The sequence below is a fragment of the Pseudomonas sp. OV546 genome (genome assembly GCF_900116845.1).
GTDB classification, from domain to species: domain Bacteria; phylum Pseudomonadota; class Gammaproteobacteria; order Pseudomonadales; family Pseudomonadaceae; genus Aquipseudomonas; species Aquipseudomonas petroselini.
Window position 1 is genome coordinate 228,315 of the sequence record NZ_FPCE01000009.1, and the last position, 57,671, is coordinate 285,985.

Genomic DNA, 57,671 nt, shown 5'->3' on the forward strand with positions numbered 1-57,671 from the left:
GGTCAACAGCTGCTGGTTTTCGTCGAACGTGAAGGCCTGCACTTGAGGCTCAGAGACAACCCAGGCAAAGAACGCACCAATGAACACTGCACTGGCCAGCATTATCAGAATGAAGGATGACGCTGTGAGGCTCTCACCCTGGTTAGCCTGCACACCCTGAATGACGTCCGGCCCTGTGAAAAGGAACGTCGCAAGCCCGTAGCCCGGTAACAGCAGAAGCAGCGCAAGAGAGAAGCCAAAAACACCCATACCATTGCTTCCGATAATTGGTATTTCGGGGCCGTAATACCAAATAGGCGGGTGGGCAGTACTTAGCCCGCCAGCATTGGTGGCTGTGGCGCTAGCGGGTCTTTGATGATTCATCTGGCCGTCTCCAGGGATTGCAGCGCAGACGTTATCACTACTACCGGACAGTCTGGAAACGGATCACAGGGCTTTCTCTGGGCATACCACTGTCGTGATGACCGAGCAGTACATCCGCAACCGCAAAGGCAAGAAAGTCTCACCAACGAAGTGAATTGCGGACCCGTTGTTTTATTGCGGAGCGGAAACAAACAAGGGCTTGCATCAGCTTTCGCCCGCAAACCCTTGATTTTAGATGGTGCCCGAACCCGGAATCGAACCGGGACGCCCTTACGAGCGGGGGATTTTAAGTCCCATGCGTCTACCAGTTTCGCCATTCGGGCGGTAGCGCGTGTTGCAGGGTTGGGAATATATAGATCCAGCCGCTTCGACGCAAGTTCGCAGGGCAGCTTTCTTGCACCACGGAACAGCTGAAAAAGCTTGGTAGATCAGTGATCTAGATACGCGAATAAAGGCAAAGCAACAGGTTTTCGGCTCGAAGAGCCTCCCGCTACTCTGTTAAAGTCACGCCCACCCAAAACGCATGGAAGCGCTGCAGAATGGATTCATTCAAGGTTATCGCAATCGCCAGCCTGGCATTGCTCGGCACTCCGGTCGTAGCGGCCGAAAACAACAACCCGGTTCAAGGCGCGCTGATGCTCACGTCGGTCGCGCCCTTTTTGCTTGTCTCAGGGGCCACAGCCCTGACCTCCGCCATTCCAGAGCAGTTCACATCGTCCAAGAGTGATGCGCTGGCGTTTATCGGTTCAGGCGGTGAGATCCGTGGGGCACGGTTTGAACAAGCATCACGATTTTATCGTTCCACCTACAACACGCCGCTCATGTCTGACATGCAGTTGGCCCAGGCAATTGCCACGGCGTTCTGACCCACAGCCCCGGCGTCCGACGCGGGCTGCTTGAGTGAACCAGCCTCCACGCGCCTCTTATTCAACGATTCAACTGCCGTTGAATGCCAACCACAATAATAAAAATAGGTAATCTTAAAAATAATATAAATAACATTATCTGATAATTAGCTTATTCCAAAAAAGACTTTCACTCAGATTTTTTATAGGATTATCTTCGCTTCACAGACCGACCCCATACCTGGTGGAGGACGTACCTCCGACCATCAGGAGCCTACCAGGCTTAAGGGATCCTTCTCGCTATGCCACACATCGCCTCTCCCGCCGCGCTCAACAACTTTCACTTGTCGCTGCTGACCAGCTCCCTGCTCCTGGCGGTCGCGCCCACTTTCGCCGAGGCGGCAACCGAGGACGCCAAGCTCGGCACTGTGACGGTGATCTCCACCGGCCTGCGTGGCCAGGAACGCACCGTGGCTGACAGCCCGGCGCCGATCGATGTGATCAACAGCGACCAGTTGCTCAAGACCGGCCGCGCCGAGTTGTCCGAGGCGATTGCCAAGCTGTTGCCGTCCTTCAACTTCGGCACCAACATCGCCGGCTACAACTCGGTGACCCGCCCGCTGAGCAACCGCAGCCTCGGGCCTGCCTACACGTTGGTGCTGGTCAACGGCAAGCGCCGGCACAACGGTGCCACCGGCCAACGCGGTTCCATCGACAACAGCGGCGCGAACGCGGTGGACATCGACCTGATCCCGGTCAGCGCGGTGGACCATATCGAAGTACTCAAAGACAGCGCTGCCGCGCAATACGGTTCGGACGCGGTGGCCGGGGTGATCAATATCATCCTCAAGTCCACCCATGACGGTGGGCACCTGGAAACCAGTTATGGGCAGCTGTATACCGGCCAGGGCGAAACCATCAAGGTCGCGGGCGACCAGGGTTTCAAGTGGGGTGATGGCGGCTTCTTCCACCTTTCGGCCGATGCGCGCAAACGCGGCAGCGCCTCCTGGAACGACAAGGCCGACAACAGCGTGCGGGCCTTCAATGACCCGGCCAAGGAAGCAGCCTGGGACCGGGTGGCGATCAAAAACGGCGACCCCGACCTGAAGGCCTTCAACCTCGCCTACAACGCCGAACTGCCCCTGGAAGACCTCACGCTGTACTCGTTCTCTACCTACGGTGAACGTGACGCCGAAGCCGCCAACTACTTCCGCCTGCCCACCGGCACGGCGGCGGTGCCTGAGGTGTTCCCCGACGGTTACTTCCCGCTGAACAACATCAAGGACCGTGACTACCAGTTCCTGTTCGGCGGCAAGGGCCTGGTGGCCGACTGGAACTGGGACCTGAGCACCACCTACGGGCGCAACAACGTGCACCACTCCAGCGACCTGAACATCAACCCGTCGCTGGGCACCGCATCACCGACCCAGTTCGACAACCTGGCAACCTTCCGCTTCGAGCAGTGGGTCAACAACCTGGACTTCACCCGCCGCTACGACAGCCTGTTCAAGCTGACGCCGCCGGTGCAGGTGTCGGCGGGCCTGGAGCATCGCTGGGAGCATTTCAGTACGTTCGCCGGCGACCCCGAGGCTTATCTCACCGGCACCTACCCCGCCGCTTCCGGCGCGCAGGCCGCCGTGACGATTCGCCCGGAAGATGAAGTGAGCCTGATCCGCAACAACTACGCGGGTTACCTGGACCTCGGTTTCGACCTGACCGAGCGCTGGTTTCTCGACGTGGCCGGTCGCGTCGAGCATTACGACGATGACTCCGGCAATACCTTCGGCCTGAAAGTGAATTCGCGCTACGAACTGACCGACACCGTGGCCGTGCGCGGCACCGTGGGCACTGGTTTCCGTGCACCCTCCCTGACCCAAATTGGCTACACCGTGGCCGACAACCGGGTGGCGGTGGATGTGAACGGCAATGTGGTGCCGGCCGTGACCCGCCTGACGCCGTCGGGCAGCAACCTGGCCAAGGCCCTCGGTGGCGATGACCTCAAGCCGGAGAAGTCGCGCAACTTAGGGCTGGGCCTGACCTGGCAACCGGCACCACGCACCAGCATCACCGCCGATGCCTACCTGATCGACATCGACGACCGCATCGCCCTGACCAGCAATATCTACGACCGCGGCAATGGCGCGATCAACGCCATCCTCGCCGCGCAAGGCGTGCCCACCGGCACCTGGGTCAACTACTACACCAACGCCTTTGACACGCGCACCAAGGGCCTGGATGTGGTGGCTGACCACACCACCCCGCTGGACGCCTGGGGCGATGTGCGCTGGAGCCTGGGCTTCAACTGGAACAAGACCACCATCGAAGGCACCCGCGACACGCCGAGCGCGCTGGCCGGTTCCGGCGTGACCCTGGTGGGCCGCGACCGCGAAGGCGACCTCACCGACGCTTCACCCAAGACCAAGTGGATCCTGGGCGCCACCTGGAAGGTCGAGGACCTGGCCGTCAACCTGCAAACCGCCCGCTATGGCGCGGTCAAGACCCTGGCCGTCAACCCCACCGGCGACCGCAGCTTCGGCGCCAAATGGATCACCGACCTGGACATCAGCTACACCTTCGTCGACAGCGTCACCGTCAGCATCGGCGGTACCAACATCTTCGACGTACGTCCCGACAAAAACGCCGTGTACAGCAACCTCGGCCTGGCGGCCTACGGCAACCCGCCGTTCTACCCAGGCGGCGGCTATTGGTACACCAAGCTGGCCTACGACTTCTGATTCACACCGTGCATGCACCCGAAACGCCACATGAGGGCACCCCATTGAATACCTCCAACTTCATGAGCCGTCTGCTGGCCCCCTGCGCCTTGGCGCTAAGCCTCGCTGCTTGCTCGCCCGGGAATGACACCCAGGCCGGCAAAACCCTGAACATCGCGTTCTTCGGCGACAACACCACCCTGGTCAGTGTCGACCCGTTCCAGGTCTATTGGCTGGAACACCGCGTGCTGCTGCGCAATGTCGCCGAGTCCCTGACCGACCAGGACCCGCAGACCGGCAAAATCATTCCCTGGCTGGCCAAACGCTGGGAGGTGAGTGACGACGCGCTGACCTACACCTTCCACCTGCGCGATAACGTCACGTTCAGCAATGGCGAGCGCTTCGATGCCAAGGCGGTGAAGATCGCCTTCGACAGTGACAAGGCCCTGGCGACCGAGCTGCCGGCGACCTTTGGCGCCACCTACCTGGCGGGCTATGACCACGCCGAAGTGGTGGACGACTTCACCGTAAAACTGGTGCTCTCGAAGCCCAACGCCGGCTTCCTGCAAGCCACGTCGACGACCAACCTGGCGATCCTCGCGCCCGCCTCCTACGCCCTGACCGTCAAGGAGCGCTCCCTGGGCAAGATCATCGGCACCGGGCCCTTCGTGCTGGCCAGCTACACCCCGGAAGTCGGTGCGCACCTGACCAAGCGCAAGGGTTACGCCTGGGCCTCGGCCAACATGAAAAACCAGGGCGAAGCGCACCTGGACGCCGTGGACATCAGCTATATCCCCGAGGAAAGCGTGCGCAACGGCCTGTTCCTGCAAGGCAAGGCCGACATCCTGTGGCCGCGCAACCCGTTCTCGGAAGTCGACCTGAAACTGTTCCAATCCAAGGGCGCAACCATCCAGAGCCGCTCGCTGCCAGGGCCTGCGCTCAACCTGTACCCCAACACCCGTGGCGAACGCATCCTCGCGGACCAGCACGTGCGCCTGGCCGTGCAAAAGGCGCTCGACCGCAAGAGCTACGCCAGCACCGTCTACAACGCCGAGTTCCCGGTGGTGGACGGCATTTTCGACGTGACCACGCCTTACTTCAAAAGCCAGGGCAATAAGCTCGCCTACGACCCGGCGGGCGCCGAGCAACTGCTGGATCAAGCCGGCTGGACCAAGGGTGCGGACGGTTACCGGCACAAGAACGGCAAGCGCCTGAGCCTGAGCTACAACATCAGCCCAGCGGAAACCGCGGGCGACGTGCTGATCCAGGACCAACTGCGCAAGGTCGGGATCGAGCTGAAACTCAGCGTGGTCACCCGCGCCGAATGGGTCGCCAACAACTCCGCGGGCAATTACGACCTGACGATCAACTACATGACCCGCGCCGACCCGATCATCCTGCAAACCATCCTGGACCCGCGTAGCGCCAACAGCTCGACCCTGGCCACCAACACCTACGAGCCGGCGGCGCTGGACAAAGCCAAAGCCTTGTTTGATGCCGGTATCACCGCGACCCAAAGCCAACAGCGCGCCGCGGCCTACGGCGACCTGCAAGACCTGCTGATTGATGAAAGCTCGGCATTCCCGGTGTATGAACGCGTGTGGCAGGCGGCGACGTCGCCCAAGGTGAAGAACTTCCGCTGGACCGCCGAAGGCTTTGCGCTGCTGGGTGATATCGAGATCGGCACGCCATGAGCCGTTACCTGATCGGTCGGGTGGGCCAAGCGCTGCTGGTGCTGTGGGGCGCCTACAGCATCACGTATTTCATCCTTTATCTGCTGCCGGGCGACACGCTGTCGATCATGCTCAGCGCCTCGGGCATGGAAGCCGACTCGTTGTCGGTGCAAGACCTGGCAAAAGCGCGGGCTTACTACGGCCTGGACAAGGGCCTGTTCGAACAGTATTTCGACCTGCTGCTGGGCGCACTGCGGGGCGACTTTGGCCAGTCACTCTCGCTTAACCGCCCGGTAGCCGAGCTGCTCGCCGAACGCCTGCCGCAAACCTTGTCCCTGGCAGGCCTGGCCATCGTGCTGTCGCTACTGGGTGGCATCGGCCTGGCCTACCTCACCGCCTATATCCGCTGGCAACCGTTGAAAAAAGCCCTGGCGCGCCTGCCGTCCCTGGGCTTTTCGGTGCCGGTGTTCTGGATGGGCCTGCTGTTGATCCAGGTGTTCGCCTTCGGCCTCGGCTGGTTCCCCGCCACTGGCAGCCGGGGCGTTGAAAGCCTGGTGCTGCCCGCCATCACCCTGGCGATTCCGAGCGCGGCGGTGTACGCCCAGGTGCTGCAACGCAGTTTCCAGGGGGTCTGGAAAGAGTCCTACATCACCACCGCCTACGCGAAGGGCCTGAGCCGTGGCCAGGTGCAGGCGCGCCACGGGTTCAAGAATGCCGCGCTGCCGATCCTCACGCTGATCGGCCTGCAGGTCGGCAACACGGTGTCCGGCGCGGTGCTGGTGGAAACCATCTTCGCCCGCTCCGGCATTGGCCGCCTGGCCCAGGAGGCGGTGTTGCGCCAGGACATTCCAGTGGTGCTGGCGATTGTCGCGGTGTCGGCGGCGGCGTTTGTCCTGGTCAACCTGTTGGTCGACCTGCTCTACCCGTGGCTCGACCCGCGTATCTCCCACACGCCAAAGGTGTCCTAGACCATGACCATCCTTGAGCAGAACCTGGGCCGCAAGGCCATCCCGGCCAGCCCCGCACTCTGGCGGCGCCGCAGCCGCCTTCAACGCGCGACGGCGGTGGTGTTGCCGCTGCTGCGCCGGCCGGGGTTCAGCCTGGCGCTGTTGGTGGTGGTGTTTTCCCTGGTGGCGGCCATCGCGCCGCACCTGTTGAGCAGCTTTGACCCTTACGCCACGTCCCCCCTCGACAAGCTGCGCGCCCCGAACCTGAGCCACTGGTTCGGCACCGATGAGCTGGGCCGCGACCTGTACACCCGCGTGGTATACGGCGCCAGCCTGTCGGTACTCGCGGCGTTCTTGGCCGTCGGTATCGCGCTGTTGGGCGGCCTGGGCCTGGGCATCCTGTCGGGCTTTGCCGGTGGTCGCATTGATGCGGTGATCATGCGCTTCGTCGATGTGCTGCTGGCCCTGCCCGGCCTGCTGCTGGCCCTGGCAATCGTCACGGCCATCGGCTTCGGTACCGTGCCAGTGGCCATCGCCGTGGGCATCGGCATTATCCCAGGGTTCGCCCGCACCACCCGTGCCGAAGTGCTGCGGGTCAAGACCCTGCCCTACGTCGAGGCCGCGCGCCTGGGCAGCGCCAGCTGGGCGCGCACCTTGCTGCGGCACATCCTGCCCAACGCCTGGGGTCCGGTGGCGGTACTCGCGACCCTGGACTTTGGCGCGGCCATCCTGGCCACTGCCGGCCTGAGCTTCCTCGGTTTTGGCGCCGCGCCACCGGCCGCCGAATGGGGCACCTTGATCGCCAACGGCCGGCACTTTCTGATCACCGCCCCATGGGTGTCGCTGCTGCCCGGCCTGTTCCTGGTCGCCGTGGTGTTCAGCCTCAACCATATCGCCCGTACCTTCGAAGAGATCCAGCGATGAGCGCTTTAGTGGATGTTCGCCAACTCAGTGTCACCTACCGTTCCGGCGGGCAACTCAACCAAGCGGTGCGCACGCTGTCGTTCGCCATCGCCCAAGGCGAGACCGTGGCGATTGTCGGCGAGTCCGGCTCGGGCAAGTCGACCCTGGCCAACGCCATCCTCGGCCTGCTGCCGGACACTGCACAGATCAGCGCCGGGCAATTATGGGTCGACGGCCACGACCTGACCCACGCCAGCGAGCGGCAGAAACGCACCCTGCGCGGCCGCACCGTCGGCCTGGTGCCACAGGACCCAATGGTCAGCCTCAACCCGACCCTGCGCGTCGGCCAGCAAATCGCCGAGGCGCTGATATTGGCCAAGGGCAAACGCTACCCCGCGGTGGATGCGGACATTGTCGAGTTGCTGCAACAGGTCGGCATCGACAAACCAGTGCTGCGCGCCCGCCAATACCCCCATGAGCTCTCCGGCGGCATGCGCCAGCGCGTGCTGATCGCCATCGCCCTGGCCGGCAACCCACGCCTGATCATCGCCGACGAGCCCACCAGCGCGTTGGACGTCACCGTGCAGCGCAAGATTCTCGACCACTTGCAACGCCTGGTCAGTGAACGCGGGATTTCGCTGCTGATCATTACCCACGACCTGGGCGTGGCCGCCGACCGCGCCGACCGGATCCTGGTGATGCAACAAGGCCAAGTGGTCGAGCAAGGCTCGCCACGGCAGATCCTGAACGCACCGCAGCATGACTACACGCGCGCATTGATTGCCGCCGCACCGGCGTTCGCCAAGCGTCGCGAACCCTTGATCAAGATTGACCCGCTGCAGGCGCCGATCCTGCGCCTGCAAAACGTCGGCAAGACGTTCACCTTGCCCAAGGTCAAGGGTGAGGACTCGACCTTTGTGGCCCTGGAAGACCTGAGCCTGCAGGTGTTTCCCGGCCAGACGTTGGCCATCGTCGGCGAGTCGGGCTCGGGCAAGAGCACCGCGCTGCGCATCGCCCTGGGCCTGGAACAACCCACACGGGGTCGGGTCTGGTTCGAACAGCAGGACGTCACTCACCTGAGCTGGCGCGAATTCCGCCCGCTGCGCCAACGCCTGCAACTGGTGCAGCAAAACCCGTTTGCCGCCCTCGACCCGCGCTTCAGCGTGTTCGACAGCATCGTCGAGCCGCTGGTGTCGTTCGGTGTGCTCAAGGGCCCGGCCCTGGAGCAGGCGGCACGGGAGTTGATCAGCCGCGTGCACTTGCCGGTGAGTTTTCTGGATCGTCTGCCGCGCGAACTCTCCGGCGGCCAGTGCCAACGGGTCGCCATCGCCCGCGCCCTGGCGTTGAAACCCGACCTGCTGCTGCTCGACGAGCCGGTCAGCGCCTTGGATGTGTCGGTGCAGGCGCACATTCTCGACCTGCTGGAAGAGCTGCAACGGGAGATGGGGATTGCCTATGTGCTGGTGTCCCACGACCTGTCGGTGGTGGCTAACTTTGCGCATGAGGTGCTGGTGCTGCGCAATGGCCGCGTGGTTGAGCAGGGTTCGGTCGCACAGATCTTCAACCAGCCCGCCAGCGACTACACCCGTGAACTGATTGCCGCCATCCCTGGCCGGCACGTGACCGCCACCGCCGCCTGAGGGTTACGGCGCCGAACAGTCCCGCGCCACGATGCCCTTCTCCTGGGCATACGCGGCGGACTAGGCCTCGATCAGCGGGCGCAGGGTGGCGCGGTCGGCCTGCAGCCAGTCGGTCACCAGCACCCATTTTTGCCCGTCCCATTGCTGCACGCGGGCCGAACCGCCACCTTCATGATCGGCGCAGGTCAACTTCAGTGGCGCCAGCAAACCTTCAAGGCCCAATGCTTTGATGCGCGCGGCGTCGATGTCCAGGTGTTCGAAGGCCCAGCGGGTTTCCTCGCCATTGAGCGCGCGGTGACCAAACTTGGCCTGGCCGGTGCGCAGCGCTTCGACCGCAATCGCCGCGTTGATCAGGCCGATGTTGTAGTAGACCTTGCCAAAGTAGCTGGCGTCCTTGAGGTTGCTTTTGCCGGGATCGAGGATGAACTGCTTGAGCTTCTTATGGATGTCAAAGGTGTCGCCTCCGGGGAATGGCGCCAGGGCCTGGTAGCCTTTGGCGGCAGTGCCGGCGGGAATCACATCGGCTTCGGAGCCTGCCCACACATCACCGATCAGGCGGTCCACCGGCACGCCAAAGCGCACGGCGGTCTTGATGGCGACCGGCGTGGACACGCCCCAGGTGCGCAAGAACACCCAGTCCGGGTTGAGCTGGCGCACCTGGCGCCACTGGGTGGACTGCTCGTTGCCGGGGTCGGCGACCGGGATCTGAATGTTCTCGAAACCGTACTTTTCGGCAAGCAGCTGCATGGCCGCCTGGGTTTCACGACCGTAGGCGGAATCGTGGTAGACCGTCACGATTTTCTTGCCCTTGAGCTTGTCCAGGCCGCCTTCGCGTTGGGCGATGTAGTTGATCCCCACCGACGCCTGGCCGTAGTAGTTGAGCAGCAGCGGGAAGGCGTAAGGGAACACGCGACCATCGGTCGACTCGGTACGCCCGCCCGCGCCGTCGATCAGCGGAATGTGATCAACCGCCGCACGGTCCATCAACGCGTAGGACGCCGGCGTGCTGTGAGTGAAGAAGAATGCGGTGGGTGCGCCGTCCAGGCCGCCTTTGTAGCGCTCGTAGCATTCGATGATGCGGTCGGTTTTCCATTCGGTCTCGCATTCCTGCCAGACCAGCTTGACGCCATTCACGCCGCCTTCGACTTCGTTGATGTAGCGCAAGTAGTCGATCTCCCCTGCCCACCACGGAATACCGCTGGAGGCATAGGCACCGACCCGGTAGGTGGCCAGTGGGATGAACTGTCGGTCGTTGGCCGCCTGGGCGAGCGTGGACAATGGCCCGCCCAGGGCGCCGAGTGCCAGCAGGCTGGCGAAAACTGTGCGTTGCAAGACGTTGTGCATGGGTGTGGTTTCTTATGAAAAGGTTGGGGGTTTCCCTCCCGTGGTCGGGTCAGCGCCAATCACCTCAAAACACAATCCATGCCAACCCCTCAAGCCCTCAAACTCAGGTGCTCACGCGCGACCGGGCGAGCCCTCGGCCCGCAAAATCGGGCACTTTATTGAATGTCTGTTGCGCCACCAACACTGCATTCGCCGGGCCTGCGGCGAAATGGCGCGGGAAAGCACTTTTACTTCATCCCCGAACTGCGGCTAAATATCCGCCCCCCTTGCGTCGACTGCTCTGATGGCTACGTTCAAACGCATCAGCCCCTGGATCGCCTGCCTGGCCCTGCTGCTGAACATGCTGGCCATGCCGCTGAGCCGTGCCATGCAGACGCCGGATACCGGCTTGATGCTGTGGGGTGGATTCTGTTCCGGGGGCGCCTCCCAGGCCCTGCCGCCAGGGTTTGACCGGCTGATCGATCTCTCGCAGTCCGGCCCAGCCAAACCGGCGATGAAGCATAGCGACTGCTGCTGTGGTCATGCCGGGCTGGCCGCACTGCCGTCCGACTATTACCGGCACTGGCTGCCGCGCTTCACGCCGGATACCGTCCTCGACAACCCGACACTGCCCGCGCTGCACCCCAGGGTTCGCTGGCCGAACTTGACTCCGCGCGCCTCCCCTGTGGCCTGATCGACCCCACCTTCGTTGTGTTCGTCTTTTGGTCATCAAGAGGTCTGGCTTATGCCTGCTCCATTCCCTGTGCCCGGCGCAAAACGTCGCCCGGGCTCGCGTTACCTGTGGCCGCTGCTTTCCACCGGCCTGTTCACACTTCACCCGCTTGCCGCCGTTGGCAACACTGAGGATTCGACCCTCACCCTCGGTACCGTCACGGTGCAAGGCGCAACGGGTGCCAGCGGCCCGCTGAGCACCGCCAGCGTACTCAGTTCGGTGGATATCCTCGGCGCGGACATCCTGGAAAAAATGCCGGTCAACTACAGCTGGGAGCTGTTCAGCCGCGCGCCGGGGGTCATGCTCACCGAGTTCAACCAAGGCACGACGTCCGGCAAAATCTCCTTTCGCGGCTTCAATGGCGAAGGCGAAGTGAATGCGGTGAAGCTGCTGATCGATGGCATCCCCAGCAACAGCAACGACGGCAACATGCCGTTCTTGGACATGATCTTCCCGCTGGAGCTCGACAGTATCGAGGTGGTGCGCGGCACCAGCGATGCGCGCTATGGCCTCAACAATATCGCCGGCAACGTCAACATGCTCACCCGCACAGGCGGCGAATACACCCGGGCACGGCTGCGCTATGGCAGCTACAACACCCAGGAAGCTCAACTCGCCAAAGGCATCCAAGGCAGCAACTGGACGCAGAACTACTTCTTCGCTTACCAGAAGTCCGATGGCTACCGCGATCATGCCGAGGCGGACAAATTCTCGCTGTCCGGCAAATGGTTCTATACGCCGGACGACGACAGCTACCGTATCGGCCTGATCGCCCGGCATTATGAAACCGAGGCACAGGAGCCCGGCTACTTGAGTGAAGAGGATACCCACCAGCATCCGCGCATGACCAACAGTTACAACGCCACCGACAAAGGCACGCGGCGCATGAACCAGCTCAGTGTGCATGTCGACACCGAGCTGGCCGAGACCCTGGCTTGGTCGGCGAAAACCTACGTGAACACCTTCGACGACCGGCGCTGGACGCAATACTGGAGCACCAGCGCCCAGCAGGAACGCGACGCCTACGAAACCCAGTACGGCGCCCTCACCTCCCTGACCTGGCGCCCGCAGGTCAGCTGGCTGTACGACTTCGCCCTGGAAGGCGGCGCGGACATGCAGCAGCAACAGAACAAGAGCGAGCGCTACCGCACCCGTGACCGGGCGCGCCAGGCACAAACCCGCGACCAGCAATTTGACTTCGACACTTACGGTGCCTATATCCAGGCCGAGATCAAACCGTTCGAGTCGCTGAAGATCATCCCGGCGTATCGCGTCGACAAGATCCAGGGGGTCTTCACCAATGAAATGACCGGCCTGGATTACGACATCAATGACTATGGGTTGATCAAACAACCCAAGCTCAGCGTGGTGTATTCACCCTGGGAGGTGGCCAGCGTGTACGCCAACTGGGGACGTACCTTCCAGGTGGGTACCGGCGCGGCGGCCTACAAGATTCCGCCCAGGGACACCGACCTGGCGCCGTCGATCAATGAAGGCTGGGAAACCGGCATTAAATTCACCCCTGCCGACTGGATCGACGGCCGTGTGGCGTATTGGCAACAGGACGCCAGTGGCGAAGTCAGCCGTCGGCTCAACGACCCGAGTGGCGAGTCGGATAATGTCGGCGAAACCCGCCGCTGGGGCTACGACGCCCAGTTGAACCTGCACCCGAACGCGCGCACCGACATCTGGATGGCCTACGCCTGGCAGTACTCGAAAATCCTCAAGGCCAGCGCCACGCTGCCCAACAGTAAAGGTCAGGAAATCGACCACATCCCCCATCACCTGTACAACGCAGGAGTCAGCTACAAGGCCACGCCGTCGCTGCAACTGACCGCCTGGATGAACGGCCAGACGAACTATTACCTGGAGCGCGAGAACACCAAGGGCACCTACGGCGGCTATGTCCTGATGAACCTGGGGGCGACGTATCAGGTGACCGAGTCGGTCAGCGTTGACCTGCAGCTGAAAAACCTCACCAACCGCTACTACGAGTACGTCTGGTATGACCCGGACGGTGCGCGTGCGTCGCTGCACTCACCGGGTGACGGGCGTGCGTTGTACAGCGGGGTGACGCTGGATTTCTGATCAGCGCACACGCAAAAAAGTCCACACCCGCCAGGGCGTGGACTGTGCAATCTGCGGTTACTGCTTGGCGTGTTTCGCCTGAACCTCGGGCATCGCCGAGGAGTGGTGGTTGAGGATTTTCCACTGGCCGCCGACCTGCTCGTAGACAAAGGTGTAGCGGGCCTGCACATGACGCACCTTGCCGTTCTTCTCGGTCAGGGTGAAGGTGTAGACCCCGCTGTCCATCGCCACGTTACTGCCCAGTTGGCGGATTTCACGGTAATTGATCTGGCCTACCGGCTTGAGGGTCATGAAGTGATCAAAGTAATCCGTGATCTGCTCCGGGGTGGTACGGACCTGGTTGGACACGGTCGGCTGCAGCACCGCGCCCGGTGCATACAAGTCGACCACCGACTTGACGTTACCGGTCTGCAGCGCGCTGTTCCAACGGTCAAACAACCCGGCAATCTCGCGGTCTTGCGCATTGGCAGGCGCCTGGGCCACGTCGCGGTAGACGTAGGGAGCGGTCTGGGCCGCCTGCACAAAGGGGGCGCTCAAGGCAAAAATCACGGCGATCGACACGGCTTTAACGTTCATTGGGATGCTCCTGTTGTGAGTGAGCCCACTTTGCCAATCGCCTGCCCGGCCGACATCGGCCAACCGGAGCCATTTGCCTATGCCATTTGGCAGATGGCGCCCAACCCGCTCGCCAAGGTTTAATAGCCTCCCTCGCGCCTGCGAGCCTGTGTCGACAGCGGAGCCCAAGCATGCAAAACACACCACACGATCCCGGGAGTGCCTTGGCTATCCGCGCGCATTATCGACAATCCGAAAGTCGTACCGCGCGGTTGCGGTTGCTGGTCGATACCGGGCAGGCGCTACCCCAACTGGCGCCGGAGGCCATGCGTGAGCGCGTGCTGTCGCGGGCATGCGCGTTCCTGGCGATGGACCATGGGTTGATTCAGGAGTGGGATGCCGAGGGCGGCATCACGGTTACCGCGCGTCACGGCAGCCAGGATCGCCTCAGCAGCCTTGCCGCCGTCGCTGACCGGCGCCTGCGCAATCCCTGCTGGCTGGAGCTGCCGGGCAGTGCCCTGCCCAGTGTGTTGCAGGTGCCGTTGCGCGGTGGCGACGGCGATGCCTTGGGCGTGCTGGTGCTGGGCAATAGTGTCAGCCTGCGCGCGCCCGACCACGAAGACAGTGAATCACTGCAATTGCTCGCCACGCTGCTGGCTGCGCACCTGCAGAACGATCGGCTGCTGACCACCCTCAAGGCGCGGGACAGGACGCTGTCCGATCTGGTCAACCGGCTGCTGCACGCCCAGGAAGACGAGCGCAAACGCGTGGCCTACGACTTGCACGACGGCCTGGCGCAAACCCTCGCGGGGTTGCATCAACGCCTGCAAGGGTTTGCCGGGCGCTGCCCGACGCTGCCAGGCACCTTGAACGCGGACCTGCAGGCGATTCTGACCCTGGCCCAGCATTCGGTGGGTGAAGGCCGGCAACTGATCGCCGGCCTGCGCCCGACTGTGCTGGACGATTTCGGATTATTCAAGGCGCTCGACAAAGAGGCTGACCGCCTGCGCGAAGCCGGCGTCAGCGTGCAATGGTCCACCGGCTACGCGGAGCGCTTGCCCAGCCAGGTGGAAATCGCCCTGTTCAGGATCGGCCAGGAAGCCATCAATAACGTGCTCAAGCATGCGCAGGCTGGCCATGTGCAACTGGCCCTGGCACTGCACGACGGCCAGGTTTCGCTGCGCATAGACGACAACGGCAAAGGCTTTGACCCCGGCCAACCGCTCGACGCCCAGGATGCGCAGCACCTGGGCCTCGCCACCATGCACGAGCGCGCCAGCCTGCTGGGCGGGCAGTTCATCTGCACCAGCGCCCCCGGTGGCGGCACTCAACTGCACGCTCGCGTGCCTGCCCCTCTGAATGGAATGCCGCAATGAGCCGACTCTTGCGCCTGGTGCTGGCGGACGACCATGAAGTCACACGCACCGGTTTTGTCGCACTGCTGGCGGGTCACCCGCAGTTCGAAGTCGTCGGCCAGGCCCGCGATGGGCAGCAAGCGGTGGAGCTGTGTGAACAACTGCTGCCGGATATCGTCATCCTCGACATTCGGATGCCGGTGCTCAATGGACTGGGCGCGGCGCGCCTGCTGCAACAGCGCCTGCCGGCCATCAAAGTGGTGATTTTCACCATGGACGACAGCCCCGACCATCTGGAAGCCGCGATGAATGCCGGGGCGGTGGGCTACCTGCTCAAAGATGCCAGCCGTAACGAGGTGATCGAGGCGTTGCAACGGGTCGCTGCCGGTGAAGAAGCGCTCAACACGGCGGTGAGCGCGCGGTTGTTGCGACGCATGACCGAGCGCAACGCCGCCGGCAGCCTACCCACCGAGCACCTGACCCCACGGGAGCGCCAGGTGCTCGGGCTGGTGGCGAACGGCATGAGCAACCGGCAAATCGGTGAGCACCTGGGGATTACCACCGGCACCGCCAAGGCCCATGTTGAACGGGTCATCGGCAAGCTCGGTGCCGCCGATCGAACCCAGGCGGCTGTGCGCGGCATCGCACTGGGCCTGGTGACACAGTCATGAAAAGACGGTGGGCCGACCTGCCCCTGCGGGGCAAGGCGCTGGTGGTGATTTCCCTGCCGCTGGTGGTGCTGCTGCTGTCGCTGGTGCTGATCTACACCACCGAGCGGCAGACCGCACGCGCCGAAGAAGACGTGCGTCGGGTATTGCGCGTGCAAAGCGATATCCGCGCCGTACACACGCTGTTGGCCGAGGCGGCTGCCAGCGTGCGTGGCTACCTGCTGACGCGTCGCGAGGACTTCCTGCCAGGCTACCTGAACGCCAAGCCACAGATTGCAGCGGCCCTGCAGCGGCTCGACGGCAATGTGCGCGATCAGCGCGTGCGCGAACAACTCGTCGCCATCAGGCCGCTGATCAACAGCAAAGTCGAGGGGCTGGAAGACATGCTCAGCGACCCGACGACCAGCACCGCCACGATGACCGAGATTCTGGTCAGCAACAAACACATCCTCGACGCCCTGCGCCAACACATCGCCAACATGCTCATGCTGGAGGACTCGTTGCTGGCCGAGCGCACCGCCGCTGCGGCCGAGACGCGCCAGCGGTTACTACTGTCCACGTGGCTGGCGGCGATCTGCGGGTTGTTCGGGGCTATTGTCGCGGTGCTGTTCTTGTCCAAGGGCATTGTGGCGCGTGTGCAGAATGTGCAAGGCAACGCACAACGCCTGGCCCTCGGCCAACCGCTGTTGCCACAACCGCCGGAGCATGACGAGATTGGCCAGTTGGGCACGCGGCTGGTGGAGGCCGGCTTGCTGCTGGCGGAACGCGAACGTGCGCTGCGCGAGAACGAAGAACGTTTACGGCTGATCATCGACGGGGTGAAGGACTACGGGATTTTCGCCCTCGACACGGCGGGCCACGTCACCAGCTGGAACGCCGGGGCCGAGCGGATCAAGGGCTACACCGAGCAGGAAATCATCGGCCAGCATTTCTCGGTGTTCTACCTGCCACAGGAATGCCCGCAACACCCGGCCATGGCCCTGGATGAGGCCACCCGTCACGGGCATTACATGGAAGAAGGCTGGCGCCTGCGCCAGGACGGCACACGTTTTTGGGCCAGCGTGGTGATCACGGCACAGTTCGACGCGACCGGGGCGTTGCGCGGTTTTTCGAAGATCACCCGCGACATCACCGACCGCCGCGCGGCGGAGATGGCGCTGGGTAACGCCCGTGAGGAGGCCGAGCGCGCCAGCCGGGCCAAGAGCGAGTTTTTGTCGCGCATGAGCCACGAGCTGCGCACCCCGCTCAACTCGATCCTGGGCTTTGCGCAACTGCTCGACATGGACTCGGCCGGAGGGCAAAAAGCGCACGTCGGGCATATCCTGCGGGCTGGCCAACACCTGCTGACGCTGATCAACGAAGTGTTGGACATTGCCAAGATCGAGGCCGGACGTCTGCCGTTGAACATCGAGCCGATCCGGTTGGCGGGCGCACTGCAGGAAGCCCTGGCGCTGGTGTCTCCCATGGCTGCCGACGCCGGTATCCAGTTGCAGCCGCTGCCTGCGCTGGCGGCGGATATCGGCATCGCGGCCGACCCTCAACGCTTGACCCAGGTGCTGCTGAACTTGCTGTCCAATGCGATCAAATACAACCAGCCTCAGGGCCAGGTGAGCATTGAGGTCAAGGTCGAAGGGCCGCGCATCGGCGTGGCGGTGTGCGATACCGGCAAAGGCATCCCGGCGGACAAGCTCGGGCAGTTGTTCAAACCGTTCGAGCGCCTGGGCGCCGACCCGAATGTGGAAGGCAGCGGCCTGGGCCTGGCGCTGAGTAAAAGCCTGCTGGAAAAGATGGATGGCCAACTGAGCGTGCACACCCAACAGGGCATCGGTTCACGCTTCACGCTGGAGTTGCCGTTCGTGAGTGTGCAGGCATCCAATGGCCTGCCCGCCGCCGTCGCCGACACGGTGTCGATACGCCCTGCCCCCGTCGCCCCCGCCACCCAAGGCAAGGTGCTGTATATCGAAGACAACCTCTCCAGCCTCGCGCTGATCGAGACGTTGCTGCACCGCAGGCCGGGGATAAAACTGCTGTCCAGCATGCAAGGCCAACTCGGCCTGGACCTGGCCGCGCAGCATGCGCCCCGGTTGATTCTGCTGGACGTGTCACTGCCGGACATCGACGGCTTGGCCGTGCTACAGCGGTTGCGCCGCTCCGCGATCACCCAGGACACACCGGTGCTGATGCTCACCGCCGATGCCAGCGACCTCACCCGCCAAGCCTTGCACGCAGCCGGCGCGACGGCCATTCTGCACAAGCCGATCAACGTGCCGGCCTTTTTAGCCCACCTCGACCAGTACTTTCCGGAGCCCGCGTGAACCTTGACCTGCGCATCCTGATCATCGACGACCAACGCCCGAACCTTGAGCTGGTGGAACAATTGCTGGCACGTGAAGGGCTGACCAACGTACTGAGCAGCACCGAGCCATTGCGCACCCTGGAGCTGTTCAACAGCTTCGAACCGGACCTGGTCATTCTTGACCTGCACATGCCCGAGCTCGACGGGTTTGCGGTGCTGGAGCAACTCAACCGACGCATTCCCAACGGTGAATACCTGCCGATCCTGGTGCTGACCGCCGACGCCACCCGCGACACCCGCCTGCGCGCCCTGGCACTCGGTGCCAGGGACTTCATCAGCAAACCCTTGGATGCGTTGGAAACCATGCTGCGGGTATGGAACCTGCTGGAAACCCGCGTGCTGTACAAAACCTTGCGCACGCGGGTGCCGGCGGACCAGATCGAGTTGTTGCAACGACGCGGCACTATGACCGCGCCCAGCACGCTTGAGGGAGGGCCGGGTTCACCGGCGATACGACGTTGTTAATCCGACCGGCTACAGCGTAGCGTCGATCTTTTTGGCTGCCGCCTCACTCACCCAGCCGTGCCAGATTTCCGGGTGTTGCTGGAGGAACAGCTTTGCCAGCTTGGGAGAGTCGATGTGCTCCCTGGTCATCCGTGCCAAGTTCTGGTTGAGCAGGTCAATCGGCAAATTGACCTTTTCCAGCACCGCGACCAGTTCAGGTGCTTGCTCATGGAAAGCTTTGGATAAACCCACCTGAATGCTGATCTTCTTATCCACCCCCGGTTTCTCCTCCAGCTTGATCAGGTCGACTTGCCCCATCAACGGCGTAGGCGTCCAGTAATAGAACAGGATCGGCTCACCCCGCTTGTAACTCGACAGCACCGCCGCATCCAAAGCCGGGCCGGTACCCGGTCGAAAGTTGGTATAGCGCGATTCCAGGCCATAGCTTTTGAGCATTTCGCTGTTCTCCAGCTCGCACGTCCATCCCGCCGGACAATTGTAGAAACGGCCTTTGCCGGGCTCTTCCGGGTCCTTGAACAGCTCGGCGTACTGCGCCAGATCGGCAATCGTCTTGAGCGCTGGCGCCTTGGCTTTCAGCGCGCGCTTGGCATCCCCTTCCACCACGTAGCGGGGCACGTACCACCCTTCGGTCGCGCCAACGATGGGTGCGCCCACCCCCACGACCTTGCCGCTGGCGGCGGCCTTGTTCCAGACCTCGCTGCGCCCCACCCACTCTTCGGACAGCACCTGAATGTCATTACTGCTCAACGCGCTCTCCATGGTGATGGAGTTCCCAGGCAAGGTATCGACCGTACAGCCATAGCCCTCCTTGAGCAGGGTTTGCAGCACGTCAGTCAGCAACATGGCGCTCTCCCAATTCAATCCGGCGAACTTCACCGGTTTGCCCGAATCGCACCAACCGGCAGCCTGGGTCGCTGCGCTGCCCGCAAACAGCCCAAGCGAGAGCAGGCCAGCCATCACGTTTCTATTCAGCTTCATCATCGGTGCACCTATGCAGTGAAAGGGTCAGATCAGGGAGGGGCAGATGGCAGCGAAATACGCTCTGAAAAGTTATGTGTCAGCCAGCTTTATGTAGTGTAGGAAACCAGTCTTCACGCAGCCGCTGGCCTGTTTGCATGGCGTGCCCCGGGTACGGTGGAGAGGTGCGACCAGGGCGTTCGAGGTAGCGAACGTCATCACCCACCCAGCGCAGCGACAGTACCCGGCGACGCTGTGCGGAACCATTGCCCCTGGCGCCATGCACCGTTCGAAAATCAAACAGCACCGCATCACCGGGTTGCATTTCCCATTCCAGTACCGGCATACCCTCCTCCGCACCCGGATCCGGTGCATCTCGATAGTCGTCGGCCCCTTGGTAAAAGTCGCTTTGATCGGCCCAACGCACCGGCCTTATCCCTTGCTCCCAACGATGGGAGCCGGGCAACAGCCGCAGGGTTGACTCACGTACCGGGTCCACCGGAATCCAGAAACTCACGGACTGGCTGCCCTCAAGAAAGTAATACGGAATGTCCTGATGCCAGGGTGTGGCTTTTTGCGCACCGGGCTCTTTGACCAGGACATGGTCATGGAAGAACTGCGCGGTGCGCGACTGCATTACCTGCGCGGCGATGGACGCTGCCGGCGACTGTTCGATGATTGCGCGAAACTCAGGAATACGCTGCCAGTTGCAGTAGTCATCGAAAAAACCGCCGGACGAGTCGTCACCTTGCTCGACGTAGCGGCTGGCGTACCCGCCAGGCTCTGCGAGGTTGCGCTCGATGCCTGCCGCAATGTGTGCGATCCAGTCGCTGAAGACGCCTCTCAGGCACACCGCGCCATCACGCTGGAAGGCGTCGATGTCTTTTGGGTCGACGGTGTATGAACGGTGGGTCATGGCCTGAAACTCCCAATAACAAGATGAAGGGTGTGCAGGCCCAATATTCCATGCCGCTCAAATAAGATAAAATAACAACTCTTGATTTATCACCCAAGAAAAACCAATGAACTTCACCTTGCGTCAATTGCGCTACGCACTGGCTGCGGCCAAGCACGGCAACCTCACCCTGGCTGCCGAGGAACTGCACGTTTCCCAACCGTCGATATCCACCGCGATCACTGAGCTTGAAGGCCTTTACGGCCAACCGCTATTTGTGCGCCAACGCGGTCTGGGTGTGTCGTTGACGCCGTTTGGTCGAACGGTGATGGCGCAGGCAAAACGCGTACTCGCTGAAGCGCGAACGTTTGCAGATATAGGCAGCGAACCCGACGATTTTGCCGGAGACCTTGTACTGGGTTGCTATGCCGATATTGCCCCCTACTGCCTGCCCCAGATTCTCAGGCGCTTGCAGCAGGTGTCGCCCCGCATCAGCGTGGATATGCGTGAAGGCGGGTTTGAATATTTGGGAAAACGCCTCGGTGAAGGCACGCTGGAGCTTGCATTGACCTACGACCTGGGCTTGCCGGTCAACACGGAGCGCGTCGAACTGTGCCAATTGACTGCCCACGCCTTGCTGGCGGCAGATCACCCCTTGGCGCAGGAAACACGCGTTGATATGGCCGCACTCAGTGCATGCAACCTGGTGGTGATGGATCAGATCCACAGCTGGCAGCACATTCTGGATTTGTTCAACAGCTTTGGCCTGACACCGGGAAGCGTCCAACCCACCCACAGCTTTGAATTCCAGCGCAGCCTGGTTGCCAATGGCTTTGGCGTGGCACTCACCTACACCCGCCCTTTCGGCGATCACAGCTACGATGGCCAGCCTTTGGTGTGTCGACCCATCAAACAGCAGTTGCCCACGCAACGCATCGTGCTGGCCTACGACCGGCGCTACCCGTTGACGCCGCCCGCCGACGCGTTCAAGGCTCAGGCGTTGGCCTGGTTCTCGCAGCGACAACCGTTCGCAATCTTCTGAATCTGTGACACAGCCCTCATGACGCGGTTGCCTGCGGCGGCGCCGCACCTGAGAATCCCCACCCCCCTCCATTGCGCACTACAGGGATATTCCGCACATGGCCGCTTCAAATAAATGGCTGATGTCATCGCTCGCGTATTACCTCGATTTTTTCACCGCTCCTCTCTTCGTTATCCTCGCTATTTACTTGGCGCCCTTCGATCCCGCACTGGCCATCGCCGGCCTGCTGGCCTGGAGCCTGGTGGAATACTCGGCACACCGTTTTCTGTTCCACTCACTGTATCGCCGCGAACATTGGACCCACCATATCGACGTACTCGCCTACATCGGTGTGTCGAGCTGGAAAACCAGCTCAACCTTTGCCGCGCTGTTGCTGGTTGCCTGGTACAGCGGCCTGACCTCGGCCTTTATCGGCGTGGTAGCGGGTTACTTTTATTACATCTCGGTGCACTACGTGATGCACCGGCCCGCGCATTGGGCTTACCGTTTTATGCCGACGCTGGTGGCCAATCATGACCTGCACCATCGCCAAGGTGTAGAGAAGAACTTCGGGGTGTCGTCGCCGCTGTGGGACCATGTGTTTGGCACCTACGTTCGCGCTGAACCCCTCACCCATTACGATTAAGCGTTCAGGCTGACGGGACCTGTTGCGCACACCGCAACAGTCTTTTGTCATCATTCCTATTGATAGCCCCCTAACGAAACCCCCATGCTAGAGGGCTAACACCTCGCTTATATCATTCCGAATGATAGTTACCTTTGCTTCATTCGATTCGTGACATACCCCCTCGCCGCGCATGATCCGCCCATCTCAAATACATTGGCGGATACACCTCATGGAACAGTCACTCAAACATTTGCGCTTCCCCCTGGCGATTTTGGCCGTGGTGGTGATGAGCGCGTGCGGCAAGACCCCGGACCAAGCGGCCGCCATGCCAGCGGCCAAAGTCAGCGTGGCCAAGGTGCTGGAACAACCGGTCAACGAGTGGGATGAATTCACCGGTCGCCTGGAAGCGCCCGAAACCGTACAGATTCGTCCACGGGTCTCTGGCCAGATTGACCAAGTCGCTTTCACTGAAGGCGCTTTGGTCAAGAAAGGCGACCTGCTGTTCCAGATCGACCCACGCCCGTTCCAGGCCGAAGTGCGTCGCCTTGAAGCCCAGTTGCAACAAACCCGCGCCGCTGCCACCCGTAGCGACAACGAAGCGCAACGTGGCGAACGCCTGCGCCAGAGCAATGCGATCTCCGCCGAACTGGCCGACTCGCGCACCACCTCCGCCCAGGAAGCCCGCGCCGCCGTCGCCGGGATCCAGGCGCAGTTGGACCTGGCCAAGCTGAACCTGAGCTTTACCCGCGTGACGTCGCCGATCAGCGGCCGCGTCAGCCGTGCCGAAATCACCGCCGGCAACCTGGTGACCGCCGATGTCACGGCGCTGACCAGCGTGGTCTCCACCGACAAGGTCTACGCCTATTTCGACGCCGATGAGCGCGTCTTCCTCAAGTACACCGAACTGGCTCGCCAAGGCCGTCGTGGTGCGACCACCCCGGTGTACCTGGGCCTGTCCAACGAAACCGGCAACCCGCACCTGGGCCAGATGAACTTCGTCGACAACCAGGTCAACCCGGCCACCGGCACCATCCGCGGTCGCGCCGTGTTCGATAACAGCAAAGGCGAATACACCCCTGGCCTGTACGCCCGCTTGAAGCTGGTCGGCAGCGGCACCTACTCCGCCGTATTGATCAACGACGAAGCGGTCGGCACCGACCTGGGCAAGAAGTTCGTGCTGGTGATGGAAGGCGACAAGCCGGCTTATCGCTCGGTGGAGCTGGGGCCGAAGATCGAAGGTTTGCGCATCGTGCGCAGCGGCTTGAACAAAGACGACACCATTATCGTCAAGGGCCTGCAGCGCGTGCGCCCTGGCTCGCCGGTCGCCCCGGAAACCATTCCGATGGCCAGCAAGGAAACCCTCGCCGCCTTGGCCCAACAACGACAAGCGCTTGAAGCCAGCAACCTGGAACAAGTGGCGCCGGAAAAAACCGCGCCCAAACTGGCCAGCGCTGCGACTCCACGCGGTTAAGGGATACAACTCAAGATGAATTTTTCCAAGTTCTTCATTTCGCGGCCGATCTTCGCAGCGGTGCTCTCGCTGTTGATCCTGATCGCCGGTGCGATCTCGCTGTTCCAATTGCCGATCAGCGAATACCCGGAAGTGGTGCCGCCGACGGTGGTGGTACGCGCCAACTTCCCGGGCGCCAACCCCAAGGTCATCGGTGAAACCGTGGCCGCGCCGCTGGAGCAGGCGATCACCGGCGTCGAGAACATGCTGTACATGTCCTCGCAGTCGACCGCCGACGGCAAGCTGACGCTGACCATCACCTTCGCCCTGGGCACCGACCTGGACAACGCGCAGGTGCAAGTGCAAAACCGCGTGACACGGACTCAGCCGAAATTGCCTGAAGAAGTGACGCGCATCGGTATCACCGTGGACAAGGCCTCCCCCGACCTGACCATGGTGGTGCACTTGACCTCCCCGGATCAGCGCTACGACATGCTGTACCTGTCCAACTACGCCTTGCTCAACGTCAAGGATGAGCTGGCGCGGCTGGGCGGCGTGGGTGATGTGCAGCTGTTCGGCATGGGCGACTACTCCCTGCGGGTGTGGCTGGACCCGAACAAGACCGCTTCGCGCAACCTCACTGCCACCGATGTGGTGACCGCGATCCGTGAGCAGAACCGTCAAGTGGCCGCGGGTGCGCTGGGTGCACAACCTGCGCCGACTGCCACCGCGTTCCAGTTGTCGGTGAACACCCAAGGTCGCTTGGTGACCGAGGAAGAGTTCGAGAACATCGTGATCCGTTCAGGCGCTAACGGTGAAATCACCCGCCTCAAAGACATCGCGCGGATCGAGCTGGGTTCCAGCCAATACGCCCTGCGTTCGCTGCTCAACAACCAGCCGGCCGTGGCGATCCCGATCTTCCAGCGCCCAGGCTCCAACGCCATCGAGATTTCCAACGAAGTCCGCGGCAAGATGGATGAGCTGAAAAAGAGCTTCCCGCAAGGGATGGACTACAGCATCGTCTATGACCCGACCATCTTTGTGCGTGGTTCCATCGAAGCGGTGGTGCACACCCTGTTCGAGGCGCTGATTCTCGTTGTCTTGGTAGTGATCCTGTTCCTGCAGACCTGGCGCGCCTCGATCATTCCTTTGGTAGCGGTGCCGGTATCCTTGATCGGTACGTTTGCGGTGATGCACCTGTTTGGCTTCTCGCTCAACGCGTTGTCGCTGTTCGGCCTGGTACTGGCCATCGGTATCGTGGTGGACGACGCCATCGTGGTGGTGGAGAACGTCGAGCGCAACATCGAGCTGGGCCTGGAACCGTTTGCGGCGACTGAAAAAGCCATGAGCGAAGTGACCGGTCCGATTGTGGCAACTGCGTTGGTGCTGTGTGCGGTGTTCATTCCGGCGGCCTTTATCAGCGGCTTGACCGGGCAGTTCTACAAGCAGTTCGCCTTGACCATTGCGATCTCGACGGTGATTTCGGCCTTCAACTCGCTGACCTTGTCCCCGGCCCTGGCCGCCGTGTTGCTGCGCAGCCATGACGCGCCAAAGGATCGCTTCTCCAAGGTTCTCGACAAGCTCTTCGGCGGATGGTTGTTCAAACCGTTCAACCGCTTCTTTGACAAAGCCAGCCACGGCTATGTCGGCACCGTACGCCGTGTGATTCGCGGCAGTGGTATCGCGCTGTTCCTGTACGCCGGGTTGATGGTGCTGACCTGGTTTGGTTTCGCCCATACCCCGACCGGTTTCGTGCCGGCCCAGGACAAGCAATACCTGGTGGCCTTCGCCCAGTTACCGGACGCCGCCAGCCTGGACCGCACCGAAGACGTGATCAAGCGCATGTCCGACATCGCGCTGAAACAGCCGGGCGTGGAAGCCGCCGTGGCCTTCCCAGGCCTGTCGATCAACGGTTTCACCAACAGCCCGAACAGCGGCATCGTGTTCGTGACCTTGAAGCCGTTCGATGAGCGTAAAGACCCGAGCATGTCCGCCGGTGCGATTGCCGGCGCGTTGAACGGCAAATACAGCGACATCCAGGAAGCCTACATGGCGATCTTCCCACCGCCGCCGGTTCAGGGCCTGGGGACGATCGGCGGCTTCCGCCTGCAGATCGAAGACCGTGGCAACCTGGGTTATGACGAGCTGTACAAAGAAGTGCAGAACATCATCACCAAGAGCCGCACCACGCCGGAGCTGTTCGGCCTGTTCACCAGCTACACGGTCAACGTGCCCCAGGTCGATGCCGCCATCGACCGTGAAAAGGCCAAGACCCACGGCGTGGCGATCAGCGACATCTTCGACACCCTGCAGATCTACCTGGGTTCGTTGTATGCCAACGACTTCAACCGCTTCGGTCGGACCTACCAGGTCAACGTGCAGGCTGAGCAACAGTTCCGCCTGGATGAAGACCAGATCGGCCAGCTGAAAGTGCGCAACAACAAAGGCGAGATGATCCCGCTGGCGACCTTTATCAAGGTCAGCGACACCTCGGGCCCGGACCGCGTGATGCACTACAACGGCTTTATCACCGCTGAAATCAACGGCAACGCGGCACCGGGCTACAGCTCCGGCCAGGCCCAGGCGGCGATTGAAAAACTGTTGAAAGAGGAACTGCCCAACGGCATGACCTACGAGTGGACCGACCTGACCTATCAGCAAATCCTCTCGGGCAACACCGCACTGTTCGTGTTCCCGCTCTGCGTACTGCTGGCGTTCCTGGTACTGGCGGCCCAATACGAAAGCTGGAGCCTGCCGTTGGCGGTGATCCTGATCGTACCGATGACGCTGCTGTCGGCGATTACCGGGGTGATCATCTCGGGCGGCGACAACAACATCTTTACCCAGATCGGCTTGATCGTACTGGTGGGCCTGGCGTGTAAGAACGCGATTCTGATCGTCGAGTTCGCCAAGGATAAACAGGCAGAAGGCCTCGACCCGCTCGCTGCGGTACTGGAAGCCTGCCGTTTGCGTCTGCGGCCGATCCTGATGACCTCGTTCGCCTTCATCATGGGTGTGGTGCCACTGGTGTTGTCCAGCGGTGCCGGTGCCGAGATGCGTCATGCCATGGGCGTGGCGGTGTTCTCCGGGATGATCGGTGTGACCTTCTTCGGTCTGTTGCTGACGCCAGTGTTCTACGTACTGATCCGTCGCTATGTGGAGCGCAGCGAAGCGCGCAAAGCGGCCAAGGCCTTGAAGCTGGAGACACAGCAATGAGTGTGAAAGTCTTTCTGCCGAGCTTGCTGGTACTGGCGCTGAGCGCCTGTGCCGTAGGCCCGGACTACAAAACCCAGACCCCGGAGGCGGCCAATATCACGGCCGCTGCCGACGCCAAGCAGTACGATCACGCCAAGTTCGAAGGCATCTGGTGGCAGCAGTTCGAGGACCCGACGCTCAACCAGTTGGTCACGCAGTCGCTGCAAGGCAACCGTGATCTGCGCGTCGCCTTTGCCCGCCTGCGGGCCGCACGGGCGATCCGCGATGACGCCAGCAATGACGCCATGCCGACCATCACCAGCCGCGCCAGCAGTGACCAGGGCAAAGGCCAGATTCCGGGCCAGACCACTCGCCGCGTGAAGACCGAGCGTTACGACCTCGGGCTGGACATGGCCTGGGAACTCGACCTGTTCGGCCGCATCCAGCGCAACCTGGAAGCCACCGACGCCGACCAGCAGGCCGCCGAGGCTGACTTGTACCAGCTGCAAGTCACCCTGATCGCCGAACTGGTGGACGCCTACGGTCAACTGCGTGGCGCGCAACTGCGTGAACGCATTGCCCTGGACAACCTGAAGAACCAGCAGGAATCGCGCACCATCACCGTCAGCCTGCGCGATGCCGGTGTGGGCGACCAACTCGACGTGGAGCGTGCCGACGCACGCCTCGCGGCGGTTGAAGCCAGCGTGCCGCAACTGCAGGCCGAACAAGTGCGCGAGCGTAACCGCATCGCCACCCTCCTCGGCCAGCGGCCCGATAAGCTCACCGTAGACCTGGGCCCGAAAGACCTGCCGGCGATTGCCAAAGCGCTGCCGATCGGCGACCCGGGGCAACTGCTGCAACGTCGCCCGGACATCCTCAGCGCCGAACGCAAACTGGCTGCCGCCACCGCGCGTATCGGCGTGGCCAAGGCCGACCTGTTCCCACGCGTCAGCCTCAGCGGCTTCCTCGGCTTTACCGCCGGGCGCGGCTCGCAGATCGGCTCATCCGCCGCGAATGCCTGGGCCCTGGGCCCGAGCATCACCTGGGCCGCGTTTGACCTGGGCAGCGTGCGCGCCCGCTTGCGCGGCGCCGATGCCGAGGCCGATGGCGCCCTGGCAAGCTACGAGCAGCAAGTGTTGCTGGCGCTGGAAGAATCCGAGAACGCCTTCAGCGACTACGGCAAGCGTCAGCAACGTCTGGTCTCGCTGATCCGCCAAAGCGAATCCAGCCGCGCCGCCGCCGACCTGGCCGCGATCCGCTACCGCGAAGGCACAGTGGACTTCCTGGTATTGCTCGACGCGCAACGTGAGCGTTTGGCAGCCGAGGACTCCCAGGCCCAGGCCGAAGTGGACCTGTATCGCGGGATTGTGGCGATCTACAAGGCGCTGGGGGGTGGGTGGAAGCCGGATACGGTGGTCGCTACCGCCAAGTGATGTAAAGAGCTCCTTTGGTTGGTCGCATCCAGCCAATTTTTAGCCCCGTGATCCATTTGGTCACGGGGCTTTTTTTGGTAACTGAAAAGAGCCGAGTCAAACAATCGGCAGGCGCAGGTCTCGCTGGCCGGTGACTAAACGTTGAAAACGCTCAAACAAAGAAAGCCCCGAACCGTTTAAGGCCACTGGTACAGACCTGTTAGAAATGACAGTTGCAAAATATTAAGCCGCGCCTTTTACTACCACCCATTCAGCCTTCGCGTTAAACGACAAAGAGCCGGGATTAGTTTGTGGAGCAATCCCAGACACCATTAATTTTTCACGTACTATTTAATGCACGCCTTACAAAACCAAAAAAGAGCCCATCATGAAAATCACAATTCTGTTGTTATTAGTTGGACTTTCATTCGCTCAGTGGGCTTTTCCTGCGAGAACGTACGCCCAGCCTTTAAAGGGTTACGATGGGTGTGCAGGCTATAACGCCACCTATGCTCCACGCTTAAGCTTTTTAAATTTAAACAGCATTAATTTCCAATCACGAAACACCGTAAAATACTGTTCAGACTTCACTACTAAAGGCAACGGCGAAATCAAATTTTATATATATTAAACTCAAAATTCCCAGGGTAGACCTTCTCCCTTAATCAGAAACCGTGTTTATCCGACATTCGTTACGCAGCAAATGCTGCAGCAGATAATATCGGGTAGTGTTATCACTTTCCGCGATAGGTAAGGTTGCGAAAAATTACTCCTTCACGACTCATTCTCTGGAGCAAACGTATGAGAACGCGGGGAAAGTCCTGCATTTGCAGCCAAGCCACGGTACCGCGCTTTATGTTCCAGTACGGGATTGCAACAGTTTAAGTGTAGACAAACAATCGAATCGTTCTTCCTCGTATGCAGATACTATACGAACCTTGGGCTCCGTAGAGGTTTGTCGGCGACCATTGATAAACCCATATGCTGAGGCACCGGCAACACCTTCGAATGAAAAAGGCAGCACATGTAAGTAACGCTCATTGGCGCTGTCATGGTTTTACCGGGCAAATTTTTCGGTCATTTTTTAATATTAACTCCACAGTGAATTCCGACATCTGTCATGCGCGACTAACGGGTCGCGCGTGTCCGCTATCAATTGTGCCTTTGGTTGACAGCATCCAGCGAATTTTTAGCCCCGTGGTCCATTTGGTCACGGTTTTTTTGTTTGGAACGTCCTAAAATGCTGTAGGTTATTTCCGTAAGACAAACCAGAAGTCCTCAGCAAGTAATTTCCTAATACCGCACTGAGCCTTTCGAACAGAGTGAAATGTTTTCTATCGAAGCGGCCACCTCTCCGATTGGAGACGCACAGATACATAGAATTACAAAGTGCACATTTGCGTAAGAATGACAACATAGCCTTTAATCAAGGTGCGCCGATTAGCTCAGGAGTCGACGAACGTATCTTCAAACTTAAACTTCAGGTCTTTTGAGCTTACAAAAAACAGGTATCTAAATAAAATGGGGATCTCAAACATACTAAAAAATAAGAACGATAAATTATACTACTCCTTATCAATACTCATGAATCTTGATGTTCAAAGGAGTTTGTTTGTACTTTACCTGCTGCAGCTTGGTATCACACAAGGAGAGATAGGTATTCTTCAATCTTTTCTATTCTTTTCTTCAGTAGCGTTAGAGATCCCGTCTGGTTTACTCGCCGATCGATACGGCCGCAAATTTTCTCTTATCATTAGCTTTTTAGGATTATTTACAAGCGGCATTGGGTTTTTATTATTTTCCTCTTTCACTCCTTTCGCAATTATATTTTGCTTATTCGGCGCCAGTATCGCTATGGGCTCCGGGTCAGACAGAGCACTATTGTATGACAACTTACTAGCTGAACGTCGAGCGGAAGACTACCCTAAAATAATATCGCGGGCGCGTGCCATTGGCGCGATTTCATTAGGTTTATCTATGCTTCTTGGTGGCGTATTGCAAGATACTTTTGACTGGAATAGCGTATATATATTTTTTGCGCTATCCAAGCTTATCGGAGCTTTTGCTGTAACACTCATCCCAGAAATAAAACTCCCGCACACGTCACTTAACCCGATCAAACAATCAGGTATAAACCATAAAAAAACAGAGGGGATTTTTACTCTACTCATTAATTTTTTCCGTTCTAAAAAAGGTGCCTTCCTTATACCTTTATTTATTGGATATTCTTTATTTGAGCTTTCAACAATTCCTTTGTTCATCTATGGCCAGCCATTTTTCTCCCTGCAGGGTTTAGACGTGCCTATGATCGCTGGTATTTATGCTACGGTTGAAGCTATATCAGCATTAATGTTCATGGTTGCTGGTTACGTTTGTTCCAGGCTCTCTCTCGGTACAATTGCTCTCACTACGACCTGCGCCGTCACCTTTCTTCTTTTTGTTTTATCTTTAAATATCGGAGTAATCACTTCAATTGCAACCTTTCTTCTAATAATGTCGCTCCCTGCCATATATGAAACCGCATATGAAACCTATATTCACGACAATATTGAGTCACGTATCCGAGCGTCTTGTCTCTCAGTTGCAAATCTAGTTAACTCAGTCATCATCGGTATCTCCTACACTGTTTTCGGAGGACTATTAGATAGGTATGGCTTCTCGCTGACTTTGATCATAGTTGCAGCCACCTGTTTTGTTGGCTTGTTTGGTGTTAGCACAACATTGCTCTTAGGTGGCAAAAAAGACGATTTAACAAGACAAGAAGCCTGAATATGGATTTTGGAAATCCATCCGCAGCTTGGCGGTCTTGGTCGAATTGGACATCAAATTTGCCGTGTTCGACCTTGTGATGTTTTTTTGAACCGCGACCGCATGAAGGGAGTAGAGCCTTATCCGCGTGCTAATGCTCTATGTAGCATCATTCAATATCAAACTCCGATAATGCCCAGGATTAGACCCACTCCACTTACGAAACGCCTTATAAAACGAGCTCGTATCAGCAAACCCCAACCGCTCCGCAATCTCGGCAAAACTGATCTGCGGCTCCGCCAGCCACACAATCGCCAGCTCTTTGCGCACACTGTCCTTGAGCCCCTGATACGTCTGCCCTTCTTCCGCCAGACGGCGGCGCAGGGTGGAGGCGGAGATGCACAGGCTGGCGGCGAGGCCTTCGGTTTCCGGCCAGGTGTCGGGGGGCAGTTGGCGCAGGTCGTGCTTGATGCGGGTGGCGAGGCTGTCGGGGTCGCGGTATTTGACCAGGATGTTGGCGGGCGCGTGGGCCAGGAAGCGTTTTAGTTCTTCAGCGGTGCGCTTGATCGGCAGGTCCAGGCAGTCGGCGGAGAAGATCATGCGGGTACGCGGCCGATCGAAACGCAGGTTGTCGGAGAACATGATCTGGTAGTCGTCGCAGAAATCCGGTTTCGGACAACGCAGTTCAATCGCCAGGATCGGAATCCGCCGTCCCGCGAGCCAACAGGCGACGCCGTGCACGATCATCCAGTAGGTAAAGTAAGTGAAGGCCCGGTTGGGTTCAGACTCGGGTTCGAGCAACACAATCTCCGCCAGACTTTGTTGGCGCACCAATTCAGCGGGCAGGCGTTCGAGCATCAACGACAGAAACCCCAGGCCGGTTTCCAGGCCAGTGGCCAAGGTCGGCTGCGCCATCGCCGCATGGCAGAGGAACGCCAAGCTGCCGGACTTGAGCTTGCGTGGGTCCATGCCGAAAAACTCATCATCCAGGCGCCGTGCCAGCAGGCGCCACAGGCGTGCATAGGTCGTGGCCGAGACCCGCGCGCTGGGCTCGGCCAACCGTTGCGATTCGATCCCGGCTTTAAGCAGCACTTCGGCAGTGGCCGCCCCAGGGGCGCAGCTTTGCAACAAGGCTTCGCGCACGAGGTGGAGGGAGATGGTGTCTTTTTCCGACATTGGCGCGGTCCGTGCCCTGGGTGGCGTGAAATGCCGCCATCTTAGGCAGTCACGCGACAAAAGAGTAGGCGCCGCGCAACCGGTCTCGGGTATTCTGCGCCGGGATTTTTACTGACAGGAAGTTGCACTGATGAGTTGTTGGGAAGTACTTGGGCTACCGCATGACGCTGACACTCGCACAATCAAGCGTCAGTACGCCGTCTTGCTCAAGCAGCATCGTCCGGATGAGGACCCCAGCGGCTTCCAGCGCTTGCGCGAGGCGTATGAGCATGCCCTCGAGTGGAGCCGTTTCGAGGCGCCCGCTGACACACCGCAGCCGGTGCCCGTCGACAGCGTGCAACCTGCCCCGGCCGAACCGGACACGCGTGTCGAACAGGCCCGAGCCTTGGTGGCGCAGGCCACTCCCAGTGATCTGCGTCACCTCTATCAGCAAGCCAGGGAGAGTGAGTGCGCCGACGCCTTTGAGGCCCTGCTGTTGCAGCGCTGCCTGACGTCGACAGACCCCGCCATCAGCGAGTGGGCCGTCACCCACCTGCATTGGCTAACCCCCTGGTTACGCGAAGCCCCCGCGCGCTTGCCCGCATACCGCCTTGATGCGCTGCTGGAACGGATGTTTGCGCACGTCGAACAGCGCTTGGTCGGGCTACTCGATCAACAACAGGTCGAAGCCTTCAAAGCCGCATTGAGCGAACTGAACCACACTGAATGGCTCACGCCGCTGCCTCGCCACGCGCGGATCAACGACCTGCTGGCCCGTACCCTACTGGCGAGCCGATGCTGGTCCGAGGACCTGTTCGACACCTTGTGCGCCCAGCAAGCCTGGTCCGATAAGGACTTGGAAAACCCCTGCCCCGAGCCTGAATGGTCGCAGCTCCAGGCGCGCAATGCGCTGGAGCGTTTCAAGGCACATACACTCGCGCAGGCCAGCCTGGACTCGCGCGATGCGGAGTGTCGCGCAGCCAAATTGCTGTTTGGCGACATGCCACTGGCGCAACGGCAACGTTTCGCCCGGCGCTTTGGCGAGTCCGACTGGAACGCCTGCCGTACGCTCAGCGAAACCATCCTCAGCCAGTACCCGTCACTCTGCGCCCTGATGCCCGGCGGCGATCCGTATTTCTGGCGCGACAGGGAACGTATCACCCGTCCATGGCCGATGTTCGTAGCCTTACTGGGCATGGCCGCTGGCTGGACGATCCACGACCAACAGGTGACCGACCATACCCTGATGGAAACCCTCGGAATGGCGCCAACCTGGGCCTTTCTGATTGCCATTCCGGCGTTGTTGATCCTGGCGATCTGGCGTCCCGCCACCGATGGCTACGGTGAAATCGACGACGGACTCTCGCCGCTGTCGCGCTGGCTGAGCTTTCGCCGACCCTCGCCCTTGTTCATCCGCGAGATTTTGCCGTGCTGGCTGTTGGGTGCGTTGATCTGGATCATCCTTGGCCTTTACGCCTTTATCGGCTACGTGGCGACGCTGCAGGGCCTGGGTCTCGCACAGCGGTTGTTCGGCAGGCGTGGCTGACACGCCCTCAACAGCTGTTCAGCCAGGGTTCAGCAAATGTCAAGATTGCCTGCTTAGTAATGAGTATCATTATGTTACAAATTAGCATCCTATCTAATTCTGATGCGGTGCCGAATGCTCGTTCCTTTTCTCATCATGCTGCGCGAAGGCATTGAAGCCGCATTGATTGTTGGCATTATCGCCAGTTACCTGCAGCAGACCGGCCGGGGCCAGTGGATGCCCGCCGTGTGGATCGGCGTGTTTCTCGCCGCTGCGCTGGCCCTCCTGGTCGGTGGCGGCCTGGAGCTGGTCAGCGCCGAATTCCCGCAAAAGCAGCAGGAGCTGTTCGAAGGCATCGTCGGCCTGGTCGCCGTGGGCATCCTCAGTTCCATGGTGTTCTGGATGCGCAAAGTGGCGCGCTCCATCAAGCACTCGCTGCACGAATCCCTTGATCACGCGCTGGCCGGCTCCAAGCATCAAGTCACCGCCCTGATTCTCATGGTGTTTTTCGCCGTGGCCCGTGAAGGCCTGGAAACCGTGTTCTTCCTGCTGGCGGTGTTCCAGCAGAGCGAAGGCCCAGGCGCACCGATTGGCGCCCTACTCGGCCTGATCCTGGCGATCATCGTGGGTTTCCTGATCTACACCGGCAGCATGCGCCTGAACCTCGGTGCGTTTTTCCGCTGGACCGGCCTGTTTATCCTGGTGGTGGCCGCCGGCATCCTCGCCAATTCAGTGCAAGCGCTGCACGAAGCCGGCGTGTGGAATCACCTGCAGACCGTGCTGTTCGACTTCAGCGCCGCGCTGCCAATGGACAGCCCGCTGGGCTCGGTACTTGCCGGCATGTTCGGCTATCAGGAAGCCCCCACCATCAGCACCCTCGGCGCCTACCTGATTTACCTGGTGGTGGCCCTGGTGATGTTCTTCCTGCCCGCCGCGCCGTCCAAGCCTGCCACCGCGCCCTCTTCCGTTTCCAGCCAGTAAGGACCGTCCCTTGTCCAACCCAACTCCTCAACCGGCTTCGCCACCCCGCGCCCTGCGCTGGGCCGTGGCGGGCTCGGTGGTCGTGATGATCGCCGCCGGTGGCCTGTTCTATTACGCCTCACAGTTGGCGGCCAGCAAGCGCCAGACCAACCACAATGAAATTGCCGTGACCATTCATGGCCACGCCTGTGAGCCGAATGAACTGACGGTACCGGCCGGCCGCGCCAGCTTCCGCATCATCAACCGCTCCGACCGTGCGGTGGAATGGGAAATCCTCGACGGCGTGCTGGTGGTCGAAGAACGGGAAAACATCGCCCCCGGCCTCAGCCAGGTGATCAATGCCAACCTGTTGCCCGGCGACTATGCAATCACCTGCGGCCTGCTGAGCAATCCACGTGGCACCTTGCACGTGACGCCCACCGCCGAATCCGACGCACAGGCCAAGGCCAAGCCGTCGATGGTGGCGTTTATTGGCCCGCTGTCGGAGTTCCGCGTGTACTTGAGCAGCCAGGGCAGCGCGCTGATCAAGGCGGTGACCGCCTTGCAGCAAGCCATCGACAGCGGCGACCTCGCCCAGGCTCAAGCGCTCTATGTTCCCGCCCGTGAGGCCTACCAGCGACTGGCCCCGGCGTCTCAACGCCTGGCGGAGCTGGACAATGCGATCAACGCCCGCGCCGACTACTTTGAAAAACGCGAACAGGACCCGGCCTTCAGTGGCTTCCACCGCGTGGAGTACAGCCTGTTCCAGCAACGCAGCCTCGACGGCCTGGCGCCGATTGCGCAGCGCCTGGTAACCGACGTCACCACCCTCAAGCAACAATTGCTGGCCCAGTCGCTGCCGCCGGAGCAACTGGTGAGCATCGTGGTACGCAACCTCAACAGCCTGGCCGATGTACGTGCCATCAGCGGTGAAGAGGAGCGCTACAGCCACGTCGACCTGAATGGCTTCGCCGCCAACCTGGAGGCCGCCCACAAGGTCGTCGAGTTGATGCGACCGCTGCTGAGTAAATCTGCCGCCGACCTGTTGCCCAAGGTCGACAGCGCCCTCGCCGCCTTCGATGCCGAACTCCAGGGCTTCAAGGTCGACAAGGGCTATGCCACCTACGACAGCATTACCGCCGATCAGCGCAAGCAGATCGCCGACAAGGCCAAGGCTCTGGCCGTTGCACTCGATGGAATCGACCCCGCCCTTGGCCTTTCCGGCCTGCAGTGAAGACGACCGCATACATGAGCGATTCAGCACAGTTTGACCCCCAACGCCGGCGTGTCCTCCTGGGCATGGCGGCCACCGGCGCCGCCATAGCCGGCAGCAGCCTGACCTGCCCAGCCATGGCCGCCGCCGCCGAGCAAGTCACCACCGCGCCACGCAGTGATAAAACCCAGGACCACCACGACTTTTTCGGCACGCACCAAACCGGCATCGTCACCCCACGCCCGGCCTGCGGCATGCTCGTGGCGTTCGACGTACTGGCCAGTGATCGTGAAGACCTGGAGCGCCTGTTCCGCACCTTGAACGAACGCATCGCCTTCCTGATGACCGGCGGCACCGTGCCGCAAGTCGACCCGAAGCTGCCGCCCACCGACTCTGGGATCCTCGGCCCGGTGGTCACACCGGACAACCTGACCATCACCGTGTCCGTCGGCGAATCACTGTTCGATGAGCGCTTCGGCCTCGCGGCGGTCAAGCCCAAGCGCTTGAGCCGCATGGTCGGTTTCCCCAACGATGCGCTCGAACCGGCGCAGTGCCACGGCGACCTGAGCCTGCAATTCAGCTCTAACACCACGGACACCAATATCCACGCCCTGCGCGACATCGTGAAGAACCTGCCGGACCTGCTGCTGGTGCGCTGGAAACAGGAAGGCAGCGTACCGCCCCAGGCGCCTGCCAAACCTGGTGAGCCGGCCCAGAGCGCACGCAACTTCCTCGGTTTCCGTGACGGTTCGGCCAACCCGAACTCCAACGATGACAAGGCGATGAACCAGATTGTATGGGTGCAGCCTGGCAGCGACGAACCGGCCTGGGCGGCCAACGGCAGCTATCAGGCCGTGCGCATCATCCGCAATTTCGTCGAGCGCTGGGACCGTACCCCGCTGCAAGAGCAGGAAAGCATCATCGGCCGCATCAAGCCCACCGGCGCGCCTATGGACGGCGACAAAGAAAGCCAGGTGCCCGACTACAGCAAGGACCCGGAAGGCAAGTTGACCAAGCTCGATGCCCACATCCGCCTGGCCAACCCGCGCACCCCGCAGACTCAGGCCAACCTGATCCTGCGCCGGCCGTTCAACTACTCCAATGGCGTCAACAAAAACGGTCAGCTGGACATGGGGCTGTTGTTCATCTGCTACCAGGCTGACCTGGAGAAAGGCTTTATCAGCGTGCAAACCCGGCTCAACGGCGAGCCCCTGGAGGAATACCTCAAGCCGGTCGGCGGCGGGTATTTCTTCACCTTACCGGGGGTCACGGGACCGAAGGATTTCCTCGGGCGCACGCTGCTGGCTGCAACGCACCCTCACACCACTGCCCCTACCTAAAACAAACCCCAGAGCGGAAACCCTCCCATGAAAAAGTCGTTTATCGCGTTGTCGTTATTGCTGACCCTTTCGCCGCTGGCAGCCTTCGCCGCTACCGCGCCGCTGGATTTGGTAGGGCCGGTGTCGGACTACAAAATCTACGTCACCGAAGAAATCGGTGAACTGGTCACCCAGACCCAAGCGTTCACCGACGCCATCAACAAAGGCGACCTGGCCACCGCCAAGAAACTCTACGCGCCGACCCGTGTGCACTATGAGTCCATCGAGCCAATCGCCGAGTTGTTCAGCGACCTCGATGCATCCATCGACTCCCGCGTCGACGACCACGAAAAAGGCGTGACCGCCGAAGACTTCACCGGCTTCCACCGCATCGAATACGCGCTGTTCTCACAGAACACCACCAAAGGCCTGGAAACCCTCACCGCCAAGCTCAACACCGACGTCAACGACCTCAAGACCCGCGTCGACGGCCTGACCTTCCCACCGGAGAAAGTCGTGGGCGGCGCCGCAGCACTGTTGGAAGAAGTCGCCGCCACCAAGATCTCCGGCGAAGAAGACCGCTACAGCCACACCGACCTGTATGACTTCCAGGGCAACATCGACGGCGCGAAGAAAATCGTCGACCTGTTCCGTGGGCAGATCGAGAAACAAGACAAGGCCTTCCTGGCCAAGGTCGACAAAAACTTCGCCAGCGTGGACAAGATCCTGGCCAAGTACAAGACCAAGGACGGCGGCTTCGAGACCTACGACAAGGTCAAGGAAAACGACCGCAAGGCCCTGGTGGGACCGGTCAATACCCTGGCAGAAGACCTGTCCACCTTGCGTGGCAAGCTGGGCTTGAACTAAACGCCGCACAAAAAAAGACCCAGCCCTGTTGAAGGGGCTGGGTCTTTTTTTTGCCTGCCGGTTTACAGGATCCGGTACAGCAACCGCTCGATGCGCACGCGGCTGACCCGACGCAGGAACTTGCCGACCGCTTCGGGATAGTCCGGCAGCGTTTGCAAATCCTGATAACGCTCGATGCGCGTGGTGTGCTGGAAAATCTGCGCCAGCTCGGTGCGCCGCGGCGCCAGCCACTGGCCTTGGGGGTCATCGATCAACAAGGCGTTTTCCAAGTCGAGACGGAACGCGCGCGGGTTGAGGTTGTTACCGGTGAGCAAGGTGTAGCGCTGGTCGACCCACATCCCCTTGAGGTGGTAGGTGTTGTCGCCGTCGCGCCACAGGTGCAGGTTCAGTTGGCCACTGTCGATCATCGGCTGATGGCGTTTGGCGAAGCGGCGCAGGCTGATTTCGTACAGGTACGGCAGCGCGGCAATGACCTTGAATGGCTCGCTCGGCGGGATGTAGAAGTCGTTGGCGGTCTTGTCGCCGACGACGATGTCGATCTTCACTCCACGCGCCAGGGCACGGTTGATCTCGCGGGTCACCGGCAGCGGCAGGTTGAAGTACGGCGTGCAGATGGTCAGTTGCTGCTGGGCGCTGGCGATCAGTTCGAGGATCACCCGGTTCAGCGGGTTGTTCTTGCCCACCCCGAGCAACGGGCTGACCGACAGGTGACCATTGGGCAACTGCCCCGTCGTGGTGTCATAGGTCGCGTGTTTCAGGCGGCTGCGCAAGTCGCCAATATCATTGCGCAAGCTGCGCGTGGTGGGTGGGTTGGGCAGGTCCAGGCGATTAACCGCCTTGGAGGCGATCAGCCCGTGTTCCACCAGGTGTTGCATCGAGTCCGCCAGGGGCTTGCTGTGGATCAGGTGGTAGCGGTCGAAACGGTACTTGTCGAACTTGTGCAAGTACACGTTGTTCAGGCTCGCCCCGCTGTACAGCACGCTGTCGTCGATCACGAAGCCCTTGAGGTGCAGCACGCCGAACAGCTCGCGGGTTTGCACCGGCACGCCATACACCGGCACGTCGCTGCTGTGGCTTTGGGTCATGGCCTGGTACCAGGCGCTGTTGCCCGGCTGTTTACCGGCACCGATCAAGCCACGCTGGGCGCGCAGCCAGTCGACCACCACCACGATCTCCAACTCCGGCCGCGCAGCCTTGGCCGCGTGCAGGGCATCGTAGATCTCCTGCCCCGCTTCGTCCTGCTGCAGATACAGCGCGACGATGTAGATACGCCGCGTGGCCTGGGCGATTTTTTCCAGCAGGCAACGGCGGTACGCGTCGGCGCCGGACAGCACCTCAAGGGCATCGGGAGTGAGGGGGAAACCGCGCAGTTTGGGCAACAGGGAGCGTTTGAAGAACGACGGCATAAGGCTCGCAATGGGTCGAATCCGAAGAGTCCCCGAGCTTACACCATGGGGGTGCTCAGGTCTTGCTGCGCGGCATGTAAAAATTTATTGACCAAGAAGAACGATCGTTCTACTGTTTGCAACATGAACGATATGACCGGTAATGAAACCCGCGACATCATCCTCGACGTGGCCGAAAAGTTGATCTATCGCCATGGCATCGCCGCCACGGGCATGGACTTCCTGGTGAAAACCGCCGGCGTCTCGAGAAAAAGCGTTTACCGCTACTTCGCCAACAAAGACGAATTGGTGATTGCCGCCCTGCAACGTCGTGACGAGCGCTGGATGCAGTGGCTGCGCGACGAAGTGGAACGCAGCGAAGGCACGGGTGAACGGCTGCTCGCGGTGTTCAGCGCGCTCAAGGCCTGGTTCGACACAGCGGATTTCCGCGGCTGTGCGTTTATCAACACCAGCGGCGAAACCGGCAACCCGCACGACCCGGTGCGCCTGCTGGCCAAGGCCCACAAACAGAAACTGTTCGAGTACGCACTTGAACTCTGTCAAGCACATGGCACCCCCGACCCGGCACAGCAGGCCGCGCAACTGCTGATCCTGATCGATGGCGCCATCACCGTTGCCCTGGTGATGGGTGATTCAACAGCTGCCGATAATGCGCAATGCATGGCGCGAACGTTATTGGGACTGTGAACGCACAGGTCAGCGCAACTTTCGACTGAAACCTTATTGTCTTGAGGAAAATGCCCATGTCATCCGCCGCAGAAACACGCCCGCCGCTGCCGCCGTTCACGCGCGAGTCGGCTATCGAAAAAGTCCGTCTGGCCGAAGACGGCTGGAATTCCCGCGACCCGCACCGCGTATCCCTGGCCTACACCCTCGACACCCACTGGCGTAACCGCGCCGAATTTGCCTACAACCGCGAAGACGCCAAGGGCTTCCTGACCCGCAAATGGGCCAAGGAGCTGGATTATCGGTTGATCAAAGAGCTGTGGGCGTTTACCGACAACCGCATCGCGGTGCGTTATGCCTATGAATGGCACGACGATTCCGGCAACTGGTTCCGTTCCTATGGCAACGAGAACTGGGAGTTCGACGAAAACGGCCTGATGGCTAATCGTTTTGCCTGCATCAACGACCTGCCGATCAAGGAAAGCGAACGCAAGTTCCACTGGCCGCTGGGGCGGCGCCCGGATGATCATCCGGGGCTTTCTGATCTGGGGCTTTAAGACCTGGCAAATGTGTGAGGGGGCGGTGCGACGATTCGACTTGCCCCCTCACACGCGGCTACGGCACTTCAGTCCTGATTCAGCCCTACCCGATACAGCACCCCATCATCCGCATCCGTCAGCACATACAAGAACCCATCCGGCCCCTGCCGCACATCGCGGATCCGCGCTTTCAAGCCTCCCAGCAAGCGCTCTTCGTGAATCACCTTGTCGCCATCAAACTGCAAGCGGATCAACTCCTGGTCGACCAGCGCACCGATAAACACGTTGTGCTGCCAGGGCTTGAAGCGATCCGCATCATAAAACGCCATACCGCTGATACCCGGTGATTTTTCCCAGACGTGATGCGGCGGCACTGTGCCTTCCAGCGTCTTGCCCTTGGCTTCGGGAATCGGTGTCAGCGAATAATTGATGCCGTGGGTTGCCAGCGGCCAACCGTAGTTCTTGCCCCGCTCGATGATGTTGATCTCATCACCGCCACGCGGGCCGTGTTCGTTTTCCCAGATCGTGCCACTCCAGGGGTTCAACGCCAGCCCCTGAGGGTTGCGCTGGCCGTAGGACCAGATCTCCGGGCGCACGCCTTCTTGACCGACAAAGGGGTTGTCGTCCGGCACGCGGCCGTCCGGATAGATGCGCACGACCTTGCCTTGCAATTTGTCCAGGTCCTGGGCGGTCGGGCGATCGTTGTTTTCCCCCAGCGTCACGAACAGGTAGCCATCACGGTCAAAGGCCAGGCGTGAACCGAAGTGATTGCCGGTGGACAGCTTCGGCTCCTGGCGCAGGATGACGGTGAAGTCGGTCAAGCCACTGAGATCAGCCGCCAGGCGACCACGGCCCACCGCAGTGCCGGCCGTACCGCCCTTGCCGCCGCCTTCGGCGTAGGACAGGTAGACCATGCGGTCCTGCTTGAAGTCGGGCGACAGCACCACGTCCAACAGGCCGCCCTGCCCTTTGGCCCACACTTCAGGCACGCCTTTCAGCGGCGCGGAGAGCTTGCCGTCCGGGCTGACAAAACGCAGGTGGCCAGGACGTTCGGTAACCAGGAAGCCTTGCTTGTCCGGCAGAAAGGCCACGGCCCACGGGTGATCCAAGCCTTTGGCGATAGGGGTGGCGGTAATGCTGCCTTGTTCGCTGGGAAACTGCTGGGCGTCGGCGGCGAAAACCGTGGTCAACGGCAGCAACGTGGTTGCACAAAGGGCGGCTAGAAGGGTTTTGCGTAGAAACATAAGGCTGAATCCTTACCGGCGATTGCCGTTGGCATCATAGGTGGGGGCTTTGGTTTCGGTGGTCGGACGGCTGGGGGCGGCATCGCGTTGCGGGTAACGGTTGCCGATACCGCCGTTCTCCAGGGTCGGCGTGCGCGTGGTCGGCCCGGTTTGGATACCGCGAATGGCCGGCGCATTGGGCTGAGTGCCCTGCATGCTATTGGGGTTGGCCCGGTGGATCGGGCCGTTGTTGGCGTTGTTGTTGCCGGGCAGGTTTTGCGCATGCGCCAAAGGCGCAAGGGCCAAGCCCACCAGCAGCGCTGCAACGTGACGCATACCGCTATTCATGACCAAACCTCTCAGGGCGAGGATTACCTGCTTTCGATAACACGCTACGCCTAGGGTTCGGCTTTCGACACTAAATAGTTTCTCATCAGGTGTAACACGATCTGTCCGCGCATCTGTCGGTGGAAACTTTTCGTACAGCGTCCGAGTCACCAGAACACAGCCTCTACTTAAGGAATCGCACCTATGCCACGGGCAATCTGGAAAGGCGCCATCAGCTTTGGCCTGGTGCATATCCCGGTCTCGCTGGTCTCGGCCACGTCATCACAGGGCGTGGACTTTGACTGGCTCGACAAGCGCAGCATGGACCCGGTGGGCTACAAGCGCATCAACAAGACCACCGGTAAAGAGGTGACGAAAGAGAACATCGTCAAAGGCGTTGCGTTCGAAAAAGGCCGCTATGTGGTGCTCAGCGAAGAGGAAATCCGCTCGGCCCACCCCAAGTCGACCCAGACCATCGAAATCATCGCGTTTGTCGCCAGTGACCAGATCCCGTTGCAGAACATCGACACCCCCTACTTCCTCGCGCCGGATAAACGGGGCGGCAAGGTCTACGCGCTGCTAAGGGAAACCCTTAAAAAAACCGGCAAAGTTGCGCTGGCCAATGTGGTGCTGCACACCAAGCAGCATCTGGCGGCCTTGATGCCACTGGAATCGGCGCTGGTGTTGGTGATGCTGCGCTGGCCCGCCGAAGTCCGCAGCCTGGACGACCTGGAACTGGACAGCGACGTGACCAAACCCAGCCTAGCCAAGGGCGAACTGGACATGGCCAAGCGCCTGGTAGAAGACATGAGCGCCGACTGGCAGCCGGATGACTACCGTGACAGTTTCCAGGAAAAAATCATGGCGCTGGTGGCCAAGAAGGCCAAGGCCGGCAAGATCGAAGACGTGGAAACCAGCCAGGACAGCGAAGCGCGCAAGTCCGCCGACGTGATCGACCTGACGGAACTGCTCAAGCGCAGCCTGGCCGGCAAGCCCGCCAAGAAGCTGGCGGCGAAGAAATCCACCAAGGCCTCATGACCCATGCCAAAGCCCCTCAGCGAGTACAACCGTAAGCGAGACTTCGGCGTTACCGGCGAACCGGCAGGCCGTGCACCTGCCGGCAAACGCAACGCGTCGGCGCTGTCTTTTGTGATCCAGAAACATGACGCGCGCAACCTGCACTATGACTTTCGCCTGGAACTCGACGGCGTGCTGCTCAGTTGGGCGGTGCCCAAGGGCCCGAGCCTGGACCCGAGCCAAAAGCGCCTGGCCGTCCACGTGGAAGATCACCCCCTCAGCTATGGCAGCTTCGAAGGCAGTATTCCCGCCGGCCAATACGGCGCCGGCGACGTCATTGTGTGGGACCGCGGCATCTGGCAGCCCCATGATGACCCGCGTAAGGCCTACGCCGCCGGCAAGCTCACATTTACCCTGGTCGGCGAGAAACTCTCCGGCGACTGGGCGCTGGTGCGCACCCGCCTGAAGGGCAGCGGCGACAAGGAACAATGGCTGTTGATCAAGGAAAAGGACGCGCAGGCGCGCCCGGCAGACGACTACGACATCGTTCAGGCTCAACCGGACAGCGTGGTCAGCGACGCCTCGGCAGGTAAATCCAACGTTAAATTCAACGTTAAATCCAACGCCAAGCCCAGCACCAAAGCCACGCGACAACAAGCAGCGGCAACCGCCCTCCCCGAACAATTCAACCCACAATTGGCCACGCTGGTCGACCGCGCCCCCGAAGGCGACTGGCAGTACGAAATCAAGTTCGACGGTTACCGCATGCTCACGCGCATTCGCGACGGCGAGGTACGCCTGTTCACCCGCAACGGCCATGACTGGACCGAACGCCTGCCGCGCCAGGTCAAGGCCCTGCAGACCCTCAAGCTCAAGGACAGCTGGCTCGACGGCGAGGTGGTCAGCCTGAACGGCGACGGCCTGCCGGACTTCCAGGCGCTGCAAAACGCCTTCGATATCGGCCGCAGCCTGGACATTGTCTACTACCTGTTCGATGCGCCGTTCTTCAACGGCCAGGATCAACGCCAGGCGCCTGTCGAGGCACGCCGCGCCGCGCTCAAGGACGCGCTGGCCGCAAGCAGAAGCAAGTTGCTGCGGTTCTCCGAAGCCTTCACCGCCCACCCTCGCGATATCTTCGAAAGTGCCTGTGACCTCGCCCTGGAAGGCGTAATCGGTAAGCGCCTGGGCAGCCCCTATGTGTCGAGTCGCAGTGCCGATTGGATCAAGCTCAAATGCCGCCTGCGCCAGGAATTCGTGATCGTCGGCTACACCCGGCCACAGGGTTCACGCAGTGGTTTCGGCGCGCTGTTGCTGGCGGTGAATGACGATGCCGGGCTGGTGTATGCCGGGCGTGTGGGCACAGGCTTTGATCACGCGGCACTGAAAGCGATTTACGCGCAACTCAAGCCCCTGGAATGCAAGGCATCGCCGCTGGAAAAGCCGCTGAGCAGCGCCCAGGCCCGTGGCGTGCACTGGGTGGAGCCGACGTTGGTTGGCGAGGTGCAATTCGCCGAATGGACCCGGGAAGGTGTGGTCCGCCAGGCGGCATTCGTGGGGCTGCGCAGCGACAAACCGGCCGCCGAGATCATTCACGAGCTACCACGAACGGCCAACGCCATGAAACCCGCGAAAAAAACCAGCGCTGCGGTAACGATCACCCACCCCGACCGGGTGATCGACCCGCAAAGCGGCACCCGGAAGCAGCAACTGGCACAGTTCTACGACAGCATCAGCCAGTGGATCCTGCCCTTCCTGCGCCACCGCCCTGTTTCATTGCTGCGAGCGCCTGAAGGCATCGAAGGCGAGCCATTCTTCCAGAAACATTCAGAGCGCCTAGCCATTCCCAACATCAAGCACCTGGATCAGGCACTCGACCCAGGGCATGCGCGCCTGATGGAAATCGACAGCACCCGCGCGTTGATCGGTGCCGTACAAATGGGTGCCGTAGAATTTCACACCTGGGGCGCCACCTCAGACAAGATCGAAACCCCCGACCTGTTTGTGCTCGATCTCGACCCGGACCCGGCGCTGCCCTGGAAAGCCATGCTGGAAGCGGCGCAACTGACCCTGTCGGTGCTGGATGAACTGGGGCTGCAAGCGTTCGTCAAGACCAGCGGAGGCAAGGGACTGCACCTGGTCGTGCCACTGGCGCGCCGCGACGGTTGGGACACCGTCAAGGCGTTCGCCAAGGCCATCGCCCAGTTCATGACCGAGCAACTGCCCGAGCGTTTTACCGCGACGTCAGGGCCCAAAAACCGCGTCGGCAAGATCTTTATCGACTACCTGCGCAACGCGCGAGGCGCCAGCACCGTGGCGGCCTACTCCGTGCGGGCACGCCCAGGCCTGCCGGTGTCGGTGCCGATCAGCCGTGAGGAGTTGAAGGGTTTACGCAGTGCGCAGCAATGGACTGTCGCCAATGTGCAGCAGCGGTTGAACGGCTTGAAGGCTGATCCCTGGGCCGGGTACGCCAACCGACAGAAACTCAGCAAGAAGATGTGGGACAAATTGGGCGCCCGTCCGCCGGTGTGAATGGCGCCCAACGTGACGATCAGATCAGTAGGAAGATCGCTGCCAAACCAGCGAAGATCGCCCACTTTTCCAGGTAATAACGGGTACGGTTGCGCTTTTTCAGCTCTTTACCACGCAGACGGATCTTGTACAGCCGCGTGAACGCGCGGTTGAGCCCACCGGTCTTGTCACCGTCATCATTGGGCGAACCCGCAGCGGCCATGACGGTACGGCTGAACCAGCGATTGAAAGCCGCCGCCCAGCGGTACTTCATCGGACGCTCAATGTCGCAGAACAGGATGATGCGGTTCTGCTGTGTGGTGTTTTCCGCGTAGTGGATATAAGTCTCGTCGAACATCACCGGCTCGCCATCACGCCAGGAGTAGCTTTCGCCATCCACGTTGATGTAGCAACCTGGGTCATTCGGCGTATCCAGGCCCAAGTGATAGCGATACGAGCCGGCATACGGATCACGGTGGCGTACCAATTTTGAGCCCGGCGGCAGCTCGGCAAACATCGCGGCCTTGATCGAGCCGATGCTCTGGACCAACGCCGTGGTGCGCGGGCACAGCTTCATCGCCGACGGATGGCTGTCGCCATACCATTTCAGGTAAAAGCGTTTCCAACCCGACTTGAAGAACGAATTGAAGCCGACGTCGTTGTATTGGTCCGAACGCTTGATTTCCCCGGCGCGCATCAGGTTCTGGCCTTCCTGGCGGATTTCTTCCCAGTGTTCCTGGAGCGGGCTCAGGTCGGGAAAATCGCTGGGCGACAGGTAGGGCCGGCTGGGCAGCTTGGAGAAGAGATAGAGAAAACAGTTGATCGGGGCGAGAAAGGTCGAATGATCACTGAGCTGGCGGCCCAGCTTGTGTCGCACCCGGCCACGCAGGTGGACATACGCAATCGAGGCAACGTAAAGAACAACAATGATGAGCTTCAAGGGATTTCGTCACACGTCAGAAGAGAACAGGCTGCTCCTGCGTGCCCACGACGGCCGAGGATGGATAGCAGCACCTGAAATCACAATTCACACAATCGGCACCACCGTCTGAGAGATCGGTGCGTTGCCATTGGCAGTTATTTAGCCACAGTTTGTAACCAAAAGTTAACTAAGAATTGTGAAAAGCTGTCTTCTGAATGTGTTGAGCGAGCGTGTCGGGAGACACCAACCAATGACTATACGTCGCGAGGCTTCAAGTGATAAAAAGCCAGGCCTAATCGTCAGAGACGACGATTTCCCCCTCAGCAAAAAGGAATTTGTATGTCATCCATTTCCGACCCAGACCTTCAAGCCCTCCAAGGTGCCTGGGAGCAAACTTCACTCGAAGACAGTGGCGTGCTTAATCCCGTCGACGCGCACAGCGCCCCCGGCGCAATCACCACGATTAGCGGCGACCGCTTCGAAGTGAAAACCGTCAGTGGCGAGGTGTTGCTGGCTGGCCGGTTTTTCCTGGACAGCAGCACCGTTCCCAAGGGCATTACCTGGGTCGACTCCATAGGGGATGACGCCGGCAAACACTTGCCTGCCAGTTATCGCCTCGAAGGGGATGAGTTTGTGTTCATTGCAGCCGATGAAAGTATGCCCAGGCCAATCGTATTCAGTACTGGCCCAGGTCAAACCATGCGCACGTTCGTGCGGCGCTCCTGAACGACGCCTTACGAACCTGTGACAGTATTTTCACAGGGCCTTCACTTTCGGGTCTATAGGGTGAAGCCTACCTACTCCAGTGAATCTCCAGTGAATCCCTTAGCCCGCGTCTTTTCGTGGGCTTTTTTTTGCCTGTGGAATGACGCCTCAATCAGCACGCTTGATGGCCGTCAAGGTAAAGCACATCGGCAATTGCGCAGGCTGGTCTTCGTACTGGTCGTAAAGCTCTTCGCGGTTGGAATGGGCATATTCCTCCAGGTGGCTGATCTGCAAGCCCGCGCAGATCGCGGCGTTTACCAGGTCGCCCAAGGTATGCACATACCAATAAGAGGTGGGCCCGGCGTCGCCCTGGCCTTCATAAACAATTGACTCCTGCAGCACAAAGGGCTCGCGCTGGAAGTAGGAGCTGGCCGGCAGGAATGGGTTTTGCGCGCGAGGATCGAACACCTCCAGGAACGGATGGGTTTCGTACATCACCAGCGTGCCGCCGGGTTTCAGGGTGCTGGCAACGTGGTGCATGAACAGCGCCACGTCCGGCATCCAGCCCAGCACACCGATGGTCACCAAGGCGATATCGAAACGCTCGTGCAACGCGTGCGGCAGCTGATGAATATCACTTTCCACGAACTCAGGGTTGTGCGGCGAGACACCCGCCAGTTCACGGGCCTGCTGCAGAAACGCCGGCGATTGGTCCACGCCCACGACCGAGCGCGCGCCCAGGCTGAACAACGAGAGGCTCTCGCGACCATTGTTACAACACAGTTGCACCACGTCTTTGCCGGCCACGCCTACGTCTTGCAGCACGCCGGTGATGGTCGGGTCCAGACATGAAAAACCAGGCTTGCCGACACCGCTGAGCAGCGCGTTCCAAGTGTCGGTGGTTTTGTGCAGGCTGGCAGATTGGTCCCAGGCGTCCTTGTTGCAGGCGACCGCCTGTTGAGGTGAGGGCATGTCCATTGCGTCTCCAGATAATCCATTGAGTGGGGCTCTGAAAATAAGCCAAGTGCCTGCGGATTAAAACCCCGAGAAACGGGCGAAACTTAACGCCACGCCTGTAGGTCATTTACGCTGTGAGTGTTCAACCCCTGAACGCCGCCTCAGAAGTTCTTGCCGTGGCCAAACATTCCGACCTGCGTAATACCCTGTCCCTGGACAGCCTGAACTTCTTCCTGGCGGATGTGCGCGACGGACTCGGTCCCTACCTCGCCATCTACTTGCTGGCCGTGCACAAATGGGACCCGGCCAGTATCGGCGTGGTCATGACCCTGGCGGGTATCGCCGCGCTGCTCACCCAGGGGCCGGCGGGTGCGTTGATCGACCGTACCCGCAGCAAGCGCGCGGTCATTGCGCTGGCCGCCATTGTGGTCACCGCCAGTTGCCTGCTGCTGCCCTTTGTCAGTTCTTTCAGCCTGGTCGCCCTTACCCAGGCTGCCAGCGCCGTTGCCGCGTCCGTGTTTGCCCCAGCGATCAGCGCGATCTCCCTGGGCATCACCGGCCCCCGCGCGTTCACCCGCCGCACAGGGCGCAATGAAACCTTCAACCACGCCGGCAATGCCGTGGCCGCGTTGTTAGCCGGCGGCCTGGCCTACCTGTTCGGGCCGGTGGTGGTGTTCTACCTGATGGCCTTTATGGCGGTGGCCAGTATCGTCGCGATCAGTTGCGTGTCGGCCGAGGCGATCGACCACGACGTCGCCCGAGGCTTCGACCCGGCGCATCACACCGATCATGAGCAACCGTCCGGCATGAAGGTATTGCTGGCGAACCGCCCGCTGTTGTTGTTCGCCATCTGCTGCGCGCTGTTCCATCTGGCCAATGCGGCGATGCTGCCGCTGGTCAGCCAAAAGCTGGCGCAGATCAACCTGCACATGGCCACCCCGCTGACGTCGGCGTGCATCGTCGCCGCGCAACTCGTGATGGTGCCGATGGCATGGCTGGTTGGGTTGAAGGCCGACATCTGGGGTCGTAAGCCGTTGCTGATGGCCGGTTTCATGATCCTGCCGCTGCGCGGCGTGCTCTACACCCTGTCCAGCGACCCTTACTGGCTGGTGGCCGTGCAAATGCTCGACGGCATCGGCGCAGGCATCTTCGGCGCGTTGTTCCCGGTAATCGTCAAGGACCTGACCCAGGGCACCGGCCGGTTCAACGTCAGCCTGGGCGCCCTCTCTACCGTCTTTGGCCTGGGCGCGGCGCTGAGCAGCAGCCTGGCAGGTTTTGTGGTGCAAGAGGCCGGCTACAACGCGGCATTCCTGACCCTGGCCGGCGTAGCAGCGCTGGCCTTGGCGCTGTTATGGCTGGCGATGCCGGAGACGTTGGAGAAACCTTCCTTCGCTCGACATACAACTGTCGCCTGACATATGCGACAATGCGCGCCAAATTCCAACACACATCCCAAATTTTCTGCTCAGCGACCGGGTTTCGCGCCTTGATGTCGCTGTTGACGCATGCCTGAAGGCTCCTGCCGTCACGCTCGCAACCCATTGATAGGTAAAGTAATTGATCTCCACAGCTAACATCACCATGCGGTATGAAACGCATTCTTGTGATTACTGCTGATCAGTGTTTACTGGGCCAAGTCGTCATGAGTAATCAGCAATAAAGCACCGAAACGCACCCGTTGGTCCCAAGACTGGTCCCAACGGGCTAATTTCAGCCCATGCCGAAACTGCATAACCCTCCCACGGTGTCCTGCCGACCTATATCAAATCCCAAGCTTCAACGGCTGCTAAGCTGTTCACTCAAAAGAGGAACGCGCATGCCGAATTCAGACCTACTCCCCTCCCTGCTATCCAAACTCTACGAAAACCAGTTGGCACTTGAAGCCTCCATCATGGAGCTGTCGAACTGGGTGGAGCAGCGCGGCTCCGCAGATGTAGCCGAGAACATCCGAGGCGCTCTGGTCGCCATCGACCGCAATGAAGAATTTATCCACATGACGCTCGCGGTCATGATGACACCGGAGTAATCGCTAACAGGCAGAAATCGGCCAAAAGCGGCCTTCGGGTGTCTACGGAACTAGGTGCGCAAGCCAATAAAAACCCAGTAAACTTTAATCTATGGGGTTAACAAGCCCTCCTACTTGATTGATGCAAGCCTTCAATTTTTTTGATCGAGAGCGTGCGTACTCAGCGATATCTCAAGATCGTCTGCTACTATTTTGCCATCCATTGAACACCCGTAAACTCACCTCTAACAAATGGACTTGTCTGAATGAGCGAATTGAGTTTTAGAAACGATCTCAGCAACCTCATGCGTGATTGTGACCTGCAGCAGCTTCTGGATTTCATTGGGCATGACTATGACTTTGAAGCTGATCCCCACAGCGTGCTCGACAAAGCCGCCTATTACGGCAGGGAGGAAATACTCCTGCATGCGCTCGACCATGGAGGAAACCCCAATGGTACGGGTGAACTCTCAACGCCGCTGGCGTCGGTCTGCGGAAGGGGCGACTTAAAGCTTGCGAAGTTGCTGCTCAAACGCGGAGCAGAGGTCGACCTGAAAGATAAGTTCGGCCGTACAGCAATGATATCGGCGGTGTACAACGGGACGATTGCTGCAGCCAAGTTGCTAGCGGATGCAGGCGCAAGTCTGGACGGCGCTATGGAGGCGGCAGTGGACAAGCTTCGTATTGCCTTCGTGAAATTTCTTATCGAGGTCGGCGCACCCATTGACCAGGTCGATCGCTACGGGCTGACGCCCTTGCTCCACGCGTGCAGTGCCGGAAAGAAAAAGGGAAGCGAGATCGCTATGTTGCTTCTGCAAGCAGGAGCGGACGCTACCTACGTTCGGGAGGAAGATGGTATGTCGGCTATCAAACTCGGCTATTCGGGTTACGGTGAGTGTTCTGCGCAAGTCTTCGCTGAATTGAGGGCACGAGGGGCTCCAGAGCCTGAGTGGGGTTCTCAAATTGTGCAGTTGAGGTGACTTTCTAGCGTCATGGGAGACGAAAACTGAGTGGTAGTCGGGCAAAAGCTAAATTGCTAGTCAGCACCGTCGGTCTGCAGTGCGGTGAGATCACTCACTCTTAAGCGGGGCGGATAACAGCCTCACGCGAGCGCCCGCTTTCGGCCAATAGCAGACAGATCGTTCTACAGCCTCGGCGCTTTGTATCAGCCAGCAGAGCACTAGCGCAGAGAGGAAAAATACTGAGTAGGCGGTTTACCCAGGGCTTTTTTGAACATCGTGATGAATGCATTAACAGAGTCATATCCCAGGATGCCCGCCACACGTTGCACGGATACCCCCTCCGCCAAATGACTCAGTGCGATCATCAAATGCAATTGTTGACGCCAGCGTCCGAAGCTCAGCCCGGTCGTGCTTTCTACAAGCCTGGCCAGCGTTCGTTCACTGGTTGCAAGCCGAGTGGCCCACTCGCGCAACGTGGTTCGGTCGCCTGGATCGGAGAAGAGCGTATCCGCGATTTGTTTGATCTTGGGGTGGTCTGATATCGGCAAATGCAGCTCTTTCAGCGGAGCATCGGAAAGCTGCTCAAGCAGCGCTGCAACCAGCCGCGCTGTCTTGCCCTCGGAATCGTAAGCAGGTTCCTGTTCAGCGAGATGCAGGATCATCTCCCGAACAAGGGGCGTAATGGCAACCGTGCAGCATTCTTCAGGCATGGCTGCCGCACCGGGCTCAACGAACAGAAAGCAGGTCCGGGCGTTTTCGGTCACTCGGCAACTGTGCGGCGTGCCGCCCGGGATCCATACGGCGTGCTGGGGAGGGACAAGCCAGAGTGCATTTTGCACCTCACAGCTCACTGCGCCATGCAAAGACAGGATCAGCTGGCCTTTGCGATGATCATGCGGGCGGGCACCCGAATCATTGAGGTCAGGCGCAACCTTGAGGGCAATCGCTGCCTGGGTGAAAAGGTCTGAATCGAAATCTTCCGGCGAGGAAACGACATTTTTTGAGCTTGGCATAATTTAGGTATCAGGTGTCCTTATATCTATATTAGACAGTTCTGAAGTTCTCTACAGTTGTCTTCTTTTAAGAGGACAGATAAAGAATATGTCAGATACAAAAAACAAGTGGCATGCCATCGCGCTCGTCGCAGGCATTCTGCTTATCGCCGTGAACCTGCGCGTTCCCTTTACCAGCATCGCGCCCGTTGTGCCGCTGATCCAGAATGATTTTGGCTTGAGTGCCTCAGCTCTAGGCCTGCTTACTTCACTGCCATTACTTGCCTTTGCAGCCTTCTCCCCGCTCAGCGCATCGGTCGCCCGCAGGTTCGGCATCGAGCGCACGCTTTTCGGTGCACTGTTGGTCATTTCAGCGGGCATCCTGCTCCGTTCCGCAGGCAGTGCCTGGGCGTTGTACGCCGGTACGGTATTGATAGGCACCGGGATCGCCCTGGACAACGTGCTGCTGCCCGGCCTGATCAAACGCGACTTCTCAACAAAAATGGCGTCCATGACCGGCGCTTACTCCATCACGATGGGCGCAGCAGGCGCTGTCGGTTCAGCCGTAATAGTGCCGCTGACCCAATCATGGGGATGGCCGATTGCCCTGAGTTTGTTGGTCGCAGCCCCATTGTTGGCGCTGGTGGTGTGGCTGCCGCAGTTGAGAAAACACGAACACGTAAATCTGTCCGGTCCGAAACAAGCGCCAACCGTGGCCGTCTGGCGTTCGCCGCTGGCATGGCAGGTCACACTGTTCATGGGGCTGAACGCGATGCCTTTTTATGTCGCAGTCGGCTGGCTGCCGACCATTCTGATGGACCATGGCATATCCCCGGAGCAAGCAGGCACGGTACACGGCACGCTTCAACTGACCACGGCCATTCCCGGCTTGATTCTGGCAGCCACGCTTCGCCGTCTCAAAGACCAGAAACTGGCAGCCGCTACCGTCAGCCTGTTAACCGCCTCATCCCTGATCGGGCTCATTTACGCGCCAGACTACGCCATGTTGTGGGCCGCGCTCCTGGGCTTCGGCTCTGGTGCCAGCATGATGCTCGGCCTGACCTTCATCGGCTTGCGCACAAAAAATGCCGGTGACACGGCGGCACTTTCAGGAATGGCGCAGTGCGTCGGCTACCTGATGGCAGCCGCAGGCCCCTTGCTGCTGGGCCAACTGCACGACTGGACCGGTGGCTGGACAGCACCGCTGCTGATCACAGCCGCAATCTCCGTAGCCGGCGCATTCACCGGCATGCTGGCCGGGCGCAACGTTCAACTTGAACCTGCTGAATCATCGTCGCGAACAAGCCCAGCAATCCAGTCAGCGAATGCGCTCACAGCTGGCGATAGAAAGCGCTGATGCGGGTATAGCAGGTGCACAGGAACCGATGCGGGCTGCCAGTCAGCAAGCACTTCAACCAGCCGCCCTTCTCGCAGATGCTCGCTGACCACGTTCTCAGCGAGCTGCACCAGCCCTAAACCTTCAAGGCACATTTTGATGTAAAGCCCAGTCTCGTTGACAGCCGCTGTGCCGTTCACCGGGACTGAGATTTTTTCGGTGCCACGGGCAAAGCGCATTTCACCTGCTTGCCTTGCGCGGCCCGAGAAGTAATGGATGGCCCGGTGGTGAGACAAATCTTGCGGAGTTTGCGGAGTACCGTTCTCTTCGAGATAGGCGACAGAAGCACAGGTCACCCAGCGAAACCGGCCGAGTGGGCGCGCAACGAGCGTTGAGTCATCGAGCTCGCCTGTACGAATGACGCAATCGACACCCTCCTGAATCAGATCAACCTGCCGGTCATTGACGCCTATCATCAGGTAGATATCCGGGTAGCGCCGGTAAAAGTCTTGCAGATTTGGCATGACGATGAAGTGTGCAATGCCACCCGGCATATCGACACGCAAACGCCCCTGTGGCCGTTTTACGGAATCCGTCAGGCTGATCTCTGTGTGTTCGATCAGCTCCAATATTTCCCTGCATTGCGCCAGATATTGAGCGCCCTCAGGCGTCAGGCTGACTCGCCGCGTTGTTCTGTTCAGCAGGCGCACCTGCAAGTACTTCTCAAGATTTTTAACGCTGCTGGTAACTGTCGAGGCTGGCAGAGAGAGCGTCTGCGCCGCCTGGATAAAGCTTCCTGCTTGAGCCACACGTACGAAAACCTGCATCGCTTGAATACGGTCCATGACTGTTAGCAGCCTCAAAGCAGTGATCGGGAAAGGCCTTATTATTCGTAGAAATTGAATAATTAAAACAGTTTTACCACCTTTTTCCCGCAGTATCGCATTGCGTACATTGCTTCCAACGAAATTTGAAGAGGTGTACAGAAAATGGCTGAATATAACCGCAGCATCGTGCAGGCCCCGGCCGCTCCGGCCGCCCGCACACTTATCCGCGGCGCCACTGTGCTGAGCATGGATGGCGATATCGGCAATCTGGCGCGCGGCGATATCCTTATCGAAGGCAGCACCATCACGGCCATAGGTGAAAACCTTGAGGCCGGCGACGCTATGGTTATCGAGGCATCCGGCATGATTGCCATGCCGGGCATGGTCGATACGCACCGTCACTCCTGGGAAGGGCAACTGCGTCGAATCAATCCGAATGCCGAAACCCTGGAAGACTACTGCAACGCCACGCACTTCTCGTTCGCCAAATACTATCGCCCGGCTGACATGTATATCGGCAACCTGCTAACTGCATTGGGCTGCATCGATGCCGGCATCACCACCGTGGTCGATAACTCTCACAACAGCCGCACCGGCGCGCACTCCGATGCTGCGGTCGAGGCGCTGCTCGATGCTGGTATCCGGTCTGTACACGCCTCCGGTGCGCCAGTTTCCGGTGAGTGGGACAAAGCCCACTGGCCGGGCAACCTGGAGCGTCTCCAGGAAAAATACGTCAATAACGGTGACAACCCGCTGCTCTCGCTGGCGGTGATGGCGCAGCTGGAACCTGAGCTGTGGGCTGAGGCGCGGCGTCTGGGGCTGCCGATCATCACCGAATTTTTTGGCGGGGACATGGCAGCTGAGTTGGAGGCTTTGCATCGCGAGGGCCTGCTGCGCCCCGATAACATCTTCAACCACTGCACCTCGCTGCCGGACGCCGGCTGGAAAATCCTTCGCGAGGCTGGCGTGCGGGTCAACGTATGCCCGCGTTCAGATGCCCACTACGGCATTGAAGATGGAATGTTCGCCATGCAGTCGGCCCAGCGTCACGGCATCAGCCCGGGTCTGAGTGTTGACAACGAAACCTCCTACAGTGGTGACATGTTCATGGAGATGCGGGTGGCGTTCTACCTGCAGCGCGTTATGGGCATGCATCAGCAGCGCTGCTGCGGCGCAGATCATCTTCCGGTCGTGACCCTGGCCGCTCATGGCCTGCTCAAAGCTGCCACTGTTGACGGCGCCACCTGTGCCGGATTGCAGGACAAAGTCGGCAGCCTGGCCCCTGGCAAACAGGCCGACCTGATCCTTATCAGCGCGCAGGACATCAACCTTTACCCATCAGGCAACGCATTCGGCACCGTTGTACACGCGGCCGAACGCAGCAATGTCGACACGGTCATGATTCGCGGGCGCATCGTCAAGCGCGGCGGCAAGGTGCTGGGCGTGGACAGCGAAAGGCTGCGTGCGGCGATCGACGAATCCCGTGAGCATCTGTTTGCTGCTGCAGGCTATCAGCCGGATATTTTTGCCGAGACATTCATGCCGCTTGAGTCAGCCAAGTAAGGAGGCGCGATATGAACGCAGCTTACTACCTGCTGGCCGTCTGCGCGGGGCTTGGCATCACCCTGCAGACCACGCTGAATGGCCAACTCGCTAAAGGCGTGGGTGGAGATTCCGTAGCGGCGGCGCTGTTCTCATTTACTGCCGGAGCGGTATGCCTGGGCGTCTTTTCATTGATGCGTGGCGGGATAGTGGCCTCACTGGCGGCTATACCTGCCCAGCCCTGGTGGAGCCTGCTGGGCGGTCTGCTGGGTGCCGGTGCCTTGCTTAGCTATGTGGTGCTTGCGCCAAAAATCGGTCTATCAGCCCTGCTGGGCCTCGCTATCGCAGGTCAGATTATCTCGTCACTGGTTATCGATCATTTCGGATTGATGGGGGCATCGGAAAGGCCAGTGTCTCTCGTCAAGTTGGCCGGGTCGATGGTGATGCTCGCAGGCCTGGCCATCGCCCTGTTCGGTGACAGGTGGTCAGCGCTTTTCTCCAACTGACTGCCTTGTTTGCCCATCCTGTTTCGTAGGACGCAACCATGTTTGAAGCCCTAACCGACACCACCAGTCTTCTTGGCGAGTGCCCTGTCTGGTGTGAAAGAACCGAACGCCTGTTCTGGACCGACATCCCCGGCTGCGAGTTGCGTGCTCTGGACCCCGAAAGAGGCGAAGTACAGCGTTGGTCCCTGCCAGAGCAGCTAGGGTCATTTGCCCTCACGGCAGACGAGGACGTATTGCTGATGGGACTGGCATCCTGCCTGGGCTACTACAACCTGATCACCGGTCGTTTCAGCAAAATCACAGCCACCCCTGGCGTGCCCGGAACCCGGATCAATGATGGCCGCTGCGACCGCATGGGCAACTTTGTATTCAGCACAATGGACGCCGGTGAGCAGGTGCAAACCATAGGCAGATTTCATCGGCTCAACGCGGCAGCGCTCGAGACAGAAACTCTGGACCTTCCCGCAGTGGCGATCCCGAACAGCATCTGTTTTAGCCCGGACGGTTCCACCATGTATTACGCGGACTCCCTGCAAGGATGCATTTTCTGCTGCGATTACCCGTCGCTAGAAAACCAGCGTGTATTCACTACAGTCAACGGTCAGGGTGCTCCAGACGGTTCTTGTATTGATGCGCAGGGTTTTCTCTGGAATGCCGAATGGGGCGGCAGCAGGGTGGTGCGTTACGCGCCAGACGGCAGAGTTGACCGTGTGATCGAATCCCCGTGTGTTCAGACCACTTGCCCAGTATTAGGGGGCCCCGGTTATGCAACGCTGTACAGCACCAGCGCACGGATAGGGCTGGATAAGCCGACAGATTTCGATGGCACGCTGATAAAAGCCGAAGCCGTTTTAGCTGCCGGATCCCCTGAAGAGCGATTTACAGGACGACTGCACTGAATAGTGGGTGCTAGCCTGTCGCGCCGTTCTGAATGCCAACTTGGTAGGCGCGTATTAATGACCGCTTCTGGCCGCAAGCAGACCTTCATCGCCCCATAGTTCAGGAAAATGCAGCTTCTACAAATGCCTCTAACGCCTTATCTTCCAGGATTTCGATAGAGAAGTGCCCAAAGCGCTTGGGCAACCACATAATGCGTGTCCCGGATGGGGATTGCAGGTTCGCGCGGGTCAATGGCTTTCCGTTTTCGTCTTCTGGCTGAACACCGGCGACCGTCAGTTCGTCGTATGCCTTCTCGATATCCGGCGTTGAATAGCAGTGGCGATAAATCATCCCTTCTCCCGAGGAGTCTAATAGCTCC

49 protein-coding genes, 1 tRNA gene and 1 pseudogene (2 of these 51 cut by a window edge) are annotated in these 57,671 nt (G+C 60.2%); 36 read left to right on the forward strand and 15 right to left on the reverse strand.

Going from position 1 to position 57,671, the window contains the following annotated elements; translation table 11 throughout:
* A protein-coding gene (locus tag BM403_RS21150) for a hypothetical protein (RefSeq protein ID WP_012724131.1) crosses the window boundary here: on the reverse strand, positions 1–363 show its 5' portion. 258 nt of this gene lie to the left of the window's left edge; the window shows 363 of its 621 coding nt (coding positions 1–363); the start codon lies at positions 361–363; its stop codon lies beyond the left edge, outside the window.
* 79 nt (positions 364–442) lie between these two features.
* On the opposite strand from BM403_RS21150, the pseudogene BM403_RS32600 reads away from it, so the two are divergent.
* Positions 443–517, forward strand: a pseudogene (locus BM403_RS32600) (integrase); the annotation flags it as partial.
* A gap of 82 nt (positions 518–599) precedes the next feature.
* Here BM403_RS32600 and BM403_RS21155 read toward each other — a convergent pair.
* Positions 600–686, reverse strand: a tRNA-Leu gene (locus BM403_RS21155).
* 216 nt (positions 687–902) lie between these two features.
* Between BM403_RS21155 and BM403_RS21160 the strand changes: the two genes are divergently transcribed.
* The 6 genes from BM403_RS21160 (at position 903) to BM403_RS21185 (ending at position 9,085) form a co-directional block, all read left to right on the forward strand.
* Complete coding sequence (locus tag BM403_RS21160; protein ID WP_012724130.1) at positions 903–1,229, forward strand: DUF2388 domain-containing protein; 327 nt, start codon at positions 903–905, stop codon at positions 1,227–1,229.
* A gap of 281 nt (positions 1,230–1,510) precedes the next feature.
* Complete coding sequence (locus tag BM403_RS21165; protein WP_093544591.1) at positions 1,511–3,943, forward strand: TonB-dependent receptor plug domain-containing protein; 2,433 nt, start codon at positions 1,511–1,513, stop codon at positions 3,941–3,943.
* A gap of 62 nt (positions 3,944–4,005) precedes the next feature.
* Positions 4,006–5,616, forward strand: coding sequence for an ABC transporter substrate-binding protein (locus BM403_RS21170; RefSeq protein ID WP_046034250.1), 1,611 nt, complete (start codon positions 4,006–4,008; stop codon positions 5,614–5,616).
* Positions 5,613–6,563, forward strand: a complete 951-nt coding sequence (locus BM403_RS21175) for an ABC transporter permease (protein ID WP_064052407.1) — start codon at positions 5,613–5,615, stop codon at positions 6,561–6,563. Before BM403_RS21170 ends, BM403_RS21175 begins: the two co-directional genes overlap by 4 nt.
* 3 nt (positions 6,564–6,566) lie before the next feature.
* Positions 6,567–7,466, forward strand: coding sequence for an ABC transporter permease (locus BM403_RS21180; RefSeq protein ID WP_093544594.1), 900 nt, complete (start codon positions 6,567–6,569; stop codon positions 7,464–7,466).
* Positions 7,463–9,085, forward strand: coding sequence for a dipeptide ABC transporter ATP-binding protein (locus BM403_RS21185; protein WP_093544597.1), 1,623 nt, complete (start codon positions 7,463–7,465; stop codon positions 9,083–9,085). The genes BM403_RS21180 and BM403_RS21185 overlap by 4 nt, the downstream gene beginning before the upstream one ends.
* 60 nt (positions 9,086–9,145) lie before the next feature.
* On the opposite strand, the gene BM403_RS21190 is transcribed toward BM403_RS21185, so the two are convergent.
* Positions 9,146–10,429 (reverse strand): ABC transporter substrate-binding protein, encoded by a 1,284-nt coding sequence (locus BM403_RS21190; RefSeq protein ID WP_093544600.1) that lies wholly within the window; start codon positions 10,427–10,429, stop codon positions 9,146–9,148.
* 283 nt (positions 10,430–10,712) lie between these two features.
* Between BM403_RS21190 and BM403_RS21195 the strand changes: the two genes are divergently transcribed.
* Complete coding sequence (locus BM403_RS21195) at positions 10,713–11,102, forward strand: DUF2946 family protein (protein ID WP_012724123.1); 390 nt, start codon at positions 10,713–10,715, stop codon at positions 11,100–11,102.
* Between the two features lie 51 nt (positions 11,103–11,153).
* The gene (locus BM403_RS21200) at positions 11,154–13,229 is read left to right on the forward strand and encodes a TonB-dependent receptor (protein WP_093544603.1); all 2,076 of its coding nucleotides are present in this window, start codon (positions 11,154–11,156) and stop codon (positions 13,227–13,229) included.
* A 57-nt stretch (positions 13,230–13,286) separates the two neighbouring features.
* On the opposite strand, the gene BM403_RS21205 is transcribed toward BM403_RS21200, so the two are convergent.
* Positions 13,287–13,805, reverse strand: coding sequence for an SgcJ/EcaC family oxidoreductase (locus BM403_RS21205; RefSeq protein ID WP_012724121.1), 519 nt, complete (start codon positions 13,803–13,805; stop codon positions 13,287–13,289).
* 170 nt (positions 13,806–13,975) lie between these two features.
* Here BM403_RS21205 and BM403_RS21210 point away from each other — a divergent pair, with 170 nt between their 5' ends.
* From BM403_RS21210 to BM403_RS21225, 4 genes are read left to right on the forward strand one after another with little or no spacing between them, the layout of a single operon-like run.
* Positions 13,976–15,160, forward strand: coding sequence for a sensor histidine kinase (locus BM403_RS21210; protein ID WP_046034214.1), 1,185 nt, complete (start codon positions 13,976–13,978; stop codon positions 15,158–15,160).
* Entirely contained in the window at positions 15,157–15,810 is a 654-nt protein-coding gene (locus BM403_RS21215) for a response regulator (RefSeq protein WP_012724119.1), read from the forward strand. The genes BM403_RS21210 and BM403_RS21215 overlap by 4 nt, the downstream gene beginning before the upstream one ends.
* A complete protein-coding gene (locus BM403_RS21220) occupies positions 15,807–18,122 on the forward strand; it encodes an ATP-binding protein (RefSeq protein ID WP_093544606.1) in 2,316 nt (771 codons plus the stop codon). The genes BM403_RS21215 and BM403_RS21220 overlap by 4 nt, the downstream gene beginning before the upstream one ends.
* Positions 18,119–18,628: a response regulator gene (locus BM403_RS21225; protein WP_012724117.1), complete on the forward strand. Its 510-nt coding sequence runs from the start codon at positions 18,119–18,121 to the stop codon at positions 18,626–18,628. Before BM403_RS21220 ends, BM403_RS21225 begins: the two co-directional genes overlap by 4 nt.
* A gap of 9 nt (positions 18,629–18,637) precedes the next feature.
* Here BM403_RS21225 and BM403_RS21230 read toward each other — a convergent pair whose 3' ends face one another.
* Positions 18,638–19,606: an ABC transporter substrate-binding protein gene (locus tag BM403_RS21230; protein ID WP_043206240.1), complete on the reverse strand. Its 969-nt coding sequence runs from the start codon at positions 19,604–19,606 to the stop codon at positions 18,638–18,640.
* 79 nt (positions 19,607–19,685) lie between these two features.
* Positions 19,686–20,501: a phytanoyl-CoA dioxygenase family protein gene (locus BM403_RS21235; RefSeq protein ID WP_093544609.1), complete on the reverse strand. Its 816-nt coding sequence runs from the start codon at positions 20,499–20,501 to the stop codon at positions 19,686–19,688.
* A gap of 106 nt (positions 20,502–20,607) precedes the next feature.
* Here BM403_RS21235 and BM403_RS21240 point away from each other — a divergent pair, with 106 nt between their 5' ends.
* The 6 genes from BM403_RS21240 to BM403_RS21265 all read left to right on the forward strand — a co-directional run bounded on the left by BM403_RS21240 (position 20,608) and on the right by BM403_RS21265 (position 30,955).
* Positions 20,608–21,522, forward strand: a complete 915-nt coding sequence (locus BM403_RS21240) for a LysR family transcriptional regulator (protein WP_012724114.1) — start codon at positions 20,608–20,610, stop codon at positions 21,520–21,522.
* A gap of 97 nt (positions 21,523–21,619) precedes the next feature.
* Positions 21,620–22,147 carry a sterol desaturase family protein gene (locus BM403_RS21245; RefSeq protein ID WP_012724113.1) on the forward strand — a complete coding sequence of 176 codons (528 nt, stop codon included), beginning with the start codon at positions 21,620–21,622 and terminating at the stop codon, positions 22,145–22,147.
* Positions 22,148–22,358: 211 nt separating this feature from the next.
* A complete protein-coding gene (gene mexE / locus BM403_RS21250) occupies positions 22,359–23,600 on the forward strand; it encodes a multidrug efflux RND transporter periplasmic adaptor subunit MexE (RefSeq protein WP_012724112.1) in 1,242 nt (413 codons plus the stop codon).
* Positions 23,601–23,615: 15 nt separating this feature from the next.
* A complete protein-coding gene (locus tag BM403_RS21255; RefSeq protein WP_012724111.1) occupies positions 23,616–26,795 on the forward strand; it encodes an efflux RND transporter permease subunit in 3,180 nt (1,059 codons plus the stop codon).
* Complete coding sequence (locus tag BM403_RS21260) at positions 26,792–28,207, forward strand: efflux transporter outer membrane subunit (RefSeq protein ID WP_093544612.1); 1,416 nt, start codon at positions 26,792–26,794, stop codon at positions 28,205–28,207. Before BM403_RS21255 ends, BM403_RS21260 begins: the two co-directional genes overlap by 4 nt.
* Positions 28,208–29,770: 1,563 nt before the next feature.
* Complete coding sequence (locus BM403_RS21265; protein WP_256577194.1) at positions 29,771–30,955, forward strand: MFS transporter; 1,185 nt, start codon at positions 29,771–29,773, stop codon at positions 30,953–30,955.
* A gap of 138 nt (positions 30,956–31,093) precedes the next feature.
* On the opposite strand, the gene BM403_RS21270 is transcribed toward BM403_RS21265, so the two are convergent.
* On the reverse strand, positions 31,094–32,110 hold the full coding sequence (locus BM403_RS21270; protein ID WP_093544617.1) for an AraC family transcriptional regulator: 1,017 nt from the start codon (positions 32,108–32,110) through the stop codon (positions 31,094–31,096).
* Between the two features lie 130 nt (positions 32,111–32,240).
* Between BM403_RS21270 and BM403_RS21275 the strand changes: the two genes are divergently transcribed.
* The 5 genes from BM403_RS21275 to efeO (BM403_RS21295) all read left to right on the forward strand — a co-directional run bounded on the left by BM403_RS21275 (position 32,241) and on the right by efeO (BM403_RS21295) (position 37,973).
* The gene (locus tag BM403_RS21275; protein WP_093544620.1) at positions 32,241–33,635 is read left to right on the forward strand and encodes a J domain-containing protein; all 1,395 of its coding nucleotides are present in this window, start codon (positions 32,241–32,243) and stop codon (positions 33,633–33,635) included.
* A 114-nt stretch (positions 33,636–33,749) separates the two neighbouring features.
* Positions 33,750–34,595 (forward strand): iron uptake transporter permease EfeU, encoded by an 846-nt coding sequence (gene efeU / locus BM403_RS21280; RefSeq protein WP_046034221.1) that lies wholly within the window; start codon positions 33,750–33,752, stop codon positions 34,593–34,595.
* 10 nt (positions 34,596–34,605) lie between these two features.
* On the forward strand, positions 34,606–35,808 hold the full coding sequence (gene efeO / locus BM403_RS21285; RefSeq protein ID WP_093544622.1) for an iron uptake system protein EfeO: 1,203 nt from the start codon (positions 34,606–34,608) through the stop codon (positions 35,806–35,808).
* Between the two features lie 14 nt (positions 35,809–35,822).
* On the forward strand, positions 35,823–37,127 hold the full coding sequence (gene efeB, locus BM403_RS21290; RefSeq protein WP_093544680.1) for an iron uptake transporter deferrochelatase/peroxidase subunit: 1,305 nt from the start codon (positions 35,823–35,825) through the stop codon (positions 37,125–37,127).
* Between the two features lie 27 nt (positions 37,128–37,154).
* Positions 37,155–37,973, forward strand: a complete 819-nt coding sequence (efeO, locus tag BM403_RS21295) for an iron uptake system protein EfeO (RefSeq protein ID WP_093544625.1) — start codon at positions 37,155–37,157, stop codon at positions 37,971–37,973.
* A gap of 62 nt (positions 37,974–38,035) precedes the next feature.
* On the opposite strand, the gene pssA is transcribed toward efeO (BM403_RS21295), so the two are convergent.
* On the reverse strand, positions 38,036–39,379 hold the full coding sequence (pssA, locus tag BM403_RS21300; protein ID WP_046034224.1) for a CDP-diacylglycerol--serine O-phosphatidyltransferase: 1,344 nt from the start codon (positions 39,377–39,379) through the stop codon (positions 38,036–38,038).
* Positions 39,380–39,502: 123 nt separating this feature from the next.
* Between pssA and BM403_RS21305 the strand changes: the two genes are divergently transcribed.
* Both BM403_RS21305 and BM403_RS21310 read left to right on the forward strand, forming a co-directional pair.
* The gene (locus BM403_RS21305; RefSeq protein ID WP_012724097.1) at positions 39,503–40,066 is read left to right on the forward strand and encodes a TetR/AcrR family transcriptional regulator; all 564 of its coding nucleotides are present in this window, start codon (positions 39,503–39,505) and stop codon (positions 40,064–40,066) included.
* Between the two features lie 56 nt (positions 40,067–40,122).
* Positions 40,123–40,602 carry a nuclear transport factor 2 family protein gene (locus BM403_RS21310; protein WP_012724096.1) on the forward strand — a complete coding sequence of 160 codons (480 nt, stop codon included), beginning with the start codon at positions 40,123–40,125 and terminating at the stop codon, positions 40,600–40,602.
* Positions 40,603–40,670: 68 nt separating this feature from the next.
* Here BM403_RS21310 and BM403_RS21315 read toward each other — a convergent pair whose 3' ends face one another.
* Both BM403_RS21315 and BM403_RS21320 read right to left on the reverse strand, forming a co-directional pair.
* Positions 40,671–41,828, reverse strand: a complete 1,158-nt coding sequence (locus BM403_RS21315) for a PQQ-dependent sugar dehydrogenase (RefSeq protein WP_093544628.1) — start codon at positions 41,826–41,828, stop codon at positions 40,671–40,673.
* A 12-nt stretch (positions 41,829–41,840) separates the two neighbouring features.
* Positions 41,841–42,155 (reverse strand): hypothetical protein, encoded by a 315-nt coding sequence (locus BM403_RS21320; RefSeq protein WP_046034227.1) that lies wholly within the window; start codon positions 42,153–42,155, stop codon positions 41,841–41,843.
* Positions 42,156–42,338: 183 nt separating this feature from the next.
* Between BM403_RS21320 and BM403_RS21325 the strand changes: the two genes are divergently transcribed.
* Together BM403_RS21325 and ligD are read left to right on the forward strand one after the other, a co-directional pair.
* Entirely contained in the window at positions 42,339–43,172 is an 834-nt protein-coding gene (locus BM403_RS21325) for a non-homologous end joining protein Ku (protein ID WP_093544631.1), read from the forward strand.
* Positions 43,173–43,175: 3 nt separating this feature from the next.
* Entirely contained in the window at positions 43,176–45,680 is a 2,505-nt protein-coding gene (gene ligD / locus BM403_RS21330; RefSeq protein ID WP_093544634.1) for a DNA ligase D, read from the forward strand.
* A 19-nt stretch (positions 45,681–45,699) separates the two neighbouring features.
* Here ligD and lpxO read toward each other — a convergent pair whose 3' ends face one another.
* On the reverse strand, positions 45,700–46,599 hold the full coding sequence (gene lpxO / locus BM403_RS21335) for a lipid A hydroxylase LpxO (protein ID WP_046034230.1): 900 nt from the start codon (positions 46,597–46,599) through the stop codon (positions 45,700–45,702).
* Positions 46,600–46,920: 321 nt separating this feature from the next.
* Between lpxO and BM403_RS21340 the strand changes: the two genes are divergently transcribed.
* Positions 46,921–47,307, forward strand: a complete 387-nt coding sequence (locus tag BM403_RS21340) for a TIGR03067 domain-containing protein (protein ID WP_046034231.1) — start codon at positions 46,921–46,923, stop codon at positions 47,305–47,307.
* A 147-nt stretch (positions 47,308–47,454) separates the two neighbouring features.
* On the opposite strand, the gene BM403_RS21345 is transcribed toward BM403_RS21340, so the two are convergent.
* Entirely contained in the window at positions 47,455–48,264 is an 810-nt protein-coding gene (locus BM403_RS21345; protein WP_093544637.1) for a class I SAM-dependent methyltransferase, read from the reverse strand.
* A gap of 155 nt (positions 48,265–48,419) precedes the next feature.
* On the opposite strand from BM403_RS21345, the gene BM403_RS21350 reads away from it, so the two are divergent.
* The 3 genes from BM403_RS21350 (at position 48,420) to BM403_RS21360 (ending at position 51,228) form a co-directional block, all read left to right on the forward strand.
* Entirely contained in the window at positions 48,420–49,658 is a 1,239-nt protein-coding gene (locus BM403_RS21350) for an MFS transporter (protein WP_012724087.1), read from the forward strand.
* A gap of 401 nt (positions 49,659–50,059) precedes the next feature.
* A complete protein-coding gene (locus BM403_RS21355; protein ID WP_043205317.1) occupies positions 50,060–50,269 on the forward strand; it encodes a hypothetical protein in 210 nt (69 codons plus the stop codon).
* A gap of 245 nt (positions 50,270–50,514) precedes the next feature.
* Positions 50,515–51,228: an ankyrin repeat domain-containing protein gene (locus tag BM403_RS21360; RefSeq protein WP_012724085.1), complete on the forward strand. Its 714-nt coding sequence runs from the start codon at positions 50,515–50,517 to the stop codon at positions 51,226–51,228.
* 200 nt (positions 51,229–51,428) lie between these two features.
* Here BM403_RS21360 and BM403_RS21365 read toward each other — a convergent pair whose 3' ends face one another.
* Complete coding sequence (locus BM403_RS21365; protein ID WP_093544640.1) at positions 51,429–52,223, reverse strand: AraC family transcriptional regulator; 795 nt, start codon at positions 52,221–52,223, stop codon at positions 51,429–51,431.
* Positions 52,224–52,311: 88 nt separating this feature from the next.
* Here BM403_RS21365 and BM403_RS21370 point away from each other — a divergent pair, with 88 nt between their 5' ends.
* Positions 52,312–53,559, forward strand: a complete 1,248-nt coding sequence (locus BM403_RS21370; protein ID WP_093544643.1) for an MFS transporter — start codon at positions 52,312–52,314, stop codon at positions 53,557–53,559.
* Here the strand turns inward: BM403_RS21370 and BM403_RS21375 are convergent.
* The gene (locus tag BM403_RS21375) at positions 53,472–54,383 is read right to left on the reverse strand and encodes a LysR family transcriptional regulator (protein ID WP_093544646.1); all 912 of its coding nucleotides are present in this window, start codon (positions 54,381–54,383) and stop codon (positions 53,472–53,474) included. The two genes, BM403_RS21370 and BM403_RS21375, sit on opposite strands and share 88 nt — an antisense overlap.
* Before the next feature lie 144 nt (positions 54,384–54,527).
* On the opposite strand from BM403_RS21375, the gene BM403_RS21380 reads away from it, so the two are divergent.
* Genes BM403_RS21380 through BM403_RS21390 form a run of 3 tightly spaced genes read left to right on the forward strand, consistent with a single transcriptional unit; the run spans position 54,528 to position 57,312 of the window.
* On the forward strand, positions 54,528–55,928 hold the full coding sequence (locus tag BM403_RS21380) for an amidohydrolase family protein (RefSeq protein ID WP_093544649.1): 1,401 nt from the start codon (positions 54,528–54,530) through the stop codon (positions 55,926–55,928).
* An 11-nt stretch (positions 55,929–55,939) separates the two neighbouring features.
* Positions 55,940–56,413 (forward strand): DMT family transporter, encoded by a 474-nt coding sequence (locus BM403_RS21385; protein ID WP_093544652.1) that lies wholly within the window; start codon positions 55,940–55,942, stop codon positions 56,411–56,413.
* Positions 56,414–56,451: 38 nt separating this feature from the next.
* Positions 56,452–57,312, forward strand: a complete 861-nt coding sequence (locus BM403_RS21390) for an SMP-30/gluconolactonase/LRE family protein (RefSeq protein WP_093544655.1) — start codon at positions 56,452–56,454, stop codon at positions 57,310–57,312.
* A gap of 100 nt (positions 57,313–57,412) precedes the next feature.
* Here BM403_RS21390 and BM403_RS21395 read toward each other — a convergent pair whose 3' ends face one another.
* Positions 57,413–57,671, reverse strand: the 3' portion of a protein-coding gene (locus BM403_RS21395) for a VOC family protein (RefSeq protein WP_093544657.1). The gene runs 197 nt beyond the window's last position; 259 of the gene's 456 nt are visible here — the last part of the coding sequence; its start codon lies beyond the right edge, outside the window — the gene reads right to left on this strand; its stop codon occupies positions 57,413–57,415.

Excerpts from the sequence above, each read along its gene's own strand:
- BM403_RS21160 (WP_012724130.1), top strand. The coding sequence starts at position 903 with ATGGATTCATTCAAGGTTATCGCAATCGCCAGCCTGGCATTGCTCGGC.
- BM403_RS21165 (WP_093544591.1), top strand. The coding sequence starts at position 1,511 with ATGCCACACATCGCCTCTCCCGCCGCGCTCAACAACTTTCACTTGTCG.
- BM403_RS21170 (WP_046034250.1), top strand. The coding sequence starts at position 4,006 with ATGAGCCGTCTGCTGGCCCCCTGCGCCTTGGCGCTAAGCCTCGCTGCT.
- BM403_RS21175 (WP_064052407.1), top strand. The coding sequence starts at position 5,613 with ATGAGCCGTTACCTGATCGGTCGGGTGGGCCAAGCGCTGCTGGTGCTG.
- BM403_RS21180 (WP_093544594.1), top strand. The coding sequence starts at position 6,567 with ATGACCATCCTTGAGCAGAACCTGGGCCGCAAGGCCATCCCGGCCAGC.
- BM403_RS21185 (WP_093544597.1), top strand. The coding sequence starts at position 7,463 with ATGAGCGCTTTAGTGGATGTTCGCCAACTCAGTGTCACCTACCGTTCC.
- BM403_RS21190 (WP_093544600.1), bottom strand. The coding sequence starts at position 10,429 with ATGCACAACGTCTTGCAACGCACAGTTTTCGCCAGCCTGCTGGCACTC.
- BM403_RS21195 (WP_012724123.1), top strand. The coding sequence starts at position 10,713 with ATGGCTACGTTCAAACGCATCAGCCCCTGGATCGCCTGCCTGGCCCTG.
- BM403_RS21200 (WP_093544603.1), top strand. The coding sequence starts at position 11,154 with ATGCCTGCTCCATTCCCTGTGCCCGGCGCAAAACGTCGCCCGGGCTCG.
- BM403_RS21205 (WP_012724121.1), bottom strand. The coding sequence starts at position 13,805 with ATGAACGTTAAAGCCGTGTCGATCGCCGTGATTTTTGCCTTGAGCGCC.
- BM403_RS21210 (WP_046034214.1), top strand. The coding sequence starts at position 13,976 with ATGCAAAACACACCACACGATCCCGGGAGTGCCTTGGCTATCCGCGCG.
- BM403_RS21215 (WP_012724119.1), top strand. The coding sequence starts at position 15,157 with ATGAGCCGACTCTTGCGCCTGGTGCTGGCGGACGACCATGAAGTCACA.
- BM403_RS21220 (WP_093544606.1), top strand. The coding sequence starts at position 15,807 with ATGAAAAGACGGTGGGCCGACCTGCCCCTGCGGGGCAAGGCGCTGGTG.
- BM403_RS21230 (WP_043206240.1), bottom strand. The coding sequence starts at position 19,606 with ATGAAGCTGAATAGAAACGTGATGGCTGGCCTGCTCTCGCTTGGGCTG.
- BM403_RS21235 (WP_093544609.1), bottom strand. The coding sequence starts at position 20,501 with ATGACCCACCGTTCATACACCGTCGACCCAAAAGACATCGACGCCTTC.
- BM403_RS21240 (WP_012724114.1), top strand. The coding sequence starts at position 20,608 with ATGAACTTCACCTTGCGTCAATTGCGCTACGCACTGGCTGCGGCCAAG.
- BM403_RS21245 (WP_012724113.1), top strand. The coding sequence starts at position 21,620 with ATGGCCGCTTCAAATAAATGGCTGATGTCATCGCTCGCGTATTACCTC.
- mexE (WP_012724112.1), top strand. The coding sequence starts at position 22,359 with ATGGAACAGTCACTCAAACATTTGCGCTTCCCCCTGGCGATTTTGGCC.
- BM403_RS21255 (WP_012724111.1), top strand. The coding sequence starts at position 23,616 with ATGAATTTTTCCAAGTTCTTCATTTCGCGGCCGATCTTCGCAGCGGTG.
- BM403_RS21260 (WP_093544612.1), top strand. The coding sequence starts at position 26,792 with ATGAGTGTGAAAGTCTTTCTGCCGAGCTTGCTGGTACTGGCGCTGAGC.
- BM403_RS21265 (WP_256577194.1), top strand. The coding sequence starts at position 29,771 with ATGAATCTTGATGTTCAAAGGAGTTTGTTTGTACTTTACCTGCTGCAG.
- BM403_RS21270 (WP_093544617.1), bottom strand. The coding sequence starts at position 32,110 with ATGTCGGAAAAAGACACCATCTCCCTCCACCTCGTGCGCGAAGCCTTG.
- BM403_RS21275 (WP_093544620.1), top strand. The coding sequence starts at position 32,241 with ATGAGTTGTTGGGAAGTACTTGGGCTACCGCATGACGCTGACACTCGC.
- efeU (WP_046034221.1), top strand. The coding sequence starts at position 33,750 with ATGCTCGTTCCTTTTCTCATCATGCTGCGCGAAGGCATTGAAGCCGCA.
- efeB (WP_093544680.1), top strand. The coding sequence starts at position 35,823 with ATGAGCGATTCAGCACAGTTTGACCCCCAACGCCGGCGTGTCCTCCTG.
- efeO (WP_093544625.1), top strand. The coding sequence starts at position 37,155 with ATGAAAAAGTCGTTTATCGCGTTGTCGTTATTGCTGACCCTTTCGCCG.
- pssA (WP_046034224.1), bottom strand. The coding sequence starts at position 39,379 with ATGCCGTCGTTCTTCAAACGCTCCCTGTTGCCCAAACTGCGCGGTTTC.
- BM403_RS21305 (WP_012724097.1), top strand. The coding sequence starts at position 39,503 with ATGAACGATATGACCGGTAATGAAACCCGCGACATCATCCTCGACGTG.
- BM403_RS21310 (WP_012724096.1), top strand. The coding sequence starts at position 40,123 with ATGTCATCCGCCGCAGAAACACGCCCGCCGCTGCCGCCGTTCACGCGC.
- BM403_RS21315 (WP_093544628.1), bottom strand. The coding sequence starts at position 41,828 with ATGTTTCTACGCAAAACCCTTCTAGCCGCCCTTTGTGCAACCACGTTG.
- BM403_RS21320 (WP_046034227.1), bottom strand. The coding sequence starts at position 42,155 with ATGAATAGCGGTATGCGTCACGTTGCAGCGCTGCTGGTGGGCTTGGCC.
- BM403_RS21325 (WP_093544631.1), top strand. The coding sequence starts at position 42,339 with ATGCCACGGGCAATCTGGAAAGGCGCCATCAGCTTTGGCCTGGTGCAT.
- ligD (WP_093544634.1), top strand. The coding sequence starts at position 43,176 with ATGCCAAAGCCCCTCAGCGAGTACAACCGTAAGCGAGACTTCGGCGTT.
- BM403_RS21340 (WP_046034231.1), top strand. The coding sequence starts at position 46,921 with ATGTCATCCATTTCCGACCCAGACCTTCAAGCCCTCCAAGGTGCCTGG.
- BM403_RS21345 (WP_093544637.1), bottom strand. The coding sequence starts at position 48,264 with ATGGACATGCCCTCACCTCAACAGGCGGTCGCCTGCAACAAGGACGCC.
- BM403_RS21355 (WP_043205317.1), top strand. The coding sequence starts at position 50,060 with ATGCCGAATTCAGACCTACTCCCCTCCCTGCTATCCAAACTCTACGAA.
- BM403_RS21360 (WP_012724085.1), top strand. The coding sequence starts at position 50,515 with ATGAGCGAATTGAGTTTTAGAAACGATCTCAGCAACCTCATGCGTGAT.
- BM403_RS21365 (WP_093544640.1), bottom strand. The coding sequence starts at position 52,223 with ATGCCAAGCTCAAAAAATGTCGTTTCCTCGCCGGAAGATTTCGATTCA.
- BM403_RS21370 (WP_093544643.1), top strand. The coding sequence starts at position 52,312 with ATGTCAGATACAAAAAACAAGTGGCATGCCATCGCGCTCGTCGCAGGC.
- BM403_RS21375 (WP_093544646.1), bottom strand. The coding sequence starts at position 54,383 with ATGGACCGTATTCAAGCGATGCAGGTTTTCGTACGTGTGGCTCAAGCA.
- BM403_RS21380 (WP_093544649.1), top strand. The coding sequence starts at position 54,528 with ATGGCTGAATATAACCGCAGCATCGTGCAGGCCCCGGCCGCTCCGGCC.
- BM403_RS21385 (WP_093544652.1), top strand. The coding sequence starts at position 55,940 with ATGAACGCAGCTTACTACCTGCTGGCCGTCTGCGCGGGGCTTGGCATC.
- BM403_RS21390 (WP_093544655.1), top strand. The coding sequence starts at position 56,452 with ATGTTTGAAGCCCTAACCGACACCACCAGTCTTCTTGGCGAGTGCCCT.